Annotated in this window: 29 protein-coding genes, 2 tRNA genes and 1 pseudogene; 9 read left to right on the top strand and 23 right to left on the bottom strand. The window is 58.2% G+C overall.

Annotation, left to right across the window (positions count from 1 at the left end):
- Window positions 1–91: 91 nt before the first annotated feature.
- From ACR0P8_RS02315 to ACR0P8_RS02305, 3 genes are all read right to left on the bottom strand, one after another.
- Window positions 92–1,321, bottom strand: coding sequence for an acetate/propionate family kinase (locus tag ACR0P8_RS02315; RefSeq protein ID WP_432623286.1), 1,230 nt, complete (start codon window positions 1,319–1,321; stop codon window positions 92–94).
- A gap of 91 nt (window positions 1,322–1,412) precedes the next feature.
- Window positions 1,413–3,083 carry a phosphate acetyltransferase gene (pta, locus tag ACR0P8_RS02310; RefSeq protein ID WP_432623284.1) on the bottom strand — a complete coding sequence of 557 codons (1,671 nt, stop codon included), beginning with the start codon at window positions 3,081–3,083 and terminating at the stop codon, window positions 1,413–1,415.
- Between the two features lie 203 nt (window positions 3,084–3,286).
- A complete protein-coding gene (locus ACR0P8_RS02305) occupies window positions 3,287–5,764 on the bottom strand; it encodes a phosphoketolase (RefSeq protein WP_432623282.1) in 2,478 nt (825 codons plus the stop codon).
- Between the two features lie 454 nt (window positions 5,765–6,218).
- Here ACR0P8_RS02305 and guaA point away from each other — a divergent pair, with 454 nt between their 5' ends.
- Window positions 6,219–7,781 (top strand): glutamine-hydrolyzing GMP synthase, encoded by a 1,563-nt coding sequence (guaA, locus tag ACR0P8_RS02300; protein ID WP_432623280.1) that lies wholly within the window; start codon window positions 6,219–6,221, stop codon window positions 7,779–7,781.
- Window positions 7,782–7,881: 100 nt separating this feature from the next.
- Here the strand turns inward: guaA and aroA are convergent, their stop codons facing one another.
- Together aroA and ACR0P8_RS02290 are read right to left on the bottom strand one after the other, a co-directional pair.
- A complete protein-coding gene (gene aroA / locus ACR0P8_RS02295; protein ID WP_432623278.1) occupies window positions 7,882–9,231 on the bottom strand; it encodes a 3-phosphoshikimate 1-carboxyvinyltransferase in 1,350 nt (449 codons plus the stop codon).
- Window positions 9,232–9,442: 211 nt separating this feature from the next.
- Window positions 9,443–9,516: transfer RNA gene (locus tag ACR0P8_RS02290), tRNA-Pro, on the bottom strand.
- Between the two features lie 124 nt (window positions 9,517–9,640).
- Between ACR0P8_RS02290 and ACR0P8_RS02285 the strand changes: the two genes are divergently transcribed.
- Window positions 9,641–10,810: an ABC transporter permease gene (locus ACR0P8_RS02285; RefSeq protein WP_432623276.1), complete on the top strand. Its 1,170-nt coding sequence runs from the start codon at window positions 9,641–9,643 to the stop codon at window positions 10,808–10,810.
- Between the two features lie 76 nt (window positions 10,811–10,886).
- Here ACR0P8_RS02285 and glgX read toward each other — a convergent pair whose 3' ends face one another.
- From glgX to ACR0P8_RS02225, 12 genes are all read right to left on the bottom strand, one after another.
- On the bottom strand, window positions 10,887–13,010 hold the full coding sequence (gene glgX, locus ACR0P8_RS02280) for a glycogen debranching protein GlgX (protein WP_432623274.1): 2,124 nt from the start codon (window positions 13,008–13,010) through the stop codon (window positions 10,887–10,889).
- Between the two features lie 107 nt (window positions 13,011–13,117).
- Window positions 13,118–13,741, bottom strand: coding sequence for an NUDIX hydrolase (locus ACR0P8_RS02275; protein WP_432623272.1), 624 nt, complete (start codon window positions 13,739–13,741; stop codon window positions 13,118–13,120).
- A gap of 5 nt (window positions 13,742–13,746) precedes the next feature.
- Entirely contained in the window at window positions 13,747–14,652 is a 906-nt protein-coding gene (locus ACR0P8_RS02270) for a Nif3-like dinuclear metal center hexameric protein (RefSeq protein WP_432623270.1), read from the bottom strand.
- Window positions 14,653–14,709: 57 nt separating this feature from the next.
- On the bottom strand, window positions 14,710–17,553 hold the full coding sequence (gene polA, locus ACR0P8_RS02265; protein WP_432623268.1) for a DNA polymerase I: 2,844 nt from the start codon (window positions 17,551–17,553) through the stop codon (window positions 14,710–14,712).
- Entirely contained in the window at window positions 17,543–18,307 is a 765-nt protein-coding gene (locus ACR0P8_RS02260) for an ANTAR domain-containing response regulator (protein ID WP_432623266.1), read from the bottom strand. The genes polA and ACR0P8_RS02260 overlap by 11 nt, the downstream gene beginning before the upstream one ends.
- Window positions 18,308–18,387: 80 nt before the next feature.
- Window positions 18,388–18,461, bottom strand: a tRNA-Leu gene (locus tag ACR0P8_RS02255).
- Window positions 18,462–18,611: 150 nt separating this feature from the next.
- Entirely contained in the window at window positions 18,612–20,054 is a 1,443-nt protein-coding gene (pyk, locus tag ACR0P8_RS02250) for a pyruvate kinase (protein ID WP_432623264.1), read from the bottom strand.
- Window positions 20,055–20,228: 174 nt separating this feature from the next.
- Window positions 20,229–21,212: a TerC family protein gene (locus ACR0P8_RS02245; protein WP_432623262.1), complete on the bottom strand. Its 984-nt coding sequence runs from the start codon at window positions 21,210–21,212 to the stop codon at window positions 20,229–20,231.
- Between the two features lie 37 nt (window positions 21,213–21,249).
- On the bottom strand, window positions 21,250–23,361 hold the full coding sequence (gene uvrB / locus ACR0P8_RS02240) for an excinuclease ABC subunit UvrB (protein ID WP_432623260.1): 2,112 nt from the start codon (window positions 23,359–23,361) through the stop codon (window positions 21,250–21,252).
- Window positions 23,362–23,364: 3 nt separating this feature from the next.
- On the bottom strand, window positions 23,365–23,988 hold the full coding sequence (gene coaE / locus ACR0P8_RS02235) for a dephospho-CoA kinase (RefSeq protein WP_432623258.1): 624 nt from the start codon (window positions 23,986–23,988) through the stop codon (window positions 23,365–23,367).
- 121 nt (window positions 23,989–24,109) lie between these two features.
- A complete protein-coding gene (gene rpsA, locus ACR0P8_RS02230) occupies window positions 24,110–25,582 on the bottom strand; it encodes a 30S ribosomal protein S1 (protein WP_432623256.1) in 1,473 nt (490 codons plus the stop codon).
- A 154-nt stretch (window positions 25,583–25,736) separates the two neighbouring features.
- Window positions 25,737–26,612: a bifunctional methylenetetrahydrofolate dehydrogenase/methenyltetrahydrofolate cyclohydrolase gene (locus ACR0P8_RS02225; protein ID WP_432623254.1), complete on the bottom strand. Its 876-nt coding sequence runs from the start codon at window positions 26,610–26,612 to the stop codon at window positions 25,737–25,739.
- Between the two features lie 141 nt (window positions 26,613–26,753).
- Here ACR0P8_RS02225 and ACR0P8_RS02220 point away from each other — a divergent pair, with 141 nt between their 5' ends.
- The 3 genes from ACR0P8_RS02220 to ACR0P8_RS02210 all read left to right on the top strand — a co-directional run bounded on the left by ACR0P8_RS02220 (window position 26,754) and on the right by ACR0P8_RS02210 (window position 29,718).
- Window positions 26,754–27,833: a metal ABC transporter solute-binding protein, Zn/Mn family gene (locus ACR0P8_RS02220; protein ID WP_432623252.1), complete on the top strand. Its 1,080-nt coding sequence runs from the start codon at window positions 26,754–26,756 to the stop codon at window positions 27,831–27,833.
- 185 nt (window positions 27,834–28,018) lie between these two features.
- A complete protein-coding gene (locus tag ACR0P8_RS02215; protein ID WP_432623250.1) occupies window positions 28,019–28,882 on the top strand; it encodes an ABC transporter ATP-binding protein in 864 nt (287 codons plus the stop codon).
- A 2-nt stretch (window positions 28,883–28,884) separates the two neighbouring features.
- Window positions 28,885–29,718 carry a metal ABC transporter permease gene (locus ACR0P8_RS02210; RefSeq protein ID WP_432623248.1) on the top strand — a complete coding sequence of 278 codons (834 nt, stop codon included), beginning with the start codon at window positions 28,885–28,887 and terminating at the stop codon, window positions 29,716–29,718.
- 19 nt (window positions 29,719–29,737) lie between these two features.
- Here the strand turns inward: ACR0P8_RS02210 and ispF are convergent, their stop codons facing one another.
- Window positions 29,738–30,214: a 2-C-methyl-D-erythritol 2,4-cyclodiphosphate synthase gene (gene ispF / locus ACR0P8_RS02205; protein WP_432623246.1), complete on the bottom strand. Its 477-nt coding sequence runs from the start codon at window positions 30,212–30,214 to the stop codon at window positions 29,738–29,740.
- A 7-nt stretch (window positions 30,215–30,221) separates the two neighbouring features.
- Complete coding sequence (locus ACR0P8_RS02200) at window positions 30,222–30,818, bottom strand: CarD family transcriptional regulator (protein ID WP_432623244.1); 597 nt, start codon at window positions 30,816–30,818, stop codon at window positions 30,222–30,224.
- A gap of 137 nt (window positions 30,819–30,955) precedes the next feature.
- On the opposite strand from ACR0P8_RS02200, the gene glgB reads away from it, so the two are divergent.
- The 3 genes from glgB to ACR0P8_RS02185 are packed head-to-tail and all read left to right on the top strand — an operon-like array spanning window position 30,956 to window position 35,056.
- Window positions 30,956–33,211, top strand: coding sequence for a 1,4-alpha-glucan branching protein GlgB (gene glgB / locus ACR0P8_RS02195; protein WP_432623242.1), 2,256 nt, complete (start codon window positions 30,956–30,958; stop codon window positions 33,209–33,211).
- A gap of 17 nt (window positions 33,212–33,228) precedes the next feature.
- A complete protein-coding gene (locus ACR0P8_RS02190; protein ID WP_432623240.1) occupies window positions 33,229–33,960 on the top strand; it encodes a response regulator transcription factor in 732 nt (243 codons plus the stop codon).
- Window positions 33,961–33,979: 19 nt separating this feature from the next.
- Complete coding sequence (locus ACR0P8_RS02185; protein WP_432623238.1) at window positions 33,980–35,056, top strand: sensor histidine kinase; 1,077 nt, start codon at window positions 33,980–33,982, stop codon at window positions 35,054–35,056.
- Here the strand turns inward: ACR0P8_RS02185 and ACR0P8_RS02180 are convergent.
- Both ACR0P8_RS02180 and ACR0P8_RS02175 read right to left on the bottom strand, forming a co-directional pair.
- Entirely contained in the window at window positions 35,035–35,769 is a 735-nt protein-coding gene (locus tag ACR0P8_RS02180; protein ID WP_432623236.1) for a ComF family protein, read from the bottom strand. The genes ACR0P8_RS02185 and ACR0P8_RS02180 overlap by 22 nt on opposite strands.
- An 11-nt stretch (window positions 35,770–35,780) precedes the next feature.
- A complete protein-coding gene (locus tag ACR0P8_RS02175) occupies window positions 35,781–36,587 on the bottom strand; it encodes an HAD-IIB family hydrolase (RefSeq protein ID WP_432623234.1) in 807 nt (268 codons plus the stop codon).
- Between the two features lie 79 nt (window positions 36,588–36,666).
- Between ACR0P8_RS02175 and ACR0P8_RS02170 the strand changes: the two genes are divergently transcribed.
- Window positions 36,667–37,095, top strand: coding sequence for a metallopeptidase family protein (locus tag ACR0P8_RS02170; RefSeq protein WP_432623288.1), 429 nt, complete (start codon window positions 36,667–36,669; stop codon window positions 37,093–37,095).
- Between the two features lie 3 nt (window positions 37,096–37,098).
- Here ACR0P8_RS02170 and ACR0P8_RS02165 read toward each other — a convergent pair whose 3' ends face one another.
- Together ACR0P8_RS02165 and ACR0P8_RS02160 are read right to left on the bottom strand one after the other, a co-directional pair.
- Window positions 37,099–38,631 (bottom strand): DUF5719 family protein, encoded by a 1,533-nt coding sequence (locus ACR0P8_RS02165; RefSeq protein WP_432623232.1) that lies wholly within the window; start codon window positions 38,629–38,631, stop codon window positions 37,099–37,101.
- A pseudogene (locus tag ACR0P8_RS02160) lies at window positions 38,628–40,559 on the bottom strand (glycosyltransferase family 2 protein); the annotation flags it as partial. The pseudogene ACR0P8_RS02160 and the gene ACR0P8_RS02165, both read right to left, overlap by 4 nt.

Raw genomic sequence — 40,559 nt, 5'->3', positions numbered from 1 at the left:
GCACAATCGACGGTGTCGATCATCAGTCGCGGCGGCGCGATTCGCTATACGGTCTCACTGCGTTCCGCAAGTGGCGGAACGCAGCCTCCACTTACTTGGAGAAGACGTTACCGTAGGTATCCTTGCCTTCTTCCGCGATGGCGGCGGACTTGCGGGCGATGGCCAGCTCCTCGTTGGTCGGGATGACGCAGATGGTGACTGCGGAATCCGGAGCGGAGATGATGCGCGGCTCCTTGGAGCGGGTTGCATTTTTCTCCTCGTCCAGCTTGACGCCGAACGGAGCGAGCTTGTCGCAAACCATCTTGCGAACGACGTCATCGTTCTCGCCGACACCTGCGGTGAAGGTAATCACATCGACGCCACCCATCTGGGCGGTGTAGTTGCCGATGTAGCCGACGATGCGATGCACGTAGATGTCCAGAGCCAGCTTGGCATCCTCATTGCCTTCCTCGACCAGACGATGCACTTCACGCAGGTCGCCGTAACCGGTCAGGCCCATCATGCCGGAACGCTTGTTGAACAGGGTGTCCAGTTCGTCGACGCTCATATGGGCATTGCGGATCAGGTGGAAGACGACAGCCGGGTCGATGTCGCCGGTACGACCGCCCATCACGAGGCCTTCGAGCGGGGTCAGACCCATGGAGGTCTCGACCGGCTTGCCGGAGATCTCGGCGGAGGCGGAGGCGCCGTTGCCGATGTGCAACACGATCTGCTTGAGACCTTCGGCCGGCTTGCCGATGACGGACGGCACCACGGAGGAGATGAACTCGTGGGAAGTGCCATGGGCACCGTAACGACGGATATGGTACTGCTGGGCGACTTCCTTGTTCAGCGCGTAGGTGCTGGAAGCCTTCGGCAGCTGGAAGAAGAAGGAGGAATCGAACACGAAGACCTGCGGAACGTCCGGCAGCAGGGCACGCATGACCTCAGCGCCCTTGGCCTCCGGGCCGTTGTGCAACGGGGCGAGCACGGCGAGGTCCTTGACCTGGCCGATGGTCTTGTCGTTGACCAAAGCCGGCTTCGGGAAGATCGAACCGCCCTGCACCACGCGATGACCGACGGCCACAATGCCCGCATCGGCGAGCTTCGGACCGAACTCATCGAAGAAGCCGAGCACGCGCTTCAGACCCTGCTCATGGTCATGAATCGGTTCCTCAAGCTCATGCTTTTCGCCGTTGTACTCGTGCTTGTAGTGGCCGTCAACCGGTTCGCCGATTTTTTCGACCAGACCGGAAGCGATACCTTCGCCGGTCTCAAGATCAACCAGCTGATACTTGATAGAGCTGGAACCGGAATTGATGACAAGGACGGTTTTCGCCATTGTGGGCATCCTCCATGTGTTAATCGATGTGCCGCCTAGGCGGCTTTCCAAATCTTTAGAATACTCGTTGCTTGCTACAAAAACACCCGTATCACTGGGCTTCGATAGCGGTCAGTGCGACGGTGTTGATGATGTCCGGAACGGTGGCGCCACGGCTCAGGTCGTTCACCGGACGATTAAGCCCCTGCAGCACCGGACCGACGGCCACCGCTCCCGAAGAACGTTGGACGGCTTTGTACGCGATGTTACCCGCGCACAGATCCGGGAACACGAACACGTTGACATGTCCTGCGACCGGATCGCCCTTGGCTTTGGTGGCCGCGACGGTCGGCGACCATGCCGCGTCGAACTGGATGGAGCCGACCACCGCGAGATCCGGCGCCTTCTCCCTGACTATGGAGGTGGCCTTCTCCACAAGTTCCACATCGGGTCCTTTACCGGAGCCCAGTGTGGAGTAGGACAGCATGCCGACCTTGGGGTTGATTCCGAACGCCTTGGCGGTTTCGGCGGACTGGATGGCAATCTCGGCAAGCTGTTCGGCGTTGGGATTGAGGTTGATGGCGCAATCGGCGAATACGGCGACATGATCCCTGAAGCACATCAGGAACGCACCGGAGACCAGCGACGTTCCCGGCTTGGTCTTGATGACTTGCAACGCGGGACGCACCGTGTTGGCCGTCGAATTGATGGAACCGGACACAAGACCATCCGCCTTGCCCATCACCACCAGCATCGTACCGAAATAGCTCTCGTCGGCCAGCTGCTTGCGGGCCTGTTCCTCGGTCATGCCCTTCTTGGCCCGTAGCTCGCACAGCTTGGTCACCATGGGTGCCAGCACGGTCTCATCATCCTTGGACTGGAATTGGGCCTTGCACAGCGATTTCAGTCCAAGTTCCTCGCCACGGGCGAGAATGGACTGCTTGTCTCCGACGATGATCAGATCGACGATGTCGCGTTCCAGCAGGTAGTCGGCCGCCCGAATGATACGGTCTTCAGTGCCTTCCGGCAGAACGATGGTCTTCTTGTTCGATTTTGCCTTGCCAAGCAGACCATATTGGAACGCGTACGGTGTTGTCGGTGCGTCGAACGGCGTTTTGATGGCTTTGATCAATTCGTCGTCGTCCACATTCGCGGCGAAGGCCTTATCGGCTTTGGCGATCGCGTCATCATCGTCGAAATCGACGGCGGGCAATGTCCAGATAGGAACGGGATAATCCGCGAAGCAGTCCCGGAGCGGTTGCGGCTGCGTGTCATCGCAACCGGTGATGAACACTCCGACGACTTTGCTGCCGGCTTCCTCGATGACTCTGGCAGATGCTTCGACGGTATCTCTGACCTGCTCCGGCGTGCGATTAATGGTGCATACGGCCAGTAGCACCGGCGATTGCAAATCAGCGGCCACGTCGGCGTTGAAAGCGAACATCGCCGGATCGTTCACGGAAGATCTGTCGGTGCCGACAATCACCATGAACTCCGGATTCGCGGCTTCGACGGCATGCGTATAGGCGGCGACGATGTCCGCCCTGGAGCCTTTCTTGTCGGCACGCGCTCGTTTAGGACACACGCCGACGCATTGGTCGCGGGTCAGGTCGACATTGGCGGCTCCAATCAGCACATCCGTAAAAGTGTCCTTTCTGCAGACCGATGGGCGGAACACTCCGGTTCTGCCAATTGAGGCAAGTGCTTTGGTGACTCCAAGAGCCACGACATTACGGCCGTTCGCTGCTTCCGGACTGATGATGGTGATGCTGGTAAGACTCACGGTGTCTCCTGTTCAGTATGTACGTATGTACGGGTGCGATACTGCGTTGTTCGCACAGTAAGCAATTGTAATGCGGAACAACCATCGAATCGCCCTCCGTGATTCGGGGGTTTCCAGAAAACATCTTACGCGAATAAAACAATGTCCCAAGGAAGACATGCTTCCTTGGGACATTTCAAGCAATCAGGTCAAAAGACCTAGGCTCACTCGTTATCGCCAGCGGTTGCGGCGGTAGCGGAGACAGCGCCCTGCTTGTTGGTGTTCACGCCGGAGTAGACCCAATCGGTGTAATCCGGGTGATCGTAGCCGTTGTCGACGGCGAACTGGAAGGCTTCCTGACGGAAGGCCTCGAGCTCGTTGATCTTGTCGGCATACTTGTCGGCGTCGATCATGCGCAGAGCTTCAGCCTGGAGCTCGTAACGATCGATGTTGTTGACACGCACCATGTCGTACGGGGTGGTGGTGGAGCCCTGCTCCTCGTAGCCGTGGACGTTGAAGTTGTCGTGGTTCGGGCGATCGTAGATCAGGCCACGCACGTCGCGAGCGTAGGAGTGGTAAGCGAACAGGACCGGCTTGTCCTCGGTGAAGAGCTCAGCGAACTCTTCGTCGGACAGGGCCTCGTCGTTCTCCTTGGCGGACTGCAGCTTGACCAGATCCACAACGTTGACGATCTTGAACTTGATGCCCATGGCGTCCAGCTTGTCGGCGGCGGCCATGATCTCCTGGGTCGGGACATCGCCAACGGAGGCAAGCACGATCTGGACCTCATCGTTGGACTTCGCGTTGGAAGCCCACTTCCACTCGGCAGCACCCTTCTCGAGCTCGGCGCGAGCTTCGTCCAGGGTCAGCCAGGTGGCGGCCGGCTGCTTGCCGGCGATGATGGCGTTGATCTTGTTGGTGGACTTGTAGCACTTCTCGGCGACGGCCAGCAGCATGTTGGAATCCACCGGGAAGTAGATGCCGATCACGTGGTCGTTGTTGAAGCACTTGTTCAGCAGGACGGAGGTGACACCCGGGTCCTGGTGGGAGAAGCCGTTGTGATCCTGACGCCACACGTGGGAGGACACAAGCAGGTTCATGGAGGAGATCGGCTTGCGCCACGGGATCTCGCGAACGGTGGCTTCCAGCCACTTGGCGTGCTGGTTCAGCATGGAGTCGATCACGTGCACGAAGGACTCATAGGAGCTCCAGATGCCGTGACGGCCGGTCAGCAGGTAGCCCTCGAGGAAGCCTTCCATCTGGTGCTCGGACAGCTGCTCGGTAACCTGGCCGGTGACAGCCATGTGCTCATCGACCTGGGAGGACAGGTAGCCGGCATCCCACTGCTTGTTGGTCACATCGTAAGCGGCCTGCAGACGGTTGGAAGCGGTCTCATCCGGTCCGAAGATGCGGAAGTTGTCCGGGTTGTTCTTGATGATGTCGCGGGTGTAGACGCCCAGACGACGGGTGGCCTCGAGCTGGCCCCAGCCGTGGCCGTACTCCTTGACTTCCTTGACCTCGTAGTCTTCCAGCTTCGGGAGCTTGAGCTCCTGGCGGATCAGACCACCGTTGGCGTTCGGGTTGGCACCGATGCGCAGCTCGCCCTTCGGCATGAAGGCGGTGACTTCCGGCTTCACAGCGCCGTTCTCGTCGAACAGCTCTTCCGGCTTGTAGGACTCGAGCCAGTTCTTGAGGACCTCGAAGTGAGCCTCGGTATCGCGAGCGGAAGCCAGCGGCACCTGGTGGGAACGCCAAGAGCCCTCGGTCTTCTTGCCGTCGATGAACTTCGGGCAGGTCCAGCCCTTCGGGGTGCGGAAGATGATCATCGGGTAGAACGGACGGGTCATGTCGTCGGTCTGAGCGGCGGCCTTGATGTCGCAAATCTCGTCGAAGACGGTCTCGAACAGCTCGGCGAAACGACGGTGGATCGACAGGTGATCCTCGTTGTCGAAGCCGGCGACGAACTCGTACGGCTCATAGCCCATGCCGTGGAAGAACTCGTGGAGCTCTTCGTCGGAGATGCGGGACAGGATGGTCGGGTTGGCGATCTTGTAGCCGTTGAGGTGCAGGATCGGCAGCACGATGCCGTCGGTACGCGGGTTGATGAGCTTGTTGGACTGCCAGCCGGTGGCCAGCGGGCCGGTCTCGGCTTCGCCGTCGCCAACGATGGCCGGAACGAACAGGCTCGGGTTGTTCATCACTGCGCCGTAAGCATGGGACAGAGCGTAACCCAGCTCACCACCCTCGTGGATGGAGCCCGGGGTCTCCGGAGCGTAGTGGGACGGGATGCCGCCCGGGTAGGAGAACTGGCGGAAGAACTTCTGCAGACCAGCCTCATCCTTGGTGATCTTCGGGAAGGTCTCGGTGTAGGTACCGTCGAGGTAAGACTGGGCGGTGCCGGCCGGGCCGCCGTGGCCCGGGCCCATGATGATCACAGTGTTCTGCTGGTGATCAGCGATGAGACGGTTGATGTGGCCGATGAGGAAGTTCAGGCCCGGGGTGGTGCCCCAGTGACCGACCAGACGATGCTTGACGTCTTCGCGGGTGAAAGGCTCCTTCATCAGCGGGTTGCTACGCAGATAAATCTGGCCGATGGAGAGGTAGTTGGCTGCACGCCAGTACTTATCCACGCCTTCGATAGCTTCCTCGGAAACCGGAGCGTTCAGCTTCTTCCAAGGGGTGCCAATAACAGGACTCGTCATGTGTACTCCTGTACTCCTGCACTGTGATGTGCGATTGTTTATTTCCTTAGGTCATGCGTCATATCAAAAACCTTGCGGTTCCGCGCTATGACTCATTTCCAGTCACTTGAGCATATTACGAGCGAGGTGCGACTTTTTTCTCTTTTTTTGCGACTGTGTGTGTAAATGTCGTATTTTTGTTGCAGATTGTGAGCTTTTATTGGGCTATTTGTGCGCACTTCACAGGATATCAAAAAGATTGATAAACGGCTCAATATCAACGCTTTTAGTCGGTTAATACATTTTTCCCACGTTCGTTTCACAGGATACACGCGCGGCGTGTTGAGCAAGTGAACGTAAGCAATTGTGAGATTCACCCGCGCGATGCCCACGTGTCTTCAATGTCTTCTTGCAACGCCACAATGGAGCAGTTAATGTTGTTCGCTTCTGATCCTCGTATGTTAGGGAGAGTGTTATGGCTGCAGGTCCTGTGCTCGTTGTCGATTTCGGAGCCCAGTACGCCCAGCTGATCGCACGTCGCGTGCGTGAGGCCAATGTTTATTCCGAGCTTGTGCCGCATTCCATGCCGGTCGATGAGATGCTGGCCAAGGATCCGCAGGCCATCATCCTGTCCGGCGGTCCGGCTTCCGTGTTCGAGCCCGGCGCTCCGCGCGTCGACAGGAAACTGTTCGAGGCTGGCGTTCCGGTGCTCGGCATCTGCTATGGCTTCCAGGCCATGGCGTACGCGTTGGGCGCGGATGTCGACAAGGCAGCCCTTGGCGAATACGGCAAGACGGAGACCACCATCGACAAGGCCGAAGGTCTGCTCGACGGCTCCCCCGCGGAGCAAAGCACCTGGATGAGCCATGGGGTCGCGGTCAAAACCGCTCCGGAGGGTTTCGAGGTCCTTGCCCACACCGAAGGCGCACCCGTCGCGGCCATGCAGGACGAATCCCGCAAATTGTACGGCGTGCAGTGGCACCCGGAAGTCAAGCACACCCCGATGGGCCAGAAGCTTATCGAGAACTTCCTGCACAAGTGCGCCGGCCTTGGTGATAACTGGAACGCCTCCAACATCATCGAGGACCAGGTGGCGAGGATCCGTGAAAAGGTCGGCGACGCGCAGGTGATCTGCGGTCTGTCCGGCGGCGTCGACTCCGCAGTCGCAGCCGCGCTGGTGCACAAGGCCATCGGCGAACAGCTGACCTGTGTATTCGTGGACCACGGCCTGTTGCGCAAGGGCGAGGCCGAGCAGGTCAAGCATGATTTCGTCAAGGCCACCGGCATCAAGCTCATCGCCGTGGACGCCTCCGAGGATTTCCTCACCGCGCTGAAGGGCGTGAGCGAACCGGAGAAAAAACGCAAGATCATCGGCGAGAAGTTCATCCGCACCTTCGAGAAGGCGCAGCGCCAGGTCATCGAAGAGGCCGGCGCCTCCGGCAAGGAAGTCAAGTTCCTCGTGCAGGGCACCCTGTACCCGGACGTGGTGGAATCCGGTGGCGGCGACGGCGCGGCCAACATCAAGTCCCACCACAATGTGGGCGGCCTGCCGAAGGACATTAAGTTCCAGCTCATTGAACCACTGCGCACGCTGTTTAAGGACGAGGTCCGCGCCATCGGCACCGAACTCGGTCTGCCGGACGAGATCGTGTGGCGTCAGCCGTTCCCGGGCCCGGGTCTGGGCATCCGCATCATCGGCGAGATTACCAAGGAACGCCTGGATGTGCTGCGCGAGGCCGACGCCATCGCACGCGAGGAACTGTCCAAGGCCGGCCTTGACCGCGACATCTGGCAATGCCCGGTCGTGCTGCTGGCCGACGTGCACTCCGTGGGCGTACAGGGCGACGAGCGTACCTATGGCTCCCCGATCGTGCTGCGCCCAGTGTCTTCCGAAGACGCCATGACCGCCGATTGGTCCCGCATCCCGTACGATGTGCTGGCTACCATCTCGACGCGCATCACCAACGAATGCCGTCAGATCAACCGCGTGGTGCTTGACTGCACCTCCAAGCCGCCGGCAACCATCGAATGGGAGTGACGGTTCCCGCAGCATTGCGGTAATCGCGTTATGAAAATAACCTCTGGTCGATATTCGTCCAGAGGTTATTTTCATATCAAATCGGCATTCAGGCCGGCGCTCAGCCCAGCATGCCGGTCCACATGCCCACGAAATCAGGCAGCGTCTTGCGTGTGGTCTCCACGTTGCGCACGGTCACGTCCGCGATGCGCAGGCCGAGCATCGCCGCGAACGTGGCCATGCGATGATCGGCGTACGTCTCCATTTCGGCGCCATGCAATGCGCTGGCCGGCACCGGTTCGATGGCGATGCCGTCCGCCAGCTCATGCGCCTTGCCACCGATGCGCGTGATCTCGTTGACCAGCGCCTCCAGACGGTTCGTCTCATGCCCGCGCAGATGGCCGATGCCGATCATGTTGGTCGGCGCGTCGGCGAATACCAGAATCGCCGCGAGCGACGGCGCGATCTCGCCGGCAGCGGTCAGGTCGAAGTCGCCGAGCCCGTTGATGTGCCCGTCACCGCTGACCTGGCAATAGCGGGTGCCGTTCTCTTCGGGGAACGAGACCTTGGCGCCCATCCGTTCCAGGTAGCCCGGCAGCAGTCCGCCCGGCTGCGTGGTGGTCTCGGGCCAGTTCGGCACGCGCACGGTGCCGCCTGCGATCAGTGCGGCTCCCAAGAACGGCGCGGCGTTCGACAGATCCGGTTCGACGGTCACGGAACCGGGCAGCTGAACCGTTCCCGGCTTTACACGCCACACATGCGATTGTTCGTCTGCTGTGGCGTCCACGCCGGCGGCTCGCAGATCGGCCACAGTCATGCGGATATGCGGCAAACTTGGAGTTTTCTCCCCCACATGATGCAGTTCAAGGCCTCCCGGCACGCGTGATCCGACGAGCAGCAGTCCGGAAATGAACTGTGATGAGCCGGAAGAATCGATGCTCACCACGCTTGGAGAGTCATGCTCCCCCGCCGGTGCCGGTGAGGTGATGGTGAAGGGCAGACGTCCCTCTTCGCCGTGGTATTCGATGGTGGCGCCGAGCTGTTCGAGTCCGTCCAGCACCGGCTTCATTGGGCGGGCGTATGCCTGCTCGTCGCCGTCGAAGTCGACCGGCCCGTCCGTGAGCATCGCGAGTCCAGGCACGAATCGCATCACGGTTCCGGCCAAACCACAGAAAATCCTCGTATTACCATGGAATCGACCGTCTTCCGGCGGTGTCACCGTCACGGTCGTCTCGCTATCGGCGTCAATGTCGCACCGCACGCCAAGCGCGCGCAGCGCGTCCATCATCAGTTCGGTGTCACGCGAGCGCAACAGACCTATCAATCGCACGGGTTTCGAGCCAAGGGCCGCAAGGATGAGGTAACGATTCGACAACGACTTGCTGCCAGGCACCACCACGGTGGCATCCAGCGGCCTGCCGGCATACGGCGCCGGCCACAAGTTCTCTTGAAGTGCTTCCATGTCCACCATGTTAGCCAAAACCAACGGAAGTCATCGGCGCCATCTCGTCAGCAAGACATATGGCGGCTCCATGACGAAAAGAAAAACATACACTGCCGGTTTGTCTGCCTATCATGATGGACAGCCGTTCTTCTGAAGATGTCCGTTCTTCCCGGCAAATCCGAAAACACCAAAGCCCGGGATTCCAGTCATCATTTGGCTGGAATCCCGGGCTTCCCGGTCGGGCTGACAGGATTTGAACCTGCGACATTCTGCTCCCAAAGCAGACGCGCTACCAAACTGCGCTACAGCCCGTTAACGCATTCTTCCCACGCAACACATGACTCACATCCGTATACGAAGGACGAACACGAGTTTCTATTGTAGCGTATGGTAGGACAACGTCAGACTAGAATGTCGGTTATCGGAAGGAGCGCTCATGGGACGTCATCAGCAGGCCGAATCGTCGGGCATCATCTCCTTCATGGCATGCGCCGCGCTCGCATGGATCGCCATGGACCTGTATCTGCAATTCGCCCCCGCCATCTGGCGTGTCACCCAACGCTTGTTCACTGTATGCGCGGGAATCACCGCGGGATGCGGAGTCATCTCATTCGGCTTGGGATATATCCGTAATTCACATTCGATGACGCTGAAACATGGCTGGACCATTCCAATCCGTCGAATCTTCGAAATACTCGCCCTATCAGTGGTCTATGCGTCGACAATCTTCGTTACGGCGTTCATGATGCTCTCCATAATCAGCGACATGATGGGACTGCGTACATTGAAAGGATATCTGCCCGCACTCTGCTCAGCAATCTCAGGAGTCGTCGGATATCTCACATTCGTTCAAGCGGAATTGATGAACGCGAAGACCATCGCATCCCTACTGCCGTTCTTCGTGGTTTCCGGCGTCAGTATCGCAGGTCTGACGTCCGATGATCCTTACTGGTACAACAACAACTTCTCCCAACTGGGCGACCGCACCACGTTCGCGGCGCGCATGTTCAATTCGACGTTGATGTTAGCCGGCATCTGCATCGTCATTATCAGCTACTTCGCAATCTCCGAACTCATCACCACGCATCGGCTGCAAATGCAGTACCTCTCGCCGAACGACAGAGAAAACGCGCCGAAGCATTTCAGAATCAGAATCCTCCTGCTGTCGATCATGCTGACGCTTGCAGGAATCGCCTTCGTCGGCATCGGCGCGTTCCGATACACCCCGCATCCGATCCTGCACAATGTATTCGCCAGAGGATTGCCTTGTCTGATGAGCGTGCTGATGATAGCGCTGCCCTGGCTCGCGCCGCAACTTTCAAAAGTCGTGTACGTGGTCTCCGACCTCGCCATTGCGATCGGCGCATTCGCCGGCTTCCAATGGCTGTCCGGACGCAACACCCTGACAAATGTCGAAGCGCTCGCCGGAATGATGTTCCTTGGTTGGTTCATCATCTTCTCACGGCAAATCGCGGCGATCGAGGCCGATCGTGTGCAGACGCAGCTTATCCTGACACAGACCAAGCATCCACGCTCCGTTGAGGATCTCGCCGAAGTCAGCGAGACCATTCCTGAGGCCTCTTCGCGACTCGCCTCGGAAGTCTAAACTTCCAAGGAAAACACGGAAACAAACAAGAAGGGCCATCCCCAAGTGGATGACCCTTCCCATCGCGCCGTAACCGTCAGAAATCGTAGTTCTTGGCGGTCGGTTTCTTGTCGCTCATCAGCAACAGGAAGCTTCTCGACTGCGCGGTGATCGCAAAGCCGGCCTCGTAGTTGAGCTCCGGCCCCTTCGGATTATGGGTGTCGACCACGAGCCGCCATTTCTTGCCGTACCGCTCATCCGGCAGGGTGAACATGATTGGCTCGTAATGCGCGTTGAAGATCAGGATGAAATCGTTGTCCACCATCTGGTTGCCGTACCAGTCGGCCTCCGGAATGTCGGAACCGTTCAGATAAATCATCACCGAGAAGGCATGGGTATTGGACCAATCCTCCATGTCCATGATGGAACCGTTGTGGTCCATCCATTCGACCTGTGGAATCTTGTCGGCGGGATCGCCTGGCTCACGTCCGGTGAAGAAACGACGGCGATGCAGCACGGGATGCTCGAGACGCAGATGGATCATCTTTGAGACGAACGCAAAAAGATCCTTCTGGTCATCGTCAAGATCCCAATTCGTCCATGAAATGGCGTTGTCCTGGCAGTAGGCGTTGTTGTTACCCTGCTGGGTGCGTCCCACCTCGTCTCCGCCGCAGATCATCGGAATGCCCTGGCTGCACAGCAGTGTGGCGAACATGTTGCGCATCTGCTGCTGGCGCAGGTCGTTGACGTCCTTGATGGTCGTCGGACCTTCCACTCCGCAGTTCCAGGAACGGTTATTGTTTTCGCCGTCCCTGTTGCCCTCTCCATTGGCGTCGTTGTGCTTTTCGTTGTAACTCACGAGATCGTTCATGGTGAAACCATCATGCGCGGTGATGAAGTTCACGGAAGCCACGGGACGGCGGCCGTTCATCTGATACAGGTCGGAGCTACCCATGAGACGGCTGGCGAATTCCGGCAACGTGGACGGTTGCGAACGCCAGAAATCACGCACGCAATCGCGATATCGACCATTCCATTCGGACCAGCTGGACGGGAACCCACCCACCTGATAGCCTCCAGAGCCCAAATCCCACGGTTCGGCGATAAGTTTGACACGGGAGATGACCGGATCCTGCTCAACGATGTCGAAAAATGCCGACAGCTTGTCGACCTCTTGGAACTGGCGGGCCAATGTGGCCGCCAAATCGAATCGGAAGCCGTCGACGTGCATTTCGGTGACCCAGTAGCGCAGGCTATCGGTGATGAGCTGCAACGCATGCGGCGAGCGCATCAGCAGGGAGTTGCCGGTGCCGGTCGTGTCGAAGTAATGGCGGCGATCATTGTCGACCAGACGATAGTAAGCGCCATTGTCGATGCCTTTGAAGCTCAGCGTCGGCCCCAGGTTGTTGCCTTCGGCGGTGTGGTTGTACACCACGTCGAGAATGACTTCCATGCCGGCCCGATGATAGGCCTTCACCATGGATTTGAATTCGTTGACCTGTTCGCCGCGCTCTCCGGAGCTGGAGTACGCGTTATGCGGCGCGAAGAAGCCGATGGTGTTGTACCCCCAGTAATTGCTCAGTCCCTTTTCCTGCAGGAAGCTGTCGTTGACGAACTGGTGTATCGGCATAAGCTCTATGGCGGTGACGCCAAGCTTCTTTAGATACTCGATGACCGAAGGATACGCGAGGCCCGCATAGGTTCCGCGGATATCCGGAGGTACGTCCAGGTTGAGGTTGGTCATGCCTCGCACATGCGCCTCGTAAATCACCGAATCGTGGTATGAGATATTAGGATGCTGGTCGTTGCCCCAATCGAAATACGGATTGATCACGGCGGATTTCATGGTATGGGCCGCGGAATCCAACGTGTTCATGCTGTTCACATCGTCGGGGCTTTTGAACCAATACGAGTACAGGCTCTCATCGCCGTCGATGTTGCCTTCGATGGCCTTGGCGTACGGATCGAGCAGCAGTTTGTTCGGATTGCACCGTAGCCCCTTCATCGGGTCATACGGACCATACACGCGATACCCATATCGTTGACCAGGTTGTATGCCAGGCAGATAGTTGTGCCATACATAGGAGTTCCGCTCCGTCATTTCCACTCGGGTCTCATGGTCGTCCTCATCGAAAAGGCAGAGCTCGACCTTCTGCGCCACTTGGGAGAAAAGAGCGAAATTCACGCCGGCGCCGTCATAGCTGGCGCCGAGTGGATACATCGATCCAGGTCTGATTTGCATGATTCAAGTATCGCACGTTTTGCTGATTGAATCCGTTATTTCCATCATTCCGGCGATTGTTTTTACAATTCGGGACCCGCCCGACGCTATCGGCGTTGTATTCTGCGGATTTCCTCATACAGGATGGCGATCATCGAATTGGACGCCGTGATACGCGTGTCTTTCAGCTGTTCCCATGAGACCCAAGCCGATTCGACATGCTCGTCACTATCGAAATGTCTTTCCCCTTTATGCCACCGATGCAGATGCATCACCATGATGTTCGCCAATTCGTCGGTCATGCCTTCGGAAGAGTAGAAGCTTCCCACATGGTCTATGACGCAGCCGTCTGCGCCGTCCGGCTCGACGCCGGTCTCCTCCCGGAGTTCCCTGAGGGCCGCGGCGTCGACGTCCTCGCCGTCATCGATGAGTCCCGCCGGCAGACCGTAGGCAAACGCGTCGCAGCCGACGCGATACTCCCGTTCGAGCAGATACCGGTCTTTGGAGCAATCATGCACCAGCATGACCACGCAGGGCGCGTGGCGCATCACCTGACGACGGATCACGGTCCGTCCGCCGCCGCGCATGGGCAGCGCGATCCTCATGTCCTCGACGCCGAAGATCGCGCCTTGGTACACATGCTCGCTGCTGAGCACCGTGGCGGACCTGGTCATGTCCACGCCGTCACCGGATTCGTCCAATGACATGTCCACGCCGGTCATATCGGGCATCGTCCTCAACGCTCCTGTCCACAGGACGGCAGCACCAGATTCCACGGATCGGTGTTCATGGAGATCCAGCGTACGGTCGGAATGTCGCCGGTCGCCTCGGACACCGCCCGGGGCACGTCGCCCATGGCGTATTGGAACCATATGGATTCGATGGCGCTATGGGGGGTATTGATGAACATCGGACGAATCTGCGGGTCTCCTTGTCCGAGTTCGACTCCTTCGGCACGCATGGACGCCTCATAGCGTGCCTGCTCGATGGCATCGGTCACCGGATGGTGCCGAAGATCGCTGGTCACATACACGTCCACGCCCGCCGAACGAACCTCATCGAACAGGGAGTCGCCGGAACCCGGCAGAACCGCCACCGTGCTGACCGACGCGTCCAGATCGCCGCACACCTGCACACCCAGTTCGGTATATGGCAGCGTATCGGCGACACGTTGCGCGAAATCACGCAACGCCATCGGTTTCGGCAACCGTCCGACGCGTCCCAGTCCGACCGGATGTTCGGCCTTCGGATCATCGATAGGGACCAATGGATGCTGGTCGGTCAATCCAAACGCATCGGCGGCAGCCATGCCAACCCCTCGATAGGCGGCATCCGCATTGGTATGACCGACCCATAACGCGCAACCTGCGAGATTGAGCTTGCGTACGATCTCACCTCGGAATCCCAATCCTGACACCGCATGCACGGAACGGAAGAACAACGGATGATGGCAGATCAGTAAATCGACACCATCCGCAATCGCCTGATCGACCACCGCCATGGACGGGTCTGCAGCGAAAGCGATGTTGTGCACATCATGACGGAGATCACCAACGATAAGCCCCGGCTCATCCCACTGTTCCGCATATTTCAGCGGATATAGCTTCTCCAGTACATCCACCACCTGCTTCAACGTTGCCATTGTCTGCCTTTCCTTCTAATTCACGTACCAACCCCGGTCTCATCACATGCGGACGGGTCAGTGGGCGGCCAGTTGCCAATCGGATCCGATACCCGTGGACACGTCCAACGGGACCGCCATGGTGACGGCATGTTCCATGGCGTCCTTCACCAAAGCGGTGACCTTCTCAGCCTCGCCCGGAGCGACTTCCACCACAAGTTCGTCATGAATCTGCAGAATGATGCGACTATTGAGTTTTTCTTCCCGCAACGCGCCGTACGCGCGGATCATGGCGATTTTCATGATGTCGGCCGCCGATCCTTGGATTGGCGCATTCAACGCGGCACGTTCGGCCGCGTCGCGTACGGCACGGTTCGGCGATTTGAGGCCTGGGAAATATCTGCGTCTGCCGAAGATGGTTTCGGTATATCCGTTCTCACACGCGGACGAGACCAGCGATTCAAGATATTCATGGACCTTGCCGAAGGTCGCGAAATATTGATTCTTCAACGATTCGGCTTCCTTGGGCTTGATTTTGAGCTGCTGTGCAAGCCCATACGTGCTCAGGCCATAGGCAAGTCCGTAGCTCATCGCCTTGACATGGCTCCGCTGGTCGGAAGTGATGTCCTCTACGGGAATGCCGTAGACCAGACTTGCCACATATTTGTGGAAATCCTTGCCGGAACGGAAAGCCTCTATCAAAGCCTCATCTCCGGAAAGGTCCGCCATAATGCGCAGCTCGACCTGTGAATAATCGCAGCTAAGCAGTGACTCGAATCCCTCTCCCGGCACGAACGCGGAACGAATCTCACGTCCTGCGGGGTCCCTGTTCGGAATGTTCTGCAGATTCGGATCGACGGAGCTCAATCGCCCAGTAGCGGCCACGGTTTGCTCGAACGTGGTGTGGATGCGCCCATCACGCTTGTTCGTGGCGTCTATCAACGTCTGCACGATCTGCTTGAGCTTGTTCTTTTCCCGGTGCATGAGCAGCGCGTCGAGGAACTGGCACGCGCGATCGTTGTCATACGACCGGTCCCGCAACGTCTGCAACGCCGCGGCATTGGTGGTGTACGAACCGGACTTGGTTTTCTTCGTCGGTTTCAGACCCATGTCCTCGAACAGAATCTTCCGCAGTTGCTTGGGACTTTGGAGGTTCACGCGCTCGCCTGCGAACCTCCAAGCAGTTTCCTGCGCCTGATTGGCATCCGTGGCAAGCTGTTCACGCATCTGCTCCAGACGCGTCATGTCCACCTGCGCGCCCAACCGCTCCATACCGTGCAGGACGTGTGAAACCGGAATCTCTATGGATTCCAGCAGACCGAACTGCTTCCGCTCATCCAGCACCCCGGAGAGATAATCGGCCAGAAGTCTCACGATTGCGACATGGGCTGACAACTTCTCATCGTCCTTGGAATCGGAACCTTCCGGCTCGTCAAAATCCAATGTTCCCTGCGTCACACCTTCATCCTGCGCCTCAACATGCAGATCCAGGAAGTGCGCGGCCGCCTGTTCCAAGGTGTCGGCATGGAAATCGGGATGGGCAAGATATCCTGCGAGTTTGGTGTCGAACAGTGGTTCGGGAAGTTCCATGCCAACGCTGCCAAGCAGATGCGACTGCTCTTTGTAACCATGCACCACCATGGATTGGTGGTAGCGGTCAAGAATTTGTTGCAGGCACCGCAGCATGTCCTCATCGAACACGTCGATCCGGGCAGCCTCGCCATGCGAGGCGATCATCACCGTCGAGAGCGATGCGTTCCCAGGTTTTGACACGCCTTCCGCATGAAGGATCCACGATTTCGCCATCATGTCCGAACAACGGTCTTCCGCATTGATCTCGAAACCGAGCGACGACCTCAAGCCGACCCGTTCATCCCGATTATGCAAGTGTTCCTGCGGTTCGGGAAGATACGCATGAATCCAGGATTCAAGCTCGTTCGGGCTGTCAACGATTGTGATATGCGGCAGTTCGAGTTTGCTGGTCTCCCTCACAACCTCGGATGGCTTGCCGGCATTGAACGTCCTCATCACACGGTTCTTGGTCCTGATACCGAATTCAAGCTTGGTGAACAAAGCGTCAAGTTGATCAGTGTCGACCTGTCCGAAAGTCAGGTCCGACACCGTCACGCCAAGATCGAGGTCACGGACCAGCGCGTTCACGGAACGGTTCAGCTTGACCTGTTCGATATTCTGTCTCAGGGCTTCGCCCTTTTTCCCGCCGATTTCGTCGACATGCTCGATGATCTGATCAAGACCGCCGTATTGGTTGATCCATTTGGCGGCGAACCCGTCCCCTACTCCCGGTACACCGGGGATGTTGTCAGCCGTCTCGCCCCGCAACGCGGCCAAATCCGGATATTGGGCCGGCGTGACATGATACTTCTCCTCCACCGCTTCGGGGGTCATATGCTTCAGGTTCTTGAAGTGGTGTCCCGGATACAACACGGTGATGTTGTCGTTGATGAGCTGGAACGCATCACGATCGCCCGACAGGACCAATGTTCGATAACCGGCCTGATCGCCCATGCTGGCGAGTGTGCCAATCACATCATCGCCTTCGAATCCGGGTTTCTCGATGAACGTGACGCCAAGGGCCTTCAGCATACGCTGAATCAATGGAAGCTGGGAAAGCAGCTCCTCGGGTGCCGCATCACGCGTTCCCTTGTATTGCGGCAGCATCTGATTGCGGAACGTGCCGCCTTTCACATCAAAGGCGACCGCAAGATGGTCGGGATGCTCGGCATCGATCACCTGCGAAAGCATGGTTGCGAATCCCCAGACCGCATTGGTTGCCTGGCCTTCCGACGTGCTGAAATTTTCTACGGGCAAGGCAAAAAAAGCGCGGAACGCCAAGGAGTGGCCGTCGACGACCAATAGCGTTCCGCGTGAAGTGCCTTCCACAGTTGGTGTGTTAGCGCTCATCCTCTGCTTCCGACTTCTGTTCGCCGTACTTGGCGATGATGGCCATGGCCAGACGCTTCTTCGGGATGCGCTGGTCCATGGAGGTCTTCTGAATCCAGCGGAAGGCTCCCTGCTCAGAGAAGTCCGCCTTGTCCATCAACAGGCCCTTGGCCCGGTCGACGAGCTTGCGCTCCTCAAGCGTCTCCTCGGCCTTCTTGAGCTGTTCTTCCGCTTTCTTGAGTTGTTCCTCGGTCTCCTGCAACTTGGATTCGCTGCGTTCGACATTATCCAGCAGATCGTTGATCTCAGCAAATCGACCCATGGCCACTTCCAGAGCCGGCAACAGCTTAGACTCCTCATAAGGCTTGGTGACATAGGCCATGGCACCGGCACCGGTAGCCTTCTTGACAAGATCAGACTGGGAGAACGCAGTCAACATGACGACAGGAGCGATATTCTCATCGCAGATAATGCCCGCGGCCTCGATGCCATCCATGCGAGGCATCTTGACATCCATGCACACCACGCTCGGACGGAACTTGCGGGTCAGCTCGACGGCTTCCTCACCATTGGCGGCCTCGCCTACAACCTCATAGCCATTGTCTTCCAACATGGCCACCAAATCCATGCGATTCACGGATTCATCTTCGGCAACGACGACGGTGCGCTTGCCGGATGCCTTGCCTTCAGTGGATTCCTGTCCGGGTTCCGCGGCAGCCTGGAGCTCCTCATCGGTGAGCACTTCATCCGGTTCCGTGGTCTTCTCTGCAGCCATGTCGGTCTCTTTCCACTGTCACGCCCACAGCCGGCCTAACGTGTCCCAACCTGGGCCTGGATTGATATTGATTTCTTACGTGCCCTCGGTGGGACTCGAACCCACACTGCGCAGATTTTGAGGCTGCTTCCTCTACCAATTGGGATACGAGGGCTTGCACGCAACTATGGCAGGATAGCACAGCAACGTGGTCTATGGCAAATCCACGGCGTTGTCATCGGCATGTCGCGAAAACAAAACGGGCCTCCCGTCGAAAATTCGGCGGAAGACCCGTTGGGCAGCCGTCTAACGCGGCTTTTCAATCTCAGTCGCAGGCACCAACGGTGTGGACGTAGATGGAGTCGGTGCGGCCCGGCTGATGCTCGCCCTGGGCGGAGCTCAGCACGACGATCTTGTCGCCGTCGACGACCTTGCCGGCGTCCTTCAGGACCTTGTCGGTGAAGACCATGAGGTCCTTGCGGGACTTGTCATGGTAATCCTCGTCGACCAGGAAGGATTCGGTACCCCAAGACAGAGCCAGCCAGTGGTAGGTGTGCTCATTGTTGGTGATGCCGTAAATCGGAGTGGCCGGACGTTCGCGGGACACGCGATGCACGGTGGAACCGGTCTGGGTGTAGGCGACGATGGCCTTGGCGTTGAGCTTCTCAGCCAGATCGACGGCGGCGGAGGACACGGCACCGGTGGAGGACATATCCAGGTTCTTCAGCTCCGGGATACGGTCGAAACCATGCTCGGTGGCGAACGTGGAGATACGGCTCATGGTGTTCACGGTGACTGCCGGGTACTTGCCGACAGCGGTCTCGTTGGAGGTCATAGTGGCGTCGGCGCCGTCCAGAACGGCGTTGGCGCAGTCGGAGGCCTCTGCACGGGTCGGAACCGGGGAGCTCACCATGGAGCCCAGGACCTCGGTGGCCACGATGACCGGCTTGGCATACTGGCGGGCCAGCTCGATGCAGCGCTTGGTGGCCAGCGGCACCTCTTCCAGCGGGCACTCCACGGCCATATCGCCACGGGCGACCATGATGCCATCGAAAGCCTTGACGATCTCCTCAAGGTTCTCGAGTGCCTGCGGCTTCTCGATCTTGGCGACGACCGGGATACGACGACCTTCCTCGTCCATGATCTCGTGGGCGCGGTCGATGTCGGTAGCGAAACGCACGAAGGACATGGCGATGATGTCGGCGCCGGTGCGGATGGCCCAACGCAGATCCGCCTCGTCCTTCTCGGTCAGCGCCGGCAGGGACACGGCAACGCCCGGAAGGTTGATGCCCTTGTGGCTGGACACGGGGCCGGCCACAACAACCTTGGTATGCACGTTGTTGCCCTCGACCTTGGTAACCTCCAGACGGACCTTGCCGTCATCGATGAGGATCGGATCGCCCACATGGCAGTCGCCCGGCAGCCCCTTGAAGGTGGTGGAGGTGATGTGCTCGTCGCCTTCGATGTCATCAGTGGTGATGACGAATTCCTGGCCTTCGGTCAGCTGGACCTTGTCCTCGCCGTCGGCGTTCTTCTTGAACCAACCGCAACGAATCTTCGGGCCCTGCAGGTCAACCAAGGCGGCAACATTGCGACCGGTGGCCTTGGCGGCGGCGCGAAGATTGTTATAGACCTTGAGATGGTCTTCCGGGGTGCCGTGGGAGCGGTTCAGACGAGCGACGTCCATACCCGCCTCAACAAGGCTGGTGATGCCCTCCAGGGACTCGGTGGCTGGACCGATGGTATCTACGATCTTGGCTTTACGCATGAATGCCTGCCTATTCTTGTTGATATTGATTTGGGATCTGACGACCCTGTTTCCAATCGCATAGTTTACTAACAAAAAGCGCCCACTGCCACCTCGGAACGAGGTGTGTTGTGAGCGCTAACATTATTTTTGGGGGAAATGTCGACCTCTATTTCCCCAGTGTCTGCCGAATCGTCATTTTTCGTTTTTCTCCACGGCACGCATCTTGAGGACGCTGGCCAAAGCCGCGCCTCCAATCGCAAGGACGATCACGATGAGGGACAGCCACGTCGGCACCTCCGGCACCCAAGAAATCGGCTGTCCACCGTTGAGGAATGGCAACGAATTGCCATGCAGGGCCTCCATGATGAGCTTAACGCCAATGAAGCCCAACACCACGGACAGGCCCAATGGCAAATAGACGAGTTTGTCAAGCAGCTCGCCCAGCAGGAAGTACAGCTGCTGCAGACCGAGCAACGCGAACACATTGGAGGTGAATACGATAAAAGGATCCTTGGTGAGTCCGAAAATCGCGGGAATCGAGTCGAATGCGAACATCACGTCGGTCGTTCCGATGGTCAGGAAGACGATGAGCATAGGAGTCCAGTGCTTGACGCCGTCCTTCACGGTGCGCAGCTTTTCGCCATCGTATTCATCCGTGATCCTGATGACCTTACGCAACGCATGAATCAACGCGTTCTCATGGTACTCCTCGTCCTCGTCCCCTCCGGCGACGAGCTTGACGGCCGTGACGATGAGGAACGCGCCAAACAGGAAGAACACCCATGTGAAACGCGAGATGATGGCCGCACCCACCAGAATGAAGAGACCTCTAAGCACCAACGCAACAGTGATGCCGACCGAGAGCACAAACTTCTGCAGTTCCTTGGGAACGGCGAAATTCGACATGATAATCACGAACACGAACAGATTGTCAATGCTCAATGAGTATTCGGTCAACCAACCCGAGTAGAACTCGATGGCCGGCTTCGATCCTGCGAAGAACCACATGAGACCACCGAAGATCAACGCCATGACCACGAAGAACGCGATATGCCGCACGCATTCCCCGGTGGATGGCACATGTGGTTTACGCCCGATTACGAACAGGTCGACCACGAAGAAGACGGCAAGCACCGCGAACGTGGCGATTTCAAAAGCAAGTGGTGTTTCAGCCATGATTCACCATGGTACGAATGCCGTATGACCGGACGAATCACCTGTTCGCCTCGGTCATCTGCCGGAGCTCCTTCTTCAGGTCGCGAATTTCGTCGCGCAGACGCGCGGCGAGTTCAAATTGCAGTTGTTCGGCAGCCGTGTGCATCTGCTCGGACAGCTGCCTGATCAAATCGGCCAAGTCCTGCGCCGGAAGACCGGCCTTGAGGATTTCCTCGTGCCGTTTGTCCTTTTCCTCCTTGCTGGTGGATGGGATGCCAAGATGCGAGTTACCGGCTTTATCCGCATTGCGGTATCCGGTGCCGAGCAATGTCTGGGTGTCGACATCCTCTTTGGCAAGCATGTCGTTGACGTCGGAGATCTTTTTGACAAGAGGTTTCGGATCGATACCGTGCTTCTTGTTGTAGGCGATCTGGATATCACGACGTCGATTGGTCTCATCGATGGCCTTATGCATGGCGTCGGTAATGTCATCCGCATACATGATGACGGTTCCGGACACGTTTCGCGCGGCACGGCCGATGGTCTGGATGAGGGAGCGATACGAACGCAGGAAACCCTCCTTGTCCGCGTCGAGAATCGCCACCAACGACACTTCCGGCAAATCGAGCCCCTCGCGCAGCAGATTGATGCCGACGATGACGTCGATCTTGCCTTCGCGAAGCTCACGCAGCAGTTCAACGCGGCGCAACGTGTCCACGTCGGAATGCAGATACTCGACCTTGATGCCCCGTTCCAGCAGATAGTCGGTCAGATCCTCCGCCATCTTCTTGGTAAGCGTGGTGACCAGCGCGCGTTCGTTCCTTGCCACCCGGTCCTTGATCTCGGCAAGCAGATCATCGACCTGTCCTTCCACGGGACGCACATCGATCTGCGGATCGACAAGACCCGTCGGACGAATGATCTGTTCGACCACGCCATTGCTCAGACCGAGCTCGTAATCCCCCGGCGTCGCCGACAGATAGACCGTCTGACCGACACGTTCCTGGAACTCCGGCCATTTAAGCGGACGGTTATCCATGGCCGACGGCAGACGAAACCCATGTTCGACCAATGTACGTTTGCGGCTCGCGTCGCCTTCGTACATTGCTCCAATCTGCGGCACGGTGACATGCGATTCATCGATGACAAGCAGGAAATCGTCGGGAAAGAAATCGAGCAGTGTATGCGGAGGGGTACCCGGGGCGCGGCCGTCGAAATGCCTTGAATAGTTTTCCACGCCGGAGCACACGCCGACTTGGGAAAGCATTTCCAAGTCATACGTGGTGCGCATGGTGAGGCGTTGCGCCTCAAGCTCCTTGCCCTGTTTGCGCAATTCGGCGGTGCGCTCGTCCAATTCCTGCTGGATGGTCTTCAGGGCATGCTCCATACGTTCCGGTCCAGCCACATAATGCGATGCCGGGAAGATGTGCACCTGTTCCTCATGACCGATAACATCGCCGGTCAACGGGTGCAACGTGGAAATACGGTCGATTTCGTCACCGAAGAATTCGATGCGGATCGCCAGTTCCTCGTAGACAGGAATGATTTCAACCGTGTCTCCCCGAACTCGAAACGTGCCTCGAGTGAAGGCGATGTCATTGCGTTTGTACTGCATAGCCACGAACTTGCGCAGCAATTCGTCGCGGTCAATCTGCTGACCTTCCTTGAGCAGCAGCATACGACCGGCATACTCCTCCGGCGTGCCCAAGCCGTAAATGCAGGAGACCGTCGCCACCACCACGCAATCGCGCCGGGTCAGGAGGTTCGCCGTGGCCGCATGACGCAGACGCTCCACATCATCATTGATGTTGGAATCCTTCTCGATGTAGGTGTCGGTCTGCGGTATGTAGGCTTCCGGCTGGTAGTAGTCGTAGTAGGAGACGAAGTAGCTCACCGCGTTGTCGGGCATGAGTTCGCGGAATTCGGCGCATAACTGGGCGGCGAGCGTCTTGTTTGGCTCGATGATGAGCGTCGGGCGTTGCAGACGTTCGATCAGCCATGCGGTGGTGGCTGTTTTACCGGTACCTGTGGCGCCCATGAGCACCACGTCTTTCTCGCCGTTCTCGATGCGGGTGGCCAGCTCCTCAATCGCCTTGGGCTGGTCGCCGGATGGTTTGTATGGCGATTTGACCACAAACGGCTTGTTCACACGCTCAATGTTGAATCCCATAATCTACCTCGTCCTCAAACGCCATTGCCGCATCAGCGTATCAACATACTCGAACATACGTTCCATGGATTGTGATGAATCGACCACCGCATCCGCAATCTCCTTACGTTTTTCACGGGACGGCTGGTGGGCGATCCGATCCAACGCCTGACGCTCACTCATGCCCCGGGTACGTGTCATACGTTTTACTCGCACGTCATCAGGAGCCTCGACGGTGATTATGTGATCGAAGCGGAAAGGCAGATCGTCCATCACTTCCGCCAGCAAGGGGATATCATGCACCACGATTGCGTTGGGGTCAATCGCGAGGGCACGCGTCTCGGCCTCGGCAGCGAGTTCGTAGATCAAGGGATGCTCGATTTCGTCAAGAGCCCGTCTCTCGGATTCGGCATTCGGGCCGGAAAACACGTGCTGGGCGACCCACCGACGATTGAGCGCACCCTGCTTATCCAATGCGCCAGGTCCGAAGCGGTCTACGATTCGCCGTAATCCGGCGCTTCCCGGCTCCACCACCTTGCGCGCCAACGCATCGTAATCGATGAGCACGGCGCCCAGTTCACGCAGATGGGCGGCGACAGTGCTTTTGCCGGCGGCGATGCCTCCGGTCAGGCCAATTCGAATCATCATAATCGTCATTGTATGTCCGATATGTTCAACGCATACGGCATACAAAAAGCCCCATGCCTGATGGCATGGGGCTCTCGATCAGGAATTCACACGAAACGGATTATAACCGATTCGACGGGACTCACTTGCCGAGCAGCTGGTCGCGCAGAGCGGCGAGCTGGTCGGAATCGGCGAGGGTGCCGTTGGAAGTGCTCTCGGAGGAGTAGTTGGACACCTCTTCGGCCTTCTCTTCCTTCGGAGCCTGGCCGTCCTCAGCTGCGGAAGCCTCGGCGTTCTCCAGCTCCTTGGCGACGAACTCCTTGTGCTGCTCCCACAGATCGTGGGCAGCGGCGTACTGGGCTTCCCACTCCTCACGCTGCTTCTCGTGACCAGCGATCCACTCGTTGGTTGCCGGGTCGAAGCCTTCCGGATACTTGTAGTTGCCCTGCTCGTCGTACTCTGCCGGCATGCCGTACAGAGCCGGATCGAAGTCCTCGGAAGCCGGATCAACAGAATCGTTGGCCTGCTTGAGGGACAGGGAGATGCGGCGACGGTCGAGATCGACGTCGATCACCTTGACGAACACTTCCTCGCCCGGCTTGACGACGGTCTCCGGGTTCTCCACGTGACGGTTGGCCAGCTCGGAGATGTGCACGAGGCCTTCGATGCCATCCTCGACAGAGATGAAGACACCGAACTGCACAATCTTGGTGACCTTGCCCTTGACGATCTGGCCAGGAACGTGGGTGCGTGCGAAGCGCTGCCACGGATCTTCCTGGGTGGCCTTGAGGGACAGGGAGATGCGTTCGCGGTCGAGATCCACGTCGAGCACCTCGACGGTGACCTTGTCGCCGACCTTGACGACCTCGGACGGGTGGTCGATGTGCTTCCAGGAAAGCTCGGAAACGTGGATCAGGCCGTCAACACCACCAAGATCGACGAATGCGCCGAAGTTGACGATGGAGGACACGACACCCTCACGAATCTGGCCCTTCTTGAGCTGGGACAGGAAGGTCTCGCGCACTTCGGACTGGGTCTCCTCGAGATACTGGCGACGGGAGAGGACCACATTGTTGCGGTTCTTGTCGAGCTCGAGGATCTTGGCCTTGATCTTCTGGCCAATGTACGGGGACAGGTCGCGGACGCGGCGCATCTCAACCAAGGATGCCGGCAGGAAGCCACGCAGACCGATGTCGACGATGAGGCCACCCTTGACGGCTTCGATGACGGTGCCTTCGACGACGCCGTCGGCTTCCTTGATCTTCTCGATGTCGCCCCAGGCGCGCTCATACTGGGCACGCTTCTTGGACAGAATCAGACGGCCTTCCTTGTCTTCCTTGGTGACGACAAGGGCTTCGATGGTGTCGCCGACCTCGACGACTTCGTCAGGATCGACGTCCTTCTTGATGGAAAGCTCGCGGGAGGGGATGACGCCCTCGGTCTTGTAGCCGATGTCGAGCAGGACCTCGTCGTGATCGACCTTGACGACGGTACCTTCGACCAGATCACCATCATCGAAGTTCTTGATGGTGGAATCGACTGCCTTGATGAAGTCCTCTTCGGTGCCGATGTCGTTGATGGCGACCTTGGCGACTTCGTTATTGTTCTCTGCCATTAATGTGGTTTCTTACAAAATAGTTGGTGGATAAAATCGTTCTTCAGTTATGCGTGCGGCGAATATGCGCACATTGCGCAAGCATACCGCAGACCATGCACAAAAATCGGGCGCGTCGACAGGACGACACGCCCGAAAACCAAGTCACGAAGAATCAAGCCCGGCGCTCGGCCATCTCCACGACGTTCTGCAGCAGCATCGCACGGGTCATCGGACCCACTCCCCCGGGATTCGGCGTGTACGCCGAAGCCTTCTCGTAACAAGCTTTGTCAATATCCCCTTTGACCCGATACCGTCCGGTCTCCTCGTCGAGCACACGGGACACCCCGACATCGACGAGGACCGCACCCTCCTTAATGTCGTCCGGCTTGACGAAACCAGCGGACCCCATGGCCGCGACGATCACATCGGCGCGTCGCATGTGATCGCGCACGTCCTTCGTCCCCGTATGACACAGCGTGACTGTGGCGTTAACGGATTTGCGGGTGAGCAGCAGCCCGATGGTGCGCCCGATGGTAATGCCACGCCCCAGCACGCACACTTCCTTGCCGTCCAAATCGATGTCGTAGGAACCGAGCAGCTCGATCACGCCGCGGGGCGTGCACGGCAAAGGTGTGGTTATATCCCCTTTCGCATGCAGGACCAGTTCTCCGAGATTGTATGGATGCATGCCATCCGCATCCTTACTCGGATCAATCAAATCGATAATCGCATTCTCGTCGATGCCTTTCGGAAGCGGGAGCTGCACGATATAGCCTGTGCAGGCGGGATCCTCGTTGAGTTCGCGCACGGTTTCGGCAATCTGTTCGAACGTCGCGTCTCCAGACAGCTCTCGTTTGATTGAATTCACGCCGATCTCGGCGCAATCGGCGTGTTTGCCGGCAACATACTTCACTGACCCCGGATCGGAGCCGACCAGAATGGTGCCCAGACCCGGTTCAATCCCCTGAGCCTTCAACGTCTCGACCCTCGCGGCGAGATCCTTCTTGATCCTCGCGGACACTGCCTTGCCATCGATTCTCACTGCCATGATGGGTCACACCTCTCGTTTCCGTGCTCGTCGTATTGGCATTTGCAAGTATCGTAGACTATCTTGGTTTCAAGCATAAGTCGCACATGTGTTTATGAGATGGACACGACCGAGACGTCATAGGAAGAAGGCACAACCGACATGCATTCGCACCAGCGTCCGCCCCTTCGCATCTTTGCCGCGGGAATCGCCCTATGCATGGTACTCGGCACCGCATCATGCTCCAAGAGCGAACCGGAGCCGAACCAGCCGTCAGCCGAAACAACGACCGAGCAAACCGCCCCGATTGAAGTGGTGTCCTCGATCAATCAGTGGGGTTCCGTGGCGGAGCAGATTGGAGGATCACACGTCATGGTAACGTCCATCCTTTCCTCCACCGCCGAAGATGCCCACGGCTTTGAACCCAAGACCAAGGACGTGGACGCCTTGGACAAGGCCCAGGTTATTGTGTCCAACGGGGCCGGATACGATTCATGGGCCACGAAGAGCCTGCGAAGGAACGTCGTTTCGGTATCCGCGGCGCAGATGGTCGGCGCGGTCGAGGGCGACAACCCCCATCTATGGTTCTCCAGCGACGCGCGCAATGCCATGGCGAAGGAACTGGCCGATACCTATAGCCGCATCATGCCGAAACAGCGGAAATATTTTGCGGCCCGTCTCAAGGCATGGAGCAAACGAGAGTCGAAACTCGAAAAGGACATGGAGAAATCCTCCGAATCGTTCAAGGACATCTCCTACGCCTCCACGGAGCCGGTCGCGTACTATCTTTTCAGCGACATCGGTCTCACCGATAAAACACCCGCAGGATATTCCCAGTCCACCGCGGATGGCTCACAACCCTCTTCGGAGAATCTGCAGGAATTCCAAAAACTGCTGGAAGCTCGTGACGTCGATTTCCTGGTCAACAACACACAGGAGACCAGCGATGCCACGAACATCATCACCGGGACCGCACACAAATCCGACCTGCCGGTCATCGATATCACGGAACAGATGCCGGATGATTGCAAAGACCTGATCGAATGGACCACCCGTCTCATCACGGCACTGGACGAGGAAATAGCCAAGGACAAAAACGGGGCCACGGACGCCACCGACGAAGCCGGTTCCGACACACAATCTTCCGATTCCGGTTCCGGCTCGGAATCGGAATCGGAATCCAGCTCCACGACCGACGAAGCCGCTCCGGACAACACAGGGCAGACGGATCCGGGAAAATGAATCGATAGGAGCATCCGTCACCGATAATTCCACAAGACCGCCGACGAAACGCACTTCGTCGGCGGTTTCTTTTCCCCGTGGTTCAAGCATGCAAATCCTGGCCGCGTATGAAACATCTTCTTATTGAGAATGATTGTCAACACCATTTGGAACAATTACGTCAGCAAACGACCAAGGAGCGGACCATGCATGACGAAGCAACCGCCTGTATCGAATTCAACGACGCGGGCGTGACACGCGGCGGGAACACTATCTGGCAACATGGAACCTTCCGAATCCCACAGGGCTCGGTGACCGCCATCGTTGGCACCAATGGAGCCGGCAAAACCACCATGATGAAGGCCGAACTCGGTCTGGTCCCCATCGCGCAGGGCAGCATCACGGTGCTCGGCCAGCCAGCCGGCACCATGAACCATCGCATCGGATATGTGCCGCAAAGCTACGCCTCCGACATCGAATCGAACATCACCGCCGAGCAGTCGGTGATGCTTGGATTGACGGGAGCCAGATTCGGCATCCACCTCACCACCCGCAGGCAAAAGGACAAAGTCCGCGACGCATTGACATTCGTCGGTATGCGGGACAAGGCGGCATACCGCCTGTCCGAGCTCTCGGGAGGTCTGCGCCAGCGCGTCGCCATCGCGCAGGCGCTGGTGTCCGATCCGCAACTGCTTATGCTGGACGAGCCGCTCGCCAATCTTGATCTGGCCAGCCAGCGCGCAACCGTGCACGTGCTCGCCAAACTCAACCATGAACTCGGTATGACGATCCAGGTCGTGGCCCACGATCTGAACATGCTGCTGCCAATTCTCACCGGAGCCGTGTATCTGCTCGACGGGCATCCCCACTACGCAGGCATGAACGAAGTGCTGGATTCGAAACTACTCACCCATCTGTATGGCACCACCGTGCAAGTGGTTACCACCCCGCAAGGCGACATGTTCGTGACTCCAAGCGACGACGAGCCGGACGACATGACCGTCGACGCCCATGCGCCGGAGGAAGTAGCCCAATTCCATCACCACAACCACAAAACACAAGAGGCATGATTATGGACGGAACCGCTTTCTCCTTCGACCCTGACTGGGCGAGCACACTGACCGCGCCATTCATGACGAACGCATTTCTCGCCGGATTATGCATCGCATTCGCAGCCGGAATCATGGGATACTTCACCATCGCCCGTCATTCCACATTCGCCGCGCACGCATTGGCGCACATCGGATTGCCGGGTGCCACGGGCGCGGTCTTGCTAGGTCTGCCGGTCAGCGTCGGCCTCGGCGCGTTCGCCCTCGGTGGAGCCTTGGTGATCGGCGCGCTGGGGAAGAAGGCCTCACAGCGCGAAATCGCCACGGGCACTGTTCTGGCCTTCGCCACAGGCATGGGTCTGTTCTTCGCACGGTTGTCCAGCTCCGCATCCCAACAGATGCAGTCGATACTGTTTGGATCCATTCTGACGATCACGAATGGGCAGATCATCGGATTCGCGGTATTCGACGTGTTGCTGCTGGCGGCATTGGCCGTCATCTACCGCCCGTTGCTGTTCAGTTCGCTTGATGAGCAGGTGGCGCAGGCGAAAGGCGTTCCTGTCGGTCTTATGAACATATGCTTCATGGCGATTATGGCAGGTGTGATCACCATCGCCGTTCCCGCTGTCGGCACGTTGTTGATCTTCGCGCTGGTGGTCACCCCCGCCGCAACGGCCAATATCATCACGCGTTCGCCATTCTCCGCGATGGTCGTCGCCACGGTGATCTGCTTGATCTCAATCTGGGGCGGATTGGTGTTTTCCGCCATGTTCCCCGCTCCTCCGAGCTTTATCATCGTGACGCTTTCCACGATTTTCTGGATTATCGCCAAAGTGGTCGAAACGATACGCCACTGATAAAGAGGGGGATGGGAAACTAGACAATTGGTTCCACAAGCGCGTTGGCGATGGCTGCGATGCCCTCACCAACGCCGGTGAATCCCATGCCATCCGTGGTGGTGGCGGTCAGGGAGACATCGCAGCCGACCGCCTGACTCAACGCCTGACGGGCCTCCTCACGACGTTTACCGATTTTCGGGCGGTTCGCTATGACGACCACACTGGCGCTTACCGGCCGCATGCCATGATCATGCAGATAATCGACTGTCTTTCGGAGCATTTCGTCCCCATGTGCGCCCGCACCGGCCGAATCGGCCCCCACGCCGAACAGCATGCCGATGTCGCCCAATGAAGCCGCTGAGAGCAACGCGTCAATCAGCGCATGAGCCACAACGTCGCCGTCCGAATCACCTTCGATGCCATCGCCGTCCCAAAGCAAACAGGCAAGCCAAAGAGGCTTGCCTGCGTCATGGGATGCGAATCGATGGGCATCAAATCCCTGACCGATACGCATGAACGTCCTACTTCTTTTTAGACTTCTTGTTTTCGGCCTCGACACGCGCCAGAGTGTCCATGGCCGCTTCCTTCGGAGCCTCGGTGTGGTGCTGCTCATCGCCCGGCCGCGCCGGCTCATATCCGAGATTCACATCGAGCAGACGCTGGGCCTCGGACTCATCGAGATGCTCGGACAACGCGATCTCCGAGGTTAGGATGCTGCGGGCCTTGGTCAGCATACGCTTCTCACCCGCGGACAGTCCATGCTCGTCGACATCGCGCTGGGAAAGGTCACGCACCACCTCGGCGATTTTATTGACGTCGCCCGTGGCGATCTTCTCCACGTTCAGCTTGTACCGACGTGACCAGTTCATTTCCTTCTCGATGATGGGAGTGCGCAGGATCTCGAAGACCTTCGCCACCTCCTTGGCGCCGACGATATCTCGGACACCGACCTTCTTGGCATTGTCCACCGGCACATTGATGACCAGCCCATCGGATGAAAGCACCGACAGTTGCAGATACTGACGGGTCACGCCCTTGACTGTCCGCTCGGTAATGGCCTCCACCTTCGCAGCGCCATGACGTGGATAGACGACCATGTCGCCGACCTTATAACCCATGAATCCTCCGTGAAATGCTTACACAAAACCCGAATTATTGTGCCATCAGGTCTGGACTTGCCCAAAAATAGCCTAAATTTCAAAAAAAGGCCGCGACACGAGCCATTTTTCAAGCATTTCATGCTTACACTTTTTCCATGGCTACAGAATCCAAGATCAAAGAAGATAGCGTTGCCGTTCCTGTTGCGCAGGGCGACCTGGATGCAGTGAGCAACGGTACGTTTTACAATCCGCACGAGGTGCTCGGCGGACATCTCGGCGCGGATGGGCACGAGGATGTCGTCACAATCCGAGTGCTACGCCCATTGGCGAAATCCGTAACAATCATCACCGAAAAGGGACAGACCCAGGCGGTACATGAATTCAATGGCGTTTTCATGGCGCTCGTCCCGGCCATCGTCACCGATGACGGCTTCGGCGTTCCCGATTACCGCGTCAAGACGGAATACGAGGATGGGTCCGTCGTGGTGTCCGATGACCCGTACAGGTATCTGCCCACCATCGGCGATCTGGACATGTATTTGTTCGGAGAAGGCCGGCATGAGCGACTCTGGGAGGCATTGGGCGCTCGTGTACTGCGCTATGACGATCCACTTGGCTCCAACGATGGGAGCGAGGGAAAGCAACTGGTCGGCACCGCATTCACGGTATGGGCCCCGAACGCCCATGCGGTCCGTGTGGTTGGCGACTTCAACGGATGGAACGGCCGCACCCATGCCATGCGGGAACTCGGTTCCTCCGGAATCTGGGAGCTGTTCGTACCCGGCGTCGAGGCTGGAACCATTTACAAATACGAAATCCTCAACGCCAACAACGAATGGGTCATGAAAGCCGACCCGATGGAACGCTCGCACGAGATTCCACCGCACACTGGTTCCATCGTCGTGGAATCCACCCATGCATGGCACGATAAGACCTGGATGGACAAACGTGCCGCCACCGACCCGCATAACGGGCCGGTCAGCATCTACGAGGTGCATGCCTCCAGCTGGCGCAAGGACGTGAGCAACTATCGCGAACTCGCCGACAAGCTGGTCCCCTACATCCAGAAGGAAGGCTTCACCCATGTGGAATTCATGCCGCTGGCCGAACACCCCTTCTCCGGCTCGTGGGGATATCAGGTGACCGGCTACTATGCAATCGATTCGAGACTTGGCGGTCCCGACGATTTCAAGTATCTGGTCGAGAAAATGCATGACGCCGGCATCGGCGTGATCATGGACTGGGTCCCCGCGCATTTCCCGAAAGACGCGTTCGCCCTCGGCAGATTCGATGGAACCCCGCTGTATGAGGATCCCGATCCGACCCGCGGCGAGCACCCGGACTGGGGCACCTATGTGTTCAACTTCGGGCGCCGCGAAGTGCGCAACTTCCTGGTCGCCAACGCCTGCTTCTGGCTGGACGAATACCATATCGATGCGCTGCGCGTGGATGCGGTATCCTCCATGCTCTACCTCGATTACAGCCGCAAACCCGGCCAGTGGCATCCGAACATCTATGGCGGACGCGAGAACCTCGAGGCCATCGACTTCCTCAAGGAGGCCACGGCAACCGCGTACAAGAACAACCCGGGCATCATGATGATCGCCGAGGAATCCACCGCGTATCCCGGTGTCACCGCGCCGACCGACGCAGGCGGTCTCGGCTTCGGACTCAAGTGGAACATGGGTTGGATGCACGACACCTTGGAATACCTGCATGAGGAACCAATCAACCGCAAGTGGCACCACAACGAGATCACCTTCTCCATGGTGTACGCCTATTCCGAGCATTACGTGCTGCCAATCAGTCATGACGAGGTCGTGTACGGAAAGGGATCGCTTTTCGGCAAGATGCCAGGCGACGACTGGCAGCGTTACGCCGGCGTGCGCGCGCTGTTCGCCTACCAATGGGCCCATCCCGGCAAGAAGCTCTCCTTCATGGGCAACGAAGTGGCGCAGTACGGCGAATGGGACCATGACGGCTCGGTCGATTGGGACGCGCTCAACTGGCCCGACCATCGTGGCGTGCAGAAGCTCGTCGCCGACCTGAACGCGCTGTACAAGGCGTCTCCAGCGCTATGGAGCCAGGATTTCGATCCCGCGGGCTTCCAATGGCTCACCAGCGACGATGCCGACCACAACACGCTCAGCTTCGTACGTATCGGCAAGGATGGGGAGCAGATGGTTGTCGTCGTGAACTTCTCCGGCGAGGCATGGGAGGACTATCAGGTTCCGCTCACCAAGGGCGGCCGATGGACCGAAGTGCTGACCACCGATGATAAGAAGTACGGTGGATCCGACATCCATAACGGCACTTTCGAGGCTGTCGAAGGGGAATACCATTCCCGTGACTGGTCCGCGAAAATCACCGTTCCGGCATTGGGCGCAGTATTCTTGAAGCCAGAACACTGAGAAAGGCGGAATACTTCATGCTCAACTCATCAGCACAGTCCACAACGACGGAGCCGCATACCGTTCTGGTGGTCGAAGACGAACCGACGCTGGCCACGGCCATCGCACAGCGCATCACGGCGGAAGGCTGGACCGCACGCGTGGCCTCCGACGGCGCAAGTGCGGTGCAGGCGGCGTCCACGCTTCGTCCGGATCTGGTCATCATGGACATCATGTTGCCCGTGATGGACGGTCTCGAGGCCACCAAGCGCATCGTGGCGGAACGCCCTGTGCCTGTGCTGATTCTGACGGCGCGAGATGATGAAGCCGACAAGGTCATCGGTCTTGGAGCCGGAGCCGATGACTATATGACCAAGCCGTTCTCCATGCGCGAGCTCATCGCGCGGTGCAAGGCCTTGCTACGGCGTGTGGACCGTGCCAAGATCATCGCCAAGAATTCCGAAAACGAGAAGCTGCTCAATTTCGGCTCATTGGTCATCGACCCGGCCCAACGCATCGTCACCGTCGATGGCAAGCAGGTTCATCTGACTCCGACGGAATTCGACCTTCTTGCCACGCTGGCTCGTAAGCCGAAGTCCGTGCTCACCCGTGAAAAACTGCTCGAAGAGGTGTGGGATTGGGTGGATGCCTCCGGTACCCGCACCGTGGACTCGCACGTCAAAGCGCTACGGCATAAGCTGGGTTCGAAGACCATCCGGACCGTGCACGGCGTCGGGTACGCGTTCGAACCGCCGGAGCCGCAAAAGTGATGCGCTAGTATTTGGTGGTATGCATACTACCGATTCGAAACCGGGGCGTTCGGTCAATGTTTTGGACACCAAACGCCCCATTGGTTCGTTTTCATCACTCAAGGTCGAATTGTGCGTGCTGATCACCATCTCCACCCTCATCGCCTTCATCATGGCTTGGTTCCTACTCAAAGTGGAACTGAGCATCTGGATTGCCATGCCGATTACTCTTGCCGTAGCATTGGGCATCACATACTTCTTCTCCAGAGGGCTGACCTCTCCCCTGCGTGAGATGAGGGACGCCGCCGAAGCCATGGCGGATGGCGACTACACCGTGCGCGTGCATGTTGATGAGAACAATCGTGATGAAGTGGGCCAGTTGGCCATGTCCTTCAATGAGATGGCCGAGGAGCTTCAGCACGCGGATCAGATGCGTCGAGATATGGTGGCCAATGTGAGCCATGAGCTGCGTACGCCGGTTTCGGCGCTACAGGCCATGGTGGAGAACATGGCAGATGGCGTGGTTGAGCCGACTCCGTCGAATCTGGAAAGCATTCTCAACCAGACGCATCGTCTTTCCGACCTCATAGCCTTCCTGCTCGACCTGTCACGTATGGAGGCAGGTGCGGCAAGTCTGCAAATAGATAGATTCAATTTCGCGGATTTCATCGACGAAACCGTGGAACCGCTGGAAATCGCCGATGCCGGCCATGCCCACGACATCAAGATCCATGTTCCCGACGATATCGAGATGGAAGGCGATCAGGATAGGCTGCGCCAATTGTTCACCAATATCATCGCCAACGCGCTCAAGCATTCCGCGGACAACACCGCGGTACTCATCGAGGCCCATGATGACAAGGAACATTCCACGATTGTGACGAATGTCGTCAATTTCGGCTCCCAGATTCCACAGGAGGCTCGTTCAGATATCTTCCGCCGATTCGTCAAAGGCAAAACCGGTCCAGGCACCGAGTCGGGAGGCACCGGCCTAGGGCTGTCAATCGCCCGTTGGGCGGCGCAATTGCACGGTGGAACGGTACGTGTCGTGGATGATCCACGTGGCGCGGACTTTGAGATAACACTGCCGAAATATCATATTTCCGACGAGAAGTGACGTCCGGCTTTCGCTGGCCTGCCCGCAGGCGTGTGAGCCAGCGAAAGCGCCGTGACCACTTCGGCTCCCCCTAAGGACAAGGCGTCGATGCAGCGGCGCATGGTAGTGCCGGAAGTGACGATGTCATCCACCAGAATCACCGCCTTGTCCTTAAGGAGAAACTTTTCCCGGACCACGATGCGACCTTTCAAACGTTGTGAGCGTTGCGCCGTTCCACCGGTCTCAACGGATCTTCCAGCAGTTCCCTTATTCTCCAAAGCCTCACATGCCCGCACACGCATTCCGGTACGCTCCCGCAGATACGATGCGAGTCCTGTCGCCAAAGGCATCATATGGCGTCGACCACGTTGCCGCATGGACGCAAGTGATGATGGAGCGGGCACAATCAACACCCGATCACGGGACGCACCACCCAGATGATCCGGCAATCCCACCCGCTCCGCTAGCGAGCAAAGCGCCACGGAAAACGGACGTTCGCATTCCTCATCCCCATGGTCCTTCCACGAAAGAATCGCTTGCCTGGCCGCGCCGCGATACCACCCGCATGCGAACCAGCGTCCCATCGTGGCCGTCTCGAGCGTCTGGGAAAGACCACAATCGAACAATACACGGCATTCGGAGCACAATATCTCATCCGGCCTATCACATCCCGCGCAACCACGAGGAAACAGCACATTCGCCATATACGAGGATGCACGCGCCACCGGTCCCATATCCATTCTCCTCACCGAGACAGACCGGCGATGATCTCATCGCATAGCCTTACGGTATCTGCGGGCCCCGTCACCTTCACCGCCCTAGTGCCCGCCAAGGCAGCCGGATAATCATTGCCGCCCGGTTCCATACGATCGCCAATGAATACGATCCGTCCGACTTCCATGCCGAGAATCCCGGAAAGTTCGTGGACGGCGAAAGATTTGTCGAAGCCGCGCTGAGAGATATCGACGCTGCTGGCACCCCCGGGTCTGACATCCAATTCCGGCAGTTCGGCCGCGACCGCACGGGCCAATCTGCTCTTTTTCTCATCCGTGGGATCCCATGCCTCCTTGGTTTCAATCGGGGCGAGCTGCCCCAAAGCGGAGAATGTGATCTGGCTGCCCCGGTCCTCAATACGTTCGCCCCAGGCATGGCTGTACCAGATACCCTGCTCGCGCGCATTGCGTTCCAATGATTCCTTGGCTTTGGCACGCTCCTCATCGCTCAGATCATGCGCGAACACTAACGCCCATCGCCGACCGTTCCACCGGTAGTAACGGGTTCCGCTGGTAGGCATGAGATGGAGTCTTGAACGATTGGCCGTACCGGTCAGCCTATCCACGACCTGGCTTTGCAGCAATGCGTATTTTCCACCGGTTATCACCGCGACGTCAATCAGCGAAGTCAAAATGGAAAAAACCTTGGCCATATCATCCTTCATCGGCTTTTTGGAACGCGCCAATGTATTGTCCAGATCGAAGGCGATCAGCTCCACCCCTTCGCAGAGCGCATCGATGTCCACGGCGTCCCAGCGAGGTACGGAAACATCCGACATGATCGTCCTTCCCTTCGTTGAGCCAATGCCTACCATGGTATCGCATGTTTTCCGCGTAAACCCTGATATGGTAGGAAACATGCATCAAATACCTTGGGAAGCTCCGACATACCGCAATCGTCATGGCCGCGGCATGCGCACGCCCATGTTCGGTACAAGATTGCCGCAATACCGCACCCGAAGCGGCATGTTCGACGACATGCTGGTGGCGCAGATACGCAGGCTCAACGAAGCCTGGCCGGAACTCGTCGGCCCTGTCCAATTTGCAGTGGAGGACGTCCCTCCATCGGATCCCGCACCTTGGGAAGCCGTTCCGCATCTCGGATCACAGTCTTTTCCAGCCGGGCATGGGATTCCTCCACGCATCGTGCTGTATCGTATGCCGTTGCAATCGCATGCGCGAAGCCGTATGGATCTGCAATTCGCAATCCGGGATGAAGTGGTCTCGCGCCTGGCGGAGCTCTATGGACGCCGTCCGGAGGAAATCGACCCCGACTGGGGTCTATGACCGTCAACGGACGACGGTCATATCCTGATTGGCCCAAATCTGCTCCCTGGCTTCCTTCAGGTCGATGGCGCCGATGACGGCAAGCCCGGCGAGCTTCGCGTCGGAGACATCCCGTTGCCCGATGCGCAGATTCCAAACCATACTCGCCGAAGAATCCTTGAGCCTGATGGCCGCGACGTCGCCATCGTTGATATCATCCACGTCCACTGACATCGAAGCGGACGGCCCCAAGGTGATCTGACGCTTGTCCACCAAATCGCCATCCGCATCATATGCGGTCATCGTCGCAATCCGCTCCTTATTCGAGATATTGAGCAGACCGACCTGTGCGGTGGACCGGTCCGGAACAGCCATGGCGGAAATCTTCGCCGGTACCGACGCGTTGACCAAAGCGAAATCGGACTGTCCGCCAGTACCGTCATCAGCAATCCTCGCAGCGGCCGAAACCGGTTTGGAAGCACTGATGATGACGCCCGTCACGTTCTTGGGAACATTACCCAGTTCGATGCTGGAAGCCCGATCCGCTTCCAAGGTCTGCTGGTTGACCGGTTCCGAGCCCTCGGCATCCACCCACGATACGGTGACATCGGTTCTATGGGCGGCATACAGGTACAGAGTCATATTGTCGCCGTAAGCAAGACCGTCCACGGCCAGGACCTTGGAAGAGACATTGTTGGGAACGACGTAATCCGATCCCTTCGAAATCAATCCCTCCATGGAGACTGTGCGCACTATCGCGGCAACAGGAGTATCAACACCGGAAACGGTGACGTATAACGCATCTTGTCCGGAGGCGGCCGCGGCAAGATTCAACACCGATTCCTCACCGGCGCCAACCGTCAGCATCGAGCCTGTGGAAAGGGCCAATGAACCGCTCTTGTCGGCGCCCCAAACCTTGACGTTAACCGATGTGGCTTTGGCGGACGGGTTGGCCACAACCAGTTGCTGGGTCATCCCTGTCTTCGTCCCCGTTACCAGAAAGGTCTGCTTCAACGCCGGAGCCACGCAGGAAGCCGCCGATACACCTTTGAGATCGCCGTCGGTGGCCCAAGACATCACGGATGAAGCGGCACCAGTACCGTTAGAGGCCGTCAGCAGACGCGTATCCTGCAGTTGGGCGCCATCATCGACATTGCCGGAAGCAACGAACACGTCATCGGAGGAATCCACGCTTTTCTTGTCGAGCGTCAATGCGGAGGACATCGAATCCGCGCCCAACGACGCGACTGAGGAGTGGAATACGGAGCCGAACGCGGAATACCGCGCGGAAGATGCGATATCGCCGTTCGAAGCCTGGTATTCGCTGTCACCATAGGAACCGGTATCAGCGATGGTCATACGAGACGGGCAATATGTCTGCAACTGTCTTGGGCTGACGGTGCGTCCCACGGAGGACCGATTCACCGAAGGGGCATCGGCGTGCAGCCACGACGGACGATAGACAAGGGACACCGCGATCAGAACGACGATGACCAGCACCGAGACGACGGCAAGAACGACGCGCAGGGGCCTATTGGGACGGGAATGTCTACTCATGCTTCCTCCTGACCATAACGGCGGATTCGCGGAAGCGCAACCAGGCAATATGCCGCAAGGACAAAGCCCATGCACCATAGCCACGCGCGACGCCATGGGCTCGCGGCAGCCTTGTCGAATCCGTTACGGTCGATATGCTGCTTGGATAGGTTCTGAACCACCAGACGGTAATAGGTCCCGTCATCGGAGCTGACGACGTTCTGCGTTCCATCCGAGGCTCCGATATTCGAATTCAACTGGCTCGATGCCTCCCGTTGAGCCTTGTCGCCATTCTGCTTGACGACATAAATTCCACCGAATCCGAGCTTGGCCAATTCGGCGATGGCATCGGAATCCGCATTGGCCAAAAGCTGGGCGCAATCCTGCGCTATGGTTCTGCTGTTACCGTCCAAACGGCCCGAAAGCACCTCGACACGTTGCGCCGGAGAGCTGTCTATCAGATCACCACGGCCGGTGCGCATGACATTGTAGCTGACCGATCCCGCACTGTCGGCGCGCAAGGCAAGCACACGACGCGCATCATCCTGTTCGAGAAAATCGGTCGATACCATCGGCAGGCCGGAATCACTGGCCCGCACCTGTCCACGGTCATGCTCGGCATAATCGAATCCTGCGCAAACCACAACGGAAACGGTCAACAAGCAGACCAGTACGGTACGCCCCACGCGCGCGGCGACCGGCGTCAGCTTCGAGCCATGTCCCTCGACCTCGACGGCGCCGGTTCTTCCCTGCTGTCGCAGCATGACAAATCGTCGTACCGCGCCGCCCGCCACCATGCAGATACAGGCAAGCAGGCCCAGCATCGCATATGCGGCTCCAGGCAACATGGAACCCGCGACCGGACCATTCACATCCACGGCTACCGCGACGGCCGCGGAAAGAATGGATGTTACGACTCCCGCGACGACGGCGACCCACATCATACGCGACGCGCGCAACACAAAAGGCAACACCAGCGACACCGCGGCAAGTACCGCGATCAATCCCAGAACTGCCACGACCGCGTACTCCCACCATCCATGTCCGGCGCCGATGCCGAACACTCGGGACAACATATCGGACAGGTTTGCGACAATCGGATCACCGTCTCGACTGGTGAAGGGAAGCATGACACTGCCGAACAGCTGGCGCCACGTTCCGTCTTTGGCGAAACGGACCACATTGACCAACGTCGGCGCGCAGACGAAGGCGGCGGGAAGAGGAATCAACAGCAACGTAGGCTTATGGGCCCGGACAAAAAACAGAAACGTCAGGAAGGTCAGCATCAAAGGCAGCAACAGCTGCGGTTCGGCTGCGACCACCGGAATGAAGCACAAAGCGGCAAGGGCCGCGGACTGCACCGATGCACGAGGCCTTACCAAATCCTCCGTACGATACATACCGACCGCGCGGAACGAGAACGCGAAAGCGGCGGGAAGGAACATCATGACCGTCAGCATCGCCACGTCGGCATCGGCATAGAGGCCCATGGACAACGCCATCGCGAACCACAACAGTGCGGTCACGCAACGCACTGCGTCCGAGCGGGTGAAGATACCAGCCAAAGCCCAGAACGAGAACACCATGATCGGCGCGGAAAGGAAGAACACCAAGCCAACCGCCGTGGCGACATGTCCGCAGGAAAGCACTGAAAACACCATCAATACCAGTAGCCATGGGGCGTTCGGGGCGCTGATGCCGGTTCCGGACGCATACGCCCACGATGTAGTCGCGGTACGAGCCAACTGGGCAAAATCCGCATCGGTAGGCAACAACGACGGAGAATACATCGAAGCGCCAGAACATACGGCACGAAAGACATTCCAGAACATCGCCACGGTCCAGATGGCGGCAACCAAAGCCGAGCCAACCGCAAACCCCCATCTACGTAGAAGGCGCTTACGCAGATGCGCCTTGCCAAGAGGGCTGAGCAGAACGGTTCCCTGCTG

Origin of the sequence: Bifidobacterium sp. (assembly GCF_050874245.1) — a bacterium.
In the GTDB taxonomy this organism is placed as follows: Bacteria; Actinomycetota; Actinomycetes; order Actinomycetales; family Bifidobacteriaceae; genus Bifidobacterium.
The sequence above is the reverse complement of the archived record's forward strand: the minus strand, read 5'-3'. Positions and strand labels throughout refer to the sequence as shown.

What these genes read in the sequence shown, in the direction of transcription:
- ACR0P8_RS02315 (WP_432623286.1), bottom strand. Translation starts at nt 1,321, where the DNA reads ATGGCGAAAACCGTCCTTGTCATCAATTCCGGTTCCAGCTCTATCAAG.
- ACR0P8_RS02305 (WP_432623282.1), bottom strand. Translation starts at nt 5,764, where the DNA reads ATGACGAGTCCTGTTATTGGCACCCCTTGGAAGAAGCTGAACGCTCCG.
- guaA (WP_432623280.1), top strand. Translation starts at nt 6,219, where the DNA reads ATGGCTGCAGGTCCTGTGCTCGTTGTCGATTTCGGAGCCCAGTACGCC.
- aroA (WP_432623278.1), bottom strand. Translation starts at nt 9,231, where the DNA reads ATGGTGGACATGGAAGCACTTCAAGAGAACTTGTGGCCGGCGCCGTAT.
- ACR0P8_RS02285 (WP_432623276.1), top strand. Translation starts at nt 9,641, where the DNA reads ATGGGACGTCATCAGCAGGCCGAATCGTCGGGCATCATCTCCTTCATG.
- glgX (WP_432623274.1), bottom strand. Translation starts at nt 13,010, where the DNA reads ATGTATCCACTCGGCGCCAGCTATGACGGCGCCGGCGTGAATTTCGCT.
- ACR0P8_RS02275 (WP_432623272.1), bottom strand. Translation starts at nt 13,741, where the DNA reads ATGCCCGATATGACCGGCGTGGACATGTCATTGGACGAATCCGGTGAC.
- ACR0P8_RS02270 (WP_432623270.1), bottom strand. Translation starts at nt 14,652, where the DNA reads ATGGCAACGTTGAAGCAGGTGGTGGATGTACTGGAGAAGCTATATCCG.
- polA (WP_432623268.1), bottom strand. Translation starts at nt 17,553, where the DNA reads ATGAGCGCTAACACACCAACTGTGGAAGGCACTTCACGCGGAACGCTA.
- ACR0P8_RS02260 (WP_432623266.1), bottom strand. Translation starts at nt 18,307, where the DNA reads ATGGCTGCAGAGAAGACCACGGAACCGGATGAAGTGCTCACCGATGAG.
- pyk (WP_432623264.1), bottom strand. Translation starts at nt 20,054, where the DNA reads ATGCGTAAAGCCAAGATCGTAGATACCATCGGTCCAGCCACCGAGTCC.
- ACR0P8_RS02245 (WP_432623262.1), bottom strand. Translation starts at nt 21,212, where the DNA reads ATGGCTGAAACACCACTTGCTTTTGAAATCGCCACGTTCGCGGTGCTT.
- uvrB (WP_432623260.1), bottom strand. Translation starts at nt 23,361, where the DNA reads ATGGGATTCAACATTGAGCGTGTGAACAAGCCGTTTGTGGTCAAATCG.
- coaE (WP_432623258.1), bottom strand. Translation starts at nt 23,988, where the DNA reads ATGATGATTCGAATTGGCCTGACCGGAGGCATCGCCGCCGGCAAAAGC.
- rpsA (WP_432623256.1), bottom strand. Translation starts at nt 25,582, where the DNA reads ATGGCAGAGAACAATAACGAAGTCGCCAAGGTCGCCATCAACGACATC.
- ACR0P8_RS02225 (WP_432623254.1), bottom strand. Translation starts at nt 26,612, where the DNA reads ATGGCAGTGAGAATCGATGGCAAGGCAGTGTCCGCGAGGATCAAGAAG.
- ACR0P8_RS02220 (WP_432623252.1), top strand. Translation starts at nt 26,754, where the DNA reads ATGCATTCGCACCAGCGTCCGCCCCTTCGCATCTTTGCCGCGGGAATC.
- ACR0P8_RS02215 (WP_432623250.1), top strand. Translation starts at nt 28,019, where the DNA reads ATGCATGACGAAGCAACCGCCTGTATCGAATTCAACGACGCGGGCGTG.
- ACR0P8_RS02210 (WP_432623248.1), top strand. Translation starts at nt 28,885, where the DNA reads ATGGACGGAACCGCTTTCTCCTTCGACCCTGACTGGGCGAGCACACTG.
- ispF (WP_432623246.1), bottom strand. Translation starts at nt 30,214, where the DNA reads ATGCGTATCGGTCAGGGATTTGATGCCCATCGATTCGCATCCCATGAC.
- ACR0P8_RS02200 (WP_432623244.1), bottom strand. Translation starts at nt 30,818, where the DNA reads ATGGGTTATAAGGTCGGCGACATGGTCGTCTATCCACGTCATGGCGCT.
- glgB (WP_432623242.1), top strand. Translation starts at nt 30,956, where the DNA reads ATGGCTACAGAATCCAAGATCAAAGAAGATAGCGTTGCCGTTCCTGTT.
- ACR0P8_RS02190 (WP_432623240.1), top strand. Translation starts at nt 33,229, where the DNA reads ATGCTCAACTCATCAGCACAGTCCACAACGACGGAGCCGCATACCGTT.
- ACR0P8_RS02185 (WP_432623238.1), top strand. Translation starts at nt 33,980, where the DNA reads ATGCATACTACCGATTCGAAACCGGGGCGTTCGGTCAATGTTTTGGAC.
- ACR0P8_RS02180 (WP_432623236.1), bottom strand. Translation starts at nt 35,769, where the DNA reads ATGGGACCGGTGGCGCGTGCATCCTCGTATATGGCGAATGTGCTGTTT.
- ACR0P8_RS02175 (WP_432623234.1), bottom strand. Translation starts at nt 36,587, where the DNA reads ATGTCGGATGTTTCCGTACCTCGCTGGGACGCCGTGGACATCGATGCG.
- ACR0P8_RS02170 (WP_432623288.1), top strand. Translation starts at nt 36,667, where the DNA reads ATGCATCAAATACCTTGGGAAGCTCCGACATACCGCAATCGTCATGGC.
- ACR0P8_RS02165 (WP_432623232.1), bottom strand. Translation starts at nt 38,631, where the DNA reads ATGAGTAGACATTCCCGTCCCAATAGGCCCCTGCGCGTCGTTCTTGCC.